This window comes from Stutzerimonas stutzeri (assembly GCF_002890915.1).
Taxonomy (GTDB): Bacteria; Pseudomonadota; Gammaproteobacteria; order Pseudomonadales; family Pseudomonadaceae; genus Stutzerimonas; species Stutzerimonas stutzeri_AF.
Genome location: NZ_POUT01000003.1, coordinates 1 through 57,671, shown reverse-complemented (window position 1 = coordinate 57,671; position 57,671 = coordinate 1). Strand labels below are relative to the sequence as shown.

General features: G+C 65.4%; 48 protein-coding genes and 1 tRNA gene (1 of these 49 running past the window's edge). 27 read left to right on the top strand and 22 right to left on the bottom strand.

The window, feature by feature from the left end:
• The 3 genes from CXK94_RS07390 to CXK94_RS07380 all read left to right on the top strand — a co-directional run.
• Positions 1-739 carry the 3' portion of a ShlB/FhaC/HecB family hemolysin secretion/activation protein gene (locus CXK94_RS07390; protein WP_102893845.1) on the top strand. The gene continues 2,297 nt to the left of window position 1, outside the view, so only the last 739 of its 3,036 coding nucleotides appear in the window; its start codon lies beyond the left edge, outside the window; its stop codon occupies positions 737-739.
• Positions 740-749: 10 nt separating this feature from the next.
• Positions 750-3,902: a filamentous hemagglutinin N-terminal domain-containing protein gene (locus CXK94_RS07385; RefSeq protein WP_256046072.1), complete on the top strand. Its 3,153-nt coding sequence runs from the start codon at positions 750-752 to the stop codon at positions 3,900-3,902.
• Positions 3,903-3,966: 64 nt separating this feature from the next.
• Entirely contained in the window at positions 3,967-5,802 is a 1,836-nt protein-coding gene (locus tag CXK94_RS07380) for a peptide transporter (RefSeq protein ID WP_102893843.1), read from the top strand.
• A 92-nt stretch (positions 5,803-5,894) separates the two neighbouring features.
• Here CXK94_RS07380 and CXK94_RS07375 read toward each other — a convergent pair whose 3' ends face one another.
• The 8 genes from CXK94_RS07375 to CXK94_RS07340 all read right to left on the bottom strand — a co-directional run bounded on the left by CXK94_RS07375 (position 5,895) and on the right by CXK94_RS07340 (position 14,749).
• Positions 5,895-6,902: a branched-chain amino acid ABC transporter permease gene (locus CXK94_RS07375; protein WP_102893842.1), complete on the bottom strand. Its 1,008-nt coding sequence runs from the start codon at positions 6,900-6,902 to the stop codon at positions 5,895-5,897.
• Between the two features lie 2 nt (positions 6,903-6,904).
• Positions 6,905-7,792, bottom strand: a complete 888-nt coding sequence (locus tag CXK94_RS07370) for a branched-chain amino acid ABC transporter permease (RefSeq protein WP_037044563.1) — start codon at positions 7,790-7,792, stop codon at positions 6,905-6,907.
• Between the two features lie 69 nt (positions 7,793-7,861).
• Complete coding sequence (locus CXK94_RS07365; RefSeq protein WP_102893841.1) at positions 7,862-9,079, bottom strand: ABC transporter substrate-binding protein; 1,218 nt, start codon at positions 9,077-9,079, stop codon at positions 7,862-7,864.
• 76 nt (positions 9,080-9,155) lie between these two features.
• On the bottom strand, positions 9,156-9,872 hold the full coding sequence (locus tag CXK94_RS07360; protein ID WP_256046073.1) for an ABC transporter ATP-binding protein: 717 nt from the start codon (positions 9,870-9,872) through the stop codon (positions 9,156-9,158).
• On the bottom strand, positions 9,869-10,645 hold the full coding sequence (locus tag CXK94_RS07355; protein ID WP_045157748.1) for an ABC transporter ATP-binding protein: 777 nt from the start codon (positions 10,643-10,645) through the stop codon (positions 9,869-9,871). The genes CXK94_RS07360 and CXK94_RS07355 overlap by 4 nt, the downstream gene beginning before the upstream one ends.
• A 392-nt stretch (positions 10,646-11,037) precedes the next feature.
• Complete coding sequence (locus CXK94_RS07350) at positions 11,038-12,309, bottom strand: OprD family porin (protein ID WP_102893839.1); 1,272 nt, start codon at positions 12,307-12,309, stop codon at positions 11,038-11,040.
• 104 nt (positions 12,310-12,413) lie between these two features.
• On the bottom strand, positions 12,414-13,007 hold the full coding sequence (locus CXK94_RS07345) for a peroxidase-related enzyme (RefSeq protein WP_102893838.1): 594 nt from the start codon (positions 13,005-13,007) through the stop codon (positions 12,414-12,416).
• Positions 13,008-13,066: 59 nt separating this feature from the next.
• Positions 13,067-14,749, bottom strand: coding sequence for an AMP-binding protein (locus tag CXK94_RS07340; RefSeq protein ID WP_102893837.1), 1,683 nt, complete (start codon positions 14,747-14,749; stop codon positions 13,067-13,069).
• Between the two features lie 224 nt (positions 14,750-14,973).
• Between CXK94_RS07340 and CXK94_RS07335 the strand changes: the two genes are divergently transcribed.
• The 20 genes from CXK94_RS07335 (at position 14,974) to CXK94_RS07245 (ending at position 38,186) form a co-directional block, all read left to right on the top strand.
• Complete coding sequence (locus CXK94_RS07335) at positions 14,974-16,137, top strand: isovaleryl-CoA dehydrogenase (RefSeq protein WP_102893836.1); 1,164 nt, start codon at positions 14,974-14,976, stop codon at positions 16,135-16,137.
• Positions 16,138-16,248: 111 nt separating this feature from the next.
• Positions 16,249-17,856 (top strand): carboxyl transferase domain-containing protein, encoded by a 1,608-nt coding sequence (locus CXK94_RS07330; RefSeq protein WP_011914287.1) that lies wholly within the window; start codon positions 16,249-16,251, stop codon positions 17,854-17,856.
• 57 nt (positions 17,857-17,913) lie between these two features.
• Positions 17,914-18,711, top strand: coding sequence for a gamma-carboxygeranoyl-CoA hydratase (locus CXK94_RS07325; protein WP_102894062.1), 798 nt, complete (start codon positions 17,914-17,916; stop codon positions 18,709-18,711).
• Positions 18,711-20,621 (top strand): acetyl/propionyl/methylcrotonyl-CoA carboxylase subunit alpha, encoded by a 1,911-nt coding sequence (locus tag CXK94_RS07320; protein WP_102893835.1) that lies wholly within the window; start codon positions 18,711-18,713, stop codon positions 20,619-20,621. The genes CXK94_RS07325 and CXK94_RS07320 overlap by 1 nt, the downstream gene beginning before the upstream one ends.
• Before the next feature lie 162 nt (positions 20,622-20,783).
• Positions 20,784-21,683 carry a hydroxymethylglutaryl-CoA lyase gene (locus CXK94_RS07315; protein ID WP_102893834.1) on the top strand — a complete coding sequence of 300 codons (900 nt, stop codon included), beginning with the start codon at positions 20,784-20,786 and terminating at the stop codon, positions 21,681-21,683.
• Between the two features lie 105 nt (positions 21,684-21,788).
• On the top strand, positions 21,789-22,484 hold the full coding sequence (locus tag CXK94_RS07310) for a CoA transferase subunit A (protein WP_102893833.1): 696 nt from the start codon (positions 21,789-21,791) through the stop codon (positions 22,482-22,484).
• Between the two features lie 4 nt (positions 22,485-22,488).
• Positions 22,489-23,118, top strand: a complete 630-nt coding sequence (locus CXK94_RS07305; protein WP_102893832.1) for a CoA transferase subunit B — start codon at positions 22,489-22,491, stop codon at positions 23,116-23,118.
• Between the two features lie 307 nt (positions 23,119-23,425).
• The gene (locus CXK94_RS07300) at positions 23,426-24,607 is read left to right on the top strand and encodes an acetyl-CoA C-acetyltransferase (RefSeq protein WP_102893831.1); all 1,182 of its coding nucleotides are present in this window, start codon (positions 23,426-23,428) and stop codon (positions 24,605-24,607) included.
• 80 nt (positions 24,608-24,687) lie between these two features.
• Positions 24,688-25,086, top strand: a complete 399-nt coding sequence (locus CXK94_RS07295) for a MerR family transcriptional regulator (protein ID WP_102893830.1) — start codon at positions 24,688-24,690, stop codon at positions 25,084-25,086.
• A 412-nt stretch (positions 25,087-25,498) separates the two neighbouring features.
• The gene (locus CXK94_RS07290) at positions 25,499-26,584 is read left to right on the top strand and encodes a TRAP transporter substrate-binding protein (RefSeq protein ID WP_102893829.1); all 1,086 of its coding nucleotides are present in this window, start codon (positions 25,499-25,501) and stop codon (positions 26,582-26,584) included.
• A gap of 75 nt (positions 26,585-26,659) precedes the next feature.
• On the top strand, positions 26,660-27,262 hold the full coding sequence (locus CXK94_RS07285; protein ID WP_102893828.1) for a TRAP transporter small permease subunit: 603 nt from the start codon (positions 26,660-26,662) through the stop codon (positions 27,260-27,262).
• Positions 27,263-27,278: 16 nt separating this feature from the next.
• Positions 27,279-28,649 (top strand): TRAP transporter large permease, encoded by a 1,371-nt coding sequence (locus CXK94_RS07280; RefSeq protein WP_102893827.1) that lies wholly within the window; start codon positions 27,279-27,281, stop codon positions 28,647-28,649.
• Positions 28,650-28,724: 75 nt separating this feature from the next.
• Complete coding sequence (locus tag CXK94_RS07275; RefSeq protein ID WP_102893826.1) at positions 28,725-30,221, top strand: sigma-54 interaction domain-containing protein; 1,497 nt, start codon at positions 28,725-28,727, stop codon at positions 30,219-30,221.
• 138 nt (positions 30,222-30,359) lie between these two features.
• Positions 30,360-30,758: a DoxX family protein gene (locus tag CXK94_RS07270; RefSeq protein WP_037044378.1), complete on the top strand. Its 399-nt coding sequence runs from the start codon at positions 30,360-30,362 to the stop codon at positions 30,756-30,758.
• Between the two features lie 375 nt (positions 30,759-31,133).
• Positions 31,134-32,828 (top strand): tannase/feruloyl esterase family alpha/beta hydrolase, encoded by a 1,695-nt coding sequence (locus CXK94_RS07265; protein WP_102894061.1) that lies wholly within the window; start codon positions 31,134-31,136, stop codon positions 32,826-32,828.
• A gap of 367 nt (positions 32,829-33,195) precedes the next feature.
• Positions 33,196-34,761: an acyl CoA:acetate/3-ketoacid CoA transferase gene (locus CXK94_RS07260; RefSeq protein ID WP_102893825.1), complete on the top strand. Its 1,566-nt coding sequence runs from the start codon at positions 33,196-33,198 to the stop codon at positions 34,759-34,761.
• A 73-nt stretch (positions 34,762-34,834) separates the two neighbouring features.
• Positions 34,835-36,097, top strand: coding sequence for an OprD family porin (locus tag CXK94_RS07255; protein ID WP_102893824.1), 1,263 nt, complete (start codon positions 34,835-34,837; stop codon positions 36,095-36,097).
• 187 nt (positions 36,098-36,284) lie between these two features.
• Entirely contained in the window at positions 36,285-36,860 is a 576-nt protein-coding gene (locus tag CXK94_RS22535; RefSeq protein WP_219726489.1) for a RelA/SpoT domain-containing protein, read from the top strand.
• Positions 36,861-37,061: 201 nt separating this feature from the next.
• Positions 37,062-37,559 (top strand): hypothetical protein, encoded by a 498-nt coding sequence (locus tag CXK94_RS22530; protein WP_219726488.1) that lies wholly within the window; start codon positions 37,062-37,064, stop codon positions 37,557-37,559.
• Between the two features lie 321 nt (positions 37,560-37,880).
• Positions 37,881-38,186, top strand: coding sequence for a HigA family addiction module antitoxin (locus tag CXK94_RS07245; RefSeq protein WP_102893823.1), 306 nt, complete (start codon positions 37,881-37,883; stop codon positions 38,184-38,186).
• Between the two features lie 72 nt (positions 38,187-38,258).
• On the opposite strand, the gene CXK94_RS07240 is transcribed toward CXK94_RS07245, so the two are convergent.
• The 5 genes from CXK94_RS07240 to otsB all read right to left on the bottom strand — a co-directional run bounded on the left by CXK94_RS07240 (position 38,259) and on the right by otsB (position 42,282).
• Positions 38,259-38,335: transfer RNA gene (locus tag CXK94_RS07240), tRNA-Met, on the bottom strand.
• Between the two features lie 123 nt (positions 38,336-38,458).
• Positions 38,459-39,367: a DMT family transporter gene (locus tag CXK94_RS07235; protein ID WP_102893822.1), complete on the bottom strand. Its 909-nt coding sequence runs from the start codon at positions 39,365-39,367 to the stop codon at positions 38,459-38,461.
• Positions 39,367-40,011: a carbonate dehydratase gene (gene can / locus CXK94_RS07230; RefSeq protein WP_102893821.1), complete on the bottom strand. Its 645-nt coding sequence runs from the start codon at positions 40,009-40,011 to the stop codon at positions 39,367-39,369. The genes CXK94_RS07235 and can overlap by 1 nt, the downstream gene beginning before the upstream one ends.
• Before the next feature lie 66 nt (positions 40,012-40,077).
• Positions 40,078-41,490 carry an alpha,alpha-trehalose-phosphate synthase (UDP-forming) gene (otsA, locus tag CXK94_RS07225; protein ID WP_102893820.1) on the bottom strand — a complete coding sequence of 471 codons (1,413 nt, stop codon included), beginning with the start codon at positions 41,488-41,490 and terminating at the stop codon, positions 40,078-40,080.
• A gap of 15 nt (positions 41,491-41,505) precedes the next feature.
• On the bottom strand, positions 41,506-42,282 hold the full coding sequence (otsB, locus tag CXK94_RS07220; protein ID WP_102893819.1) for a trehalose-phosphatase: 777 nt from the start codon (positions 42,280-42,282) through the stop codon (positions 41,506-41,508).
• 180 nt (positions 42,283-42,462) lie between these two features.
• Between otsB and CXK94_RS07215 the strand changes: the two genes are divergently transcribed.
• Positions 42,463-43,026: a hypothetical protein gene (locus tag CXK94_RS07215; protein WP_102893818.1), complete on the top strand. Its 564-nt coding sequence runs from the start codon at positions 42,463-42,465 to the stop codon at positions 43,024-43,026.
• A gap of 25 nt (positions 43,027-43,051) precedes the next feature.
• On the opposite strand, the gene rimI is transcribed toward CXK94_RS07215, so the two are convergent.
• The 5 genes from rimI to CXK94_RS07190 form a co-directional block, all read right to left on the bottom strand.
• Entirely contained in the window at positions 43,052-43,504 is a 453-nt protein-coding gene (gene rimI / locus CXK94_RS07210; protein WP_102893817.1) for a ribosomal protein S18-alanine N-acetyltransferase, read from the bottom strand.
• A gap of 9 nt (positions 43,505-43,513) precedes the next feature.
• The gene (locus tag CXK94_RS07205; protein ID WP_102893816.1) at positions 43,514-44,320 is read right to left on the bottom strand and encodes an energy transducer TonB; all 807 of its coding nucleotides are present in this window, start codon (positions 44,318-44,320) and stop codon (positions 43,514-43,516) included.
• On the bottom strand, positions 44,317-45,861 hold the full coding sequence (locus tag CXK94_RS07200) for a 2-isopropylmalate synthase (protein ID WP_102893815.1): 1,545 nt from the start codon (positions 45,859-45,861) through the stop codon (positions 44,317-44,319). The genes CXK94_RS07205 and CXK94_RS07200 overlap by 4 nt, the downstream gene beginning before the upstream one ends.
• A 304-nt stretch (positions 45,862-46,165) precedes the next feature.
• Positions 46,166-47,404, bottom strand: coding sequence for a saccharopine dehydrogenase family protein (locus tag CXK94_RS07195; protein WP_102893814.1), 1,239 nt, complete (start codon positions 47,402-47,404; stop codon positions 46,166-46,168).
• Positions 47,405-47,433: 29 nt separating this feature from the next.
• Positions 47,434-48,531 (bottom strand): carboxynorspermidine decarboxylase, encoded by a 1,098-nt coding sequence (locus CXK94_RS07190; protein WP_102893813.1) that lies wholly within the window; start codon positions 48,529-48,531, stop codon positions 47,434-47,436.
• A 252-nt stretch (positions 48,532-48,783) separates the two neighbouring features.
• On the opposite strand from CXK94_RS07190, the gene mksB reads away from it, so the two are divergent.
• The 3 genes from mksB to mksF all read left to right on the top strand — a co-directional run bounded on the left by mksB (position 48,784) and on the right by mksF (position 53,786).
• The gene (gene mksB, locus CXK94_RS07185) at positions 48,784-50,070 is read left to right on the top strand and encodes an Mks condensin complex protein MksB (RefSeq protein WP_102893812.1); all 1,287 of its coding nucleotides are present in this window, start codon (positions 48,784-48,786) and stop codon (positions 50,068-50,070) included.
• 195 nt (positions 50,071-50,265) lie between these two features.
• Complete coding sequence (gene mksE / locus CXK94_RS07180; protein WP_049325173.1) at positions 50,266-50,955, top strand: Mks condensin complex protein MksE; 690 nt, start codon at positions 50,266-50,268, stop codon at positions 50,953-50,955.
• A complete protein-coding gene (gene mksF / locus CXK94_RS07175; RefSeq protein WP_102893811.1) occupies positions 50,952-53,786 on the top strand; it encodes an Mks condensin complex protein MksF in 2,835 nt (944 codons plus the stop codon). Before mksE ends, mksF begins: the two co-directional genes overlap by 4 nt.
• A 78-nt stretch (positions 53,787-53,864) precedes the next feature.
• On the opposite strand, the gene CXK94_RS07170 is transcribed toward mksF, so the two are convergent.
• The 4 genes from CXK94_RS07170 to CXK94_RS22525 form a co-directional block, all read right to left on the bottom strand.
• Positions 53,865-56,174, bottom strand: coding sequence for a PqiB family protein (locus tag CXK94_RS07170; RefSeq protein ID WP_102893810.1), 2,310 nt, complete (start codon positions 56,172-56,174; stop codon positions 53,865-53,867).
• Entirely contained in the window at positions 56,167-56,790 is a 624-nt protein-coding gene (locus CXK94_RS07165; protein WP_102893809.1) for a paraquat-inducible protein A, read from the bottom strand. Before CXK94_RS07165 ends, CXK94_RS07170 begins: the two co-directional genes overlap by 8 nt.
• Complete coding sequence (locus tag CXK94_RS07160; protein WP_102893808.1) at positions 56,777-57,433, bottom strand: paraquat-inducible protein A; 657 nt, start codon at positions 57,431-57,433, stop codon at positions 56,777-56,779. The genes CXK94_RS07165 and CXK94_RS07160 overlap by 14 nt, the downstream gene beginning before the upstream one ends.
• 22 nt (positions 57,434-57,455) lie before the next feature.
• Positions 57,456-57,671: hypothetical protein (locus CXK94_RS22525; RefSeq protein ID WP_219726487.1), on the bottom strand; the 216-nt coding region annotated here is incomplete at its 5' end.

Genomic DNA, 57,671 nt, shown 5'->3' with positions numbered 1-57,671 from the left:
CAACCGTCGCCAGTCCGGCGTGGTCGCCTGGTGGTCACCGCAGTGGCATGGCCTGCAGGTCAAGCTGGCCTACTCCAACAATGGCATGAAGGCGGCCGAGGACGTCGACCGGGGCTACATCTATGGCGGCAGCGTCACCTACAAGAACGGCGGTTTCACCGCGGTCGCCGCCGCCGAACGTCACGTCAACTACTTCGGCATCGCCAACCTCGGCCGCAACGCCCGCGGCGTGGGCAGCAACACCCACGTCACCGAGGGCACTTCGTCGAACGACTACAGTTTCCGCTTCGGCCTGGGCTACCGCTTCGGCAACACCCAGCTGTCGCTGGTGGCCGACGAGCTCTACTACTCGGAAGACGACGTGATCAACAACAGCGTCAGCTTCAGCGACCTGTCCGAGTACCGCCGGCGCGCCTATATGTTCGGCATCAGCCACCGCCTCGGCGCCTGGCGCCTGCGCGCCAGCTATGCCCGCGCGCTGCCAGGCGAGTGCTCGATGATCTCCGCCAGCGGTATCGAGTGCGACACCAGCGGCATGGGCGCACGCCAGTACGCCCTGGGCGTCGGCTACCGCTTCACCCGCAACACCGAGGTGTTCGCCCACTACGTGCTGTTGAAGAACGCCTCGCTGGCCAACTACAACTTCGCCGTGGCCGGCGCCTATGCCGCCAGCGGCTACTCGCCAGGCGTGGGCACCACCATCAACGCCATCGGCACCGGCTTCAACTATTCGTTCTGAGGAGATGACCGTGAATAATAAAAACACCCGTCGCGGCCGTCGTCCGCAACTGCCTTCTCTCAAGCCGCTGAGCTACGCCGTGCTGTGCGTGATGCACGGCCTGATACCGCTGAACGCCATGGCGCTGGACAACAACGCCCTGCCGAGCAACGGCCAGATCACCGCCGGCAGCGGCAGTATCAACCAGTCCGGCAATGTGCTGGATGTGAACCAGAACAGCCAGAAGCTGATCGCCACCTGGGACACCTTCAACATCGGCCGCGATGCCACGGTGAATTTTCACCAGCCGGGCGCCTCGTCGGTGGCGCTCAATCGCGTGCTGTCCAGTGACGCCTCGCAGATTTTCGGCCAGCTCAACGCCAATGGCCAGGTCTACCTGATCAACCCCACCGGCGTGCTGTTCGGCAGCAGCGCGGCGGTCAACGTCGGCGGCCTGGTGGCCAGCGCCCTGGACATCGCCGACGACGACTTCATGTCCGGGCGCATGCAATTCGACGGCAAGGGTGCGGGCGGCGCGGTGACCAACCGGGGCACCCTCCGCGCGGCCGACGGTGGCACGGTCGCCCTGCTCGGCGCCCAGGTGCGCAACGAAGGCACCGTGGTCGCGAAGATGGGCTCGGTGGTGCTGGGCGGCGGCGAGAGGATCACCCTCGACTACCACGGCGACGGCCTGATCAACATGCAGGTCGACGAAGCCGCCATCGATGCCAGCGTGATCAACCAGGGATTGCTGCAAGCCAACGGCGGCACCGTGATCATGAGCGCCCGCGCCAGCGATGCCATGCTCAGCAAGGTGGTCAACAACGAAGGCGTGATCGAGGCCACCAGCCTGCAGCAGCACAATGGCCGCATCCTCCTCGATGGCGGCGACAGCGGCGTGGTGGCCAGCAGCGGCGTGCTCGACGTGTCCGGCCGCAATGCCGGCGAGCGCGGCGGCGAAGTGACCATGACCGGCGAGTACGTCGGCCTGTTCGACGATGCCCACATCGACGCCTCCGGCGATGCCGGCGGCGGCACCGTGCTGCTCGGTGGCGACTACCAGGGCAGCGGCCCGCTGCATCAGGCCACTGCCACCCACATGAGCGAGGCTGCGCGTGTCGACGCCGACGCGCTCGGCCGCGGCGACGGCGGCAAGGTCATCCTCTGGGCCACCGACAGCACCCAGTTCCACGGCAACATCAGCGTGATCGGCGGCGGCGAAGGTGGCAAGGGTGGCCTGGTGGAAACCTCCGCCCATACCCTGGACGTCAGCGGCCGCGTCGACCTCAGCGCGGCCTCCGGCAAAGGAGGCACCTGGCTGCTCGACCCGTACAACATCAACATCACCAGCGCCGCCAGCTCCGGCACCTCCAGCGACAGCCCGTTCACGCCGAACGCCGGCGGCAGCTCGACCCTCAGCTCGGCCACGCTGAACGCCTCGCTCAGCGAGGGCGCCAACATCATCGTGCAAACCTCCTCGGGGGCCGGCACCTCCGGCGACATCAATGTGCTCGACAACGTGCAGGCACAGGGCAACGCCAGCCTTTCGCTGATCGCCCACCGTAACGTCAACATGACCGGCACCAGTATCACCCATGCCGATGGCGCCACGCTGAACGTGTCGCTGCTGTCCAACTTCAACAACAGTGGCAACGGCTCGGTGGCGCTGAACAACGCTACTATCCGCACCAACGGTGGCGATCTGACCATCAGCGGCGCGGTCGACCCGAGCGGCTCGTTCGCCAGCACCAACGTCAGCAGCGGCACCGGGGTACTGATCCGCTCCAGCCTGATCGACACCAATGGCGGCGACATCACCATTCGCGGTGCAACCTCGGCCACCCTCGCCGCCGGCTCCAGCGCCAACGCAATGAACATCTCCGCCAGTACCCTCGATGCAGGTGGCGGCGACATCAGCATCACCGCCGTACAGGCCAGTACCAGCGGCACGGGTGATGCCTTCATCCTGCATGGCGGCAGCAGCCTGCTGACCGAGGGCGCCGGCTCCATCGACATCAGTGCCGACAACCTCGGCAGCGGCAACAGCACCGGCAGCTTCGGCGGCTATGGCATCTTGCTCAACTCCACGGGCAGCTCGCAGGGCGTCAGCATCACCACGCAGACCGGCGACATCACCCTGCGCGGCGACTCGGTCGGCACCTCCGACGCCATCGCCCTCGGCGGCAGCGGCACGGCCTCGACCAACCGCATCGCCTCGCAGGGCGGCGACATCCTGCTCGACGGTCACTTCCACTCACCCGACACCAGCGAACTGGATCACGGCATCGCCCTGCTCGGCGTGACCAACGTCATCCAGACCACCGGCAACGGCAACGTCACCCTGGTCGGCCGTTCGACCGGCTCGGGCGATGGCGTGGACTTCTACAGCAACGGCAACAACCTGCTCAGTGTGGAGAACGGCAAGCTCAGCCTCACCGGCCAGGCCGCCGACGCCAACGGTATCAGCGTACTCACCGGACAGACCGAGCTGCGCGCCACCGGCAGCGGCTCGATCAGTCTCGACGGTTATTCGAAGACAGCCAACGGCATCCACTTCTATCCCTCCAGCAGCGGCAGCTCGGTGACCATCGCCAGCAACAGCGGCGACATCGACCTCAGCGGCCGCAGTGACGGCGGCGCCGAGGCCAGCGGGGTGTTCATGCGCAGCGGCGCCAACAGCATCGCGCTGCAATCCGCCAGTGGCGACATCAGGGTCAGCGGGCGCGGCGACAACGGCGCCAGCGGCATCACCTTCAACGGCACCAGCAGCGGCAGCAACAGCCTGCTGAGCGGCGCTGGCGGCAACCTCACCCTGGAGGCCTACAGCCGCGGCGGTACGGCGCTGAACTTCGTCAGTGGCAACAACAGTCTCAGCGTGCAGAACGGCACCCTGCTGATCGGTGCGGATGCTCCGGGCGGCAGCGAGATCGCCCATGGCAGCGACAACACCCGCATCGGCGCCAGTGGCAGCGGCGTCGTGGTCTATCGCCTGGGCGGGCTGATCAACAGTGGCCTCCTGGGTAGCGACAGCGAAGCGCCCCGTGCTCACCTGCAACAGCAGATCGTCGGCAATGCCTGGAGCCAGGTTCTGTATCCTGACTACCGGCAGACGCCACTGGCGCCCATGATCGACAGGGTCGACCTGGATCTGTCGCAGTGGCAGGCCGTTGCCGACGATGACTGAGAAGCCGGGCGCGACGGATCGAGCGCCGCGCCCTGACCTTCGATCCCCGTGATAAGGCAAGGCCATGACCGACGAGACGTTTTCCCTCGAGCACTTCGAACAGCTCTGCTACTCGCGCCAGCACGAGGCCGCCGCCCGCGAGCTGATCCGCCTGCTGCTGCTCATCGACCGCCACTACGGCAAGCTGTCCGGCCAGTTCGTGCTCTCGGTATCACCGGCGATTTCCGCAGCGGATCTCGAAGCCCATGTGTTGACACGCATCACCAGCGCCATCACCACGCTGTTCTCCGACCCCGGTTTCCAGATCAGCCCGACCGGCTTCGACCAGTTGATCAACTTCCAGCGCTGGCTGTCCTCGCTGTTCGCCGCCAGCGCCTTCGTCAATGCCGACCATATTCTGCGCGCCCTCAACCTGCACGGAGAGGCAGACGGTCGCTTCGAAGTGGCACCGACGGATCTGGTGAAATTCTGCGTACTCTATTCGGCCGAGTCGCAACTGCCGCTGGACGTGGAACTGCTCTGGCAACAGAACCGCAACCTGGCCGTGGTGCTGTTCATGGCGCTGCTGTCGCCGCGCTTTCTCGGCACACCCGCGGCACACTCCAAGCGCGAGGCGCTGCTGGCCTGGTTGCCGCCGCGGCTCGACAGCCTCGACAATCTGGATCAGCTGCCGGTGGCGATCATCCACGACGTCTACATGCACTGCAGCTACGCCGACCTGCCACAGCGCCACCGCATCAAGCGCTCCATCTGCCGCCTGGTGGAACGCAAGCTGGCGGATAACGGTATCGACTCCCTGCAATTGCCAGCCACGCACAACACCGACGAGAAACCGACCATGCTGGTCGTGCTGGAGTGGTTCTCCGGCGGCCATTCGATCTACCGCACCCACTCCAGAACCCTGGAGGCCGCGCGCCGGCACTTCGAGCTGCATGCCGTGGGCTACCCCAACAACGTCGACGAATTCGGCCGCCAGGTGTTCGACAGGTTCACCGAACTGACCACGCCGAACGACCTGCTGGCCTGCGTGCGCCAGGTGCGCGAACTGGCTGGAGAACTGCAACCGCAGGTGCTGTACATGCCCAGCGTCGGCATGTTCCCGCTCACCCTGTTCGTCGCCAACCTGCGCCTGGCGCCCTTGCAGGTGGCCGCGCTGGGCCACCCGGCGACCACCGGCTCGCGGCATATCGATTACATCAGCGTGGAAGAGGATTTCGTCGGCGATCCAGCCTGCTTCGACGAGAAGCTGCTTCTGCTGCCCAGCGACGGCCAGCCCTACTGCCCCTCGGCCATCCCGGTGGAAATCGCCCCGCCTCAACGCGACGATACTGACGAAGTGGCCATCGCCATCGCCGCCACCACCATGAAGCTCAACCCGCGCTTCCTCCAGGCCTGCCAGCGGATCGCCCAGCTCACCCAGCGCCAGTACGGCAAGCGGGTGCGCTTTCATTTTCTCATCGGCCAGGCGCAGGGGTTGCTCTACCCGCAACTGCAGCGCCTGATCCAGCGCTACCTGCCCGATGCGCGAATCTATCCGCATCAGCCCTACCAGCAGTACCTGAGCGCCTTCGGCTGTTGCGACCTGTTCCTCAGCCCATTTCCGTTCGGCAACACCAACGGTATCGTCGACGCCCTCACTGTCGGCCTGCCCGGTATATGCAAGACCGGCCCGGAAGTGTTCGAGCACATCGACGAAGGACTGTTCCGTCGTGTCGGCCTGCCCGACTGGACCATCGCCGCGAGCATCGATGAATATATCCGCGCCGCCGTACGCCTGGCCGGCAATACCGATGAACGCAGGTCGTTATATGCGCATCTGGCAAGCGGTCAGCCACTGCAACGCTTGTTCGCGGGGCGTCCGGAGGTGTTCGGGGAGCGCCTGCGCCAACTACTGCGTTGATCCAACGCACCAGGAAGTTGGCGCAACCCCTTCCTCCAGGCCGTTCCAGAGGAATCAGCCTGCGACTGCCGGCAATGATCTACACCGTCGCGTCACTTGAAGTTGCGCCTCACCAGGCGTTCCAGCCAGCCGACGATGCCGGAGCGGAACAGCAGCACGCAGAGCACGAAGATCACGCCGAGAATCACGTGCACCCATTCGCCCAGCGGTCCGTTGGACAGGTAACTCTGCAGCGTCACCACCACCGTGGCGCCGACCAGCGGGCCGAGGATGGTGCCGACGCCGCCGAGCAGGGTCATCAGGATCACCTCGCCGGACATGTGCCAGTGCGCGTCGGTCAGCGAGGCCAGCTGGAACACCACGGTCTTGGTCGAACCGGCCAGCCCCGCCAGCGCCGCGGAGATGACGAAGGCCAGCAGCTTGTGCGCATCGACGTTGTAGCCCAGCGACACCGCGCGCGGCTCGTTCTCGCGGATCGCCTTGAGCACCTGGCCGTACGGGGAATGGATGGTGCGCTGGATGATGGCGAAGCCGAGAACGAACACCGCCAGCACGAAGTAGTACATGGCCAGGTTGTTCTGCATGTCGACGAGGCCGAACAGGTGCCCGCGCAGCACGCCCTGCAGGCCGTTCTCGCCGCCGGTGAACGGCGCCTGGACGAAGACGAAGAACACCAGCTGCGCCAGCGCCAGGGTGATCATGGCGAAGTAGATGCCCTGCCGGCGGATCGCCAGCAGGCCGAACAGCGCGCCGAGCACCGTCGAGGCCAGGGTGCCGGCGAGGATGCCCAGCTCGGTGCTCAGCCCGCTGTAGCTGCTCAGCATGTAGCCGGTGATGTAGCCGCCGGTGGCGAAGAACGCCGCGTGGCCGAACGACAGCAGCCCGGCGTAGCCCAGCAGCAGGTTGAAGGCACAGGCGAACAGCGCGAAGCACAGCAGCTTCATCAGGAACACCGGATAGACCGCCAGCGGCGCCAGCAGCGCCACCGCCAGCAGTACCGCGTAGAAGATCTTCCGCCGCCGCGCCGCCGCATGCCGGCGCTCGCGCACCACGCTGGCCTGCAGCACCGAGGCCGCCTGCATGTTGACCGGATTGGTCATGCTCATGCCTCCTTCCCGAAAAGTCCCGCAGGACGAACCAGCAGCACCGCCACCATGACCAGGAACACCACGGTATTGGCCGCCTCCGGATAGAACACCTTGGTCAGCCCCTCGATCAGCCCCATGGCGATGCCGGTGACGATGGCGCCGAGGATCGAGCCCATGCCGCCGATCACCACCACGGCGAACACCACGATCAGCAGGTTCGACCCCATGCCCGGGGTCACCGCGTAGATCGGCGCCGCCAGCACGCCGGCGAAGGCAGCCAGGGCCACGCCGTAGCCGTAGGTCAGGGTCACCAGCAGCGGTACGTTGATGCCGAAGCCCTGCATCAGCCGCGGGTTCTCGGTGCCGGCGCGCAGGTAGGAGCCCAGGCGGGTGCGCTCGATGACGTACCAGGTCGCCAGGCAGACCACCAGCGCGGCGACGATCACCCAGGCGCGATAGGTCGGCAGGAACATGAAGCCGAGGTTGAAGCCGCCACGCAGCAGTTCCGGCATCGGGTAGGACGAGCCGGACACGCCGAACAGCTTGACGAAGCTGCCCTCGACGATCAGCGCCAGGCCGAAGGTCAGCAGCAGCCCGTAGAGATGGTCCTCACCGGCGATGCGCCGCAGCAGCCCGCGCTCGATGGCCATGCCCAGGGCCCCCACCAGCAGCGGCGACAGCAGCAGCGCAGCCCAGTAGCTCACGCCCAGGTAGTTCAGCCCGAGGAAGGCGACGAAGGCACCGAGCATGTACTGCGCGCCATGGGCGAAGTTGATGATGCGCAGCAGGCCGAAGATGATCGCCAAGCCCAGGCTCAGCAGCGCGTAGAACGCGCCGTTGATCAGGCCGAGCAACAGCTGCCCGAGCAGCACGCTCAGGGGAACGCCGAATACGAGAGTCATGGTTCACCACCCAAAGGAAGTCCGTGGCACCCGGCCGTCGCCGGCCGGGTGATGGCGCGGCTCAGCCGGTCACTGGGTGGCGACCAGCTTGCTGCACTGGCTCTCGGCCATCGGCCGGTAGGCCTGGTCGCCAGGAATGGTGCTGACCACCTTGTACAGGTCCCACTCGCCCTTGGATTCGGCCGGCGTCTTGACCTGCACCAGGTACATGTCGTGCACCATGCGGCCGTCCTCGCGGATCTGCCCGCCCTTGGCGAACATGTCGTTGACCGGCGTCCCGGCCATCTGCGCGCGGACCGCCACGGTTTCGTCGGTGCCGGCGGCCTTCACCGCATTCAGGTAGTGGGTGGTCGCCGAGTAGATGCCGGCGTGCACCATGCCCGGCATGCGCTTGGTGCGCTCGTAGTAGCGCTGGGCCCAGGCGCGGGTCTCCTCGTTCATGTCCCAGTACCAGCCGGTGGTCAGCATCAGGCCCTGGGTCACGTCCAGGCCCATGGCATGGATGTCGTTCAAGAACACCACCATGCCGGCGAGCTTCTGCCCGGCCTGGGTGACGCCGAATTCGCTGGCGGTCTTCAGCGAGTTGACGGTATCGGCGCCGGCGTTGGCCAGGGCGATCACCTCTGCGCCGGAGCCCTGGGCCTGCAGCATGTAGGAGGAGAAGTCGCTGCTGGGGAACGGATGGCGAACCTTGCCGACGATGCTGCCGCCATCACCTTCCACCACCTTGGTGATGTCGGTTTCCATGGAATGGCCGAAAGCATAGTCGGCGGTGAGGATGTACCAGCTCTTGCCACCGTCGGCGAGCACCGCCTTGGCCGTGCCGTTGGCCAGCGCGTAGGTGTCGTAGGTCCAGTGGATATGGTTGGGCGAACAGTATTCGTTGGTGATGCTCGAGGCCGCCGCACCGGAAATCAGCGCCAGCTTGCCGCCCTGCTCCACCACCTTGGCCGCGGCCAGCACCACGGAGCTGGCGACCATGCCGGTCACCATGTCGACATTGCGCTCGTCGATCCACTGGCGCACGGTGTTGGCGCCGACGTCCGGCTTGTTCAGGTCGTCGGCGTGGAAGACGACGATCTTCTTGCCATCGACCGTGCCGCCGAAATCCTCCACCGCCATCTTCAACGCCTCCAGGCCGCCGGGGCCGGAGAGGTCGCGGTAGGTACCGGACATGTCGGCCAGGTAGCCGATACGGATCTCGTCGTTGCTGATCTCGGCCTGGGCGGCCGTGGCGATCAGGGAAGCAGCCAGGATGGCACTCGCACTCTTGCGGAAAAAGCTCATGTAGTCACCACTCTCGATTGTTTTTGTTGTGGTTCGGGCCGGCATCCACTGCGGCCGGTTTACAGCTTCCTGAGGCTCACACCCCGAGACAGGAATTGAGGAACTCCTTTTTCGAATCCAGGTCGGCCGCCTCGATCTCTTCGATGATGCGGCCGTGCTCCATCACGTAATGGCGGTCGGCCAATGGCGCGGCGAAACGGAAGTTCTGCTCCACCAGGACGATGGTCAGGCCGCGCTGCTTGAGCTTGATCAGCACCTCGCCGAGCTTCTGCACGATGACCGGCGCCAGGCCTTCGGTGATCTCGTCGAGCAGCAGCAGGTTGGCGCCGGTGCGCAGGATGCGCGCCATGGCCAACATCTGCTGCTCGCCGCCGGACAGCCGCGTGCCCTGGCTGAAACGACGCTCATACAGGTTGGGAAACATTGCATAGAGCTCGTCCAGGCTCATGCCGCCGCTGCGCACCGTGGGCGGCAGCAGCAGGTTCTCCTCGACGCTCAAGCTGGCGAAGATGCCGCGCTCTTCCGGGCAATAGCCGACGCCCAGCCGTGGAATCTGGTGGGCCGGCATGCCGATGGTTTCGTTGCCGTTGACCACGATGGAGCCGGTGCGCCGCCCGACCATGTTCATGATCGCCCGCAGCGTGGTGGTGCGCCCGGCGCCGTTGCGCCCGAGCAGCGTCACCAGCTCGCCGCGGCCAACCACTAGATCGACACCGTGAAGGATGTGCGACTCGCCGTAAAAGGCATGCAGGTCGCTAATGCGCAGCTGATCGCGATCCATGGGTGGGTTCATGCGTGGGCCTCCTCGAGCGCGGCGGCTTCGCTGCCCAGATAGGCTTCGCGCACCTGCGGGTTGGCCGACACGCTGTCGTAGTCGCCTTCGGCAAGCACCGAGCCACGCGCCAGCACGGTGATGCGATCGCACAGTCGGCTGACCACGCTGAGGTTGTGCTCGACCATCAGCACCGTGCGATTGGCGGCGGCCTTGCGCACCAGCTCGACGACCATGTCGACATCCTCACCGCCCATGCCCTGGGTCGGTTCGTCGAGCAGCAGCACGATGGGGTCCAGCGCCAGGGTGGTGGCCAGCTCCAGCGCGCGCTTGCGGCCGTAGGGCAGCTCGACGGCCAGGGTCTGGGCGAAGGCCTGCAGGTCGACCTCGGCGAGCAGCTGCATCACCTGATCGTCCAGCTCGCGCAGGCTGCGTTCGGACTTCCAGAAGTGGAAGGAGGTGCCCATCTTCTGCTGCAGCGCGACGCGCACGTTCTCCAGCACGCTCATGTGGCCGAACACTGCGGATATCTGGAACGAGCGCACCAGGCCGAGCCGGGCGATCTCGTTGGCCTTCATCGAGGTGATGTTCTTGCCGCGATAAAGGATTTCGCCACGGGTAGGCGTGAGGAACTTGGTGAGCAGGTTGAATACGGTGGTCTTGCCGGCCCCGTTGGGGCCGATAAGCGCGTGGATGTGTCCCTGGCGGACCTTGAGATCAACGGAATCCACGGCGGTGAAGCCGCGGAACTCCTTGGTCAGGCCGCGCGTTTCCAGCACGAACTCTGGTTCCATGGATGCCCCTCTAACCTTGATTGTTGTTGTTGGTTATGGCGCAGGTCGTCACATGACCTTTACGTAAACGATAACAATCGATTTCCGTATACGGCAAGTGGCTTTTTCAAACGGGTGATTGATCGGCGAAGCGTGGAAATACCGGGCAAATGGCCATCATTCAGACCCGCCAGCTGGGGCGCTTGCTTGCGTCGGCACAACGGGTATGTCGCTTCGATGGCTGGTTCGTTGGAACGTTGGCGAGGGGAGGAAGCTTAGATGTCCGGAGCCATTGCCGGGTCGTTTGAAAGCTTGCCACCAGCTCGCTCGGCTACCGCCTTATGCCACCGAAGCATCACGCAACAAAAAAGCACAGCCGAGCCATCGCCCGGCCCGGCCGTGCCTCACACACCTCAGAACTTCAGCGTATAGCTGACGATCACCCGGTTCTCATCGATATCGGTGGTATGGCTGCCGCGATACATCACATTGCGCAAGCGCACGTTGAAGTTCTTCAACGGCCCGCTCTGCACCGTGTACGCCAGGTCGACGTCCCGTTCCCATTCCTTGGCATCGGCCCCGGCGATCTCGAAGTCGTCACCACGCACGTAGCGCGCCATCAACGTCAGGCCCGGGATGCCGGCCGCGGCGAAGTCGTAGTCGTAGCGCATCTGCCAGCCATCCTCCTCGGCCCGCAGGAAGTGGTGATAGGTCAGGGTGTTCAGCGTCCAGGGGTCGGTGCCGCCGCCGACGAACGGCATGCCGGTGTCGCCGCTCTGGTCCTGGTAGCCCAGGCCCAGCGAATGCCCGGCATAGAGCAGGCTGAACATGGCGCCGATGTTGCGGTTGTCGACGCGGGCATTGCCCTCGCCGTCGCTCTTGAAGTAGCGGATGTCGGACTTCAGGCCGAGGCGCTCGGACAGCGGCAGCACGTGCAACAGGTTGACGTGGTGCTGGCTGTAGTTGTCTTCCAGCTCGGCGTAGTAATAGGTCGCGGTGAACTTCGGCGTGAAGGCGTAGCTGCCGCCGGCGTAGTTGAAGCGGTCGCTGGCTACCCCGCCGCTGGAGCCGTCGGCGAACATGGTCATGTCGCCGTAGTTGGACGAGTCGCGCAGGCGCGTCGAGCGGAACTGGCCGCCGAGCAGGGTCAGGCCTTCGAACTCCTTGGAGAGGATCTGCGCGCCCTCGAAGGTCTGCGGCAGCATGCGCGTGTCGTTGCGGAACAGCACCGGCAGCGTCGGCTGGTGCGTGCCCAGGGTGAGCACGGTATTGGACAGCTTGGCCTTGGCGGTCAGCCCGAGGAAGCTGTAGTCGTCCACCGGCTCGGCGGTGGCCGGGCTGCGCGGCAGCGTACCGGTGCCGCTGGTCCCCGCGCCCGAGTCGAGCTTGACGCCCAACAGCCCCAGCGCGTCGACACCGAAGCCCACCGGCCCCTCGGTAAAACCGGACTGCAGGTTGAGGATGAAGCCCTGGCCCCATTCGTCGGCCTTGGCTTTCGGCGCACCCTTGTGTTGTGGCGTGTCGGCCTTGTCGTCGTCGCGGTAGTCGCGGTTCATGTAGAAGTTGCGCAGCTCGAGGCTGGCCGTGGCGTCGTCGATGAAGGCGGCGCTGGCGGCGGTCGGAACGCCAACGGCGGCAGCCAGGCCGCCGAACAGGAACAACTGGCTCAGGGGTTTCAGGTGCATAGGTCTCTCTCTTGTTATTGTCGGTAGATGCAGCTGTCGTTAAGCCCGACCGCGACTTCCTGTCGGACTGGAATTACCACGTCATGCGGTAATGGGGATCGCGCTCAGCGCGCGGGGCTTCTGGGCACGCGGCCCAGCAGGTAGAACTCCTCGTTCGGCGGGGTGCGCGCCATGGAGACCAGGCGGTTGGATAGCCCGAAGAAGGCGGCGATGGCGCCGATGTCCCAGATGTCGTCGCGGCTGAAACCCTGCGCTTCGAGCCGCGCCTGCCAGGCATCGTCGAGCACGCCGCGCTGCGCGGCGATATGCAGGGCGAAATCCAGCATCGCCTGCTGGCGCTCGCCGAGCGGCGCGGAGCGGTAGTTGACCGCGAGCTGATCGGCGATCAGCGGGTCCTTGGCGAGGATGCGCAGGATCGCGCCATGGGCGACCACACAGTACAGGCAACCATGGTCGGCGCTGACGGCCACCACGATCATCTCCTTCTCGACCTGGGTCAGGCTGTCCGAGGGGCGCTCCATCAGCGCGTCGTGGTAGGCGAAGAAGGCACGGAACTCGTCGGGACGGTGTGCCAGCATGAGGAACACATTGGGCACGAAGCCGGCCTTGGCCTGTACCGCGAGGATGCGCTCGCGCACATCCTGCGGCAGCGCATCGAGGCTTTCGGCGAGCGGAAAACGGCTGATCGGCTGGGTCATGGATCGCTCCTTGGAGACCTGCGAGGGATGGCTCGGCCGGGCAGCCCGGCCGGCTGTCGTCAGTGGCGTTCGCTGAGCCCCAGCTCGACCACGCTGATCTCGCGCATGCGGAACTTCTGCACCTTGCCGCTGATGGTCATGGGGAAGTCGTCGACGAAGCGGATGTGCCGCGGCGTCTTGAAGTGGGCGATGCGACCCTTGCAGAACTCGCGCAGCGCCTCGGCCTCGACCTGATGGCCCGGGTGCAGCTTGATCCAGGCGACGATCTCCTCGCCGAACTTGCTGTCCGGCACGCCGATCACCTGCACGTCGGCCACCGCCGGGTGGGTGAAGAGGAATTCCTCGATCTCGCGCGGGTACACGTTCTCGCCGCCGCGGATGATCATGTCCTTGTTGCGACCGACGATCTTGATGTAGCCCTCGTCGTCCATCACCGCCAGGTCGCCGGTGTGCATCCAGCGCGCGCCGTCGATGGCCTCGCGGGTCGCCTCCGGATTGTTCCAGTAGCCGAGCATGACGCTGTAGCCGCGGGTGCAGAGTTCGCCGATCTGCCCGCGCGGCACCACGCGGCCCTGCTCGTCGACCACCTTGCTCTCCAGGTGCGGCTGAGTGCGGCCGACGCTGGTGACACGCCGCTCGAGGTCGTCGTCCGCGCCGGTCTGGGTGGAGACCGGGCTGGTTTCGGTCATGCCGTAGGCGATCTGCATCTCGGCCAGGTGCATGTCGTCGATGACGCGCTTCATCACCTCGATCGGGCAGGTGGAGCCGGCCATGATGCCGGTGCGCAGGCTGCTCAGGTCCAGCGACTGGCGCTCCGGGTGGTCGAGCATGGCGATGAACATGGTCGGCACGCCGTACATGCCGGTGGCCTTTTCCTCGGCCGCGGCCTGCAGTGCTGCCAGCGGCTCGAAGGCGGCGCTCGGGTAGATCATCGTGGTGCCGTGGGTGACGCAGCCGAGGTTGCCCATGACCATGCCGAAGCAGTGGTACAGCGGCACCGGGATCACCAGCCGGTCATGCTCGCTGAGCCCGAGGCTCTCGCCGACCATGTAGCCGTTGTTGAGGATGTTGTAGTGGCTCAGCGTGGCGCCCTTGGGGAAGCCCGTGGTGCCGGAGGTGTACTGGATGTTGATCGGCTCGTCGAACTGCAAACGCTCGCCGCACTGGCGCAGCTGCTCCGGCCCGACCTGCTCGGCCATGACCAGCAGCGCCTGCCACTGCAGCATGCCGTCCGTCGGCTTGGCACCGAGGCTGATCACCCCACGCAGTTCCGGCAGCATGTGGCTCTGCAGCGCACCGATGGCCGAGCGCTCCAGCTCGGGCAGCAGCTCGTGCAGCATGGCGTGGTAATCGGATGTCTTGAAGGCATCGGCACAGACCAGCCAGCGGCAGCCGGACTGCTTCAGGGCGTATTCGAGTTCGTTGAGCCGGTAGGCCGGATTGATGTTGACCAGAATCACGCCGATCTTCGCCGTGGCGAACTGGACGATGCACCACTCGGCGCAGTTCGGCGACCAGATTCCCAGCCGCTCGCCAGGCTCGAGACCGAGCGCCAGCAACCCGCGCGCGCAGCGCTCCACCGCATCAGCCAGTTCCGCCCATGTGTAGCGCAGTTGCTGATGGCGCACCACCAGGGCCTCGCGCTGGGGGAAGCGCTCCACGGTGCGGTCGAAGGCCGCGCCGATGGTCATGGGCAACAGGGGTTTGCTCTGCGGTCCGCAGGTATAGCTCGGAAGACTCATGTCGATTTTCCTCGGTCTTATGCTTGTTATGAGGCTTTACTTCCCAAGGACGCCAGCGGTGTTGACAGTCATCCAAGGGCATGGTTACGTTAACGTAAAGGTAACTACCTGGCAACCCACTCTCCCAACCACGCGAAAAGGGAGCCGGAGCGCCGGTCCGGGCGGCGCCCAAGCCGCCCAACGAACCCTCTGAAAGCAGAACAAATACAAGACAGGTGGCCCCCATGAATTACTCCAGCCTCAACTTCGCCCTCGGTGAAACCATCGACATGCTGCGCGAGCAGGTGCAGGCCTTCGTCACCGCCGAGCTGGCGCCGCGCGCCGAGGCCATCGACCGGGACAACCTGTTCCCGGCCGACATGTGGAAGAAATTCGGCGAGATGGGCCTGCTCGGCGTGACCGTCTCCGAGGAATACGGCGGCGCCGGCCTCGGCTACCTGGCGCACGTGGTGGCGATGGAAGAAATCAGCCGCGGCTCGGCCTCGGTCGCCCTCTCCTACGGCGCCCACTCCAACCTGTGCGTCAACCAGATCAACCGCAACGGCAACCCCGAGCAGAAGGCCCGCTACCTGCCCAAGCTGATCAGCGGCGAACACGTCGGCGCGCTGGCCATGAGCGAGCCGAATGCCGGCTCCGACGTGGTCTCCATGAAGCTGCGCGCCGAAAAGCGCGGCGACCGCTACGTGCTCAACGGCAGCAAGACCTGGATCACCAACGGCCCGGACGCCAACACCTACGTGATCTATGCCAAGACCGAGCTGGACAAGGGGCCGCACGGCATCACCGCGTTCATCGTCGAGCGCGACTGGAAGGGTTTCTCCCGCGGCAACAAGTTCGACAAGCTCGGCATGCGCGGCTCCAACACCTGCGAGCTGTTCTTCGATGACGTCGAGGTGCCGCAAGAGAACGTGCTCGGCGTCGAGAACGGCGGCGTCAAGGTGCTGATGAGCGGCCTGGACTACGAGCGCGTGGTACTGGCCGGCGGCCCGACCGGGATCATGCAGGCCTGCCTCGACGTGGTGGTGCCCTACATCCACGACCGCAAGCAGTTCGGCCAGAGCATCGGCGAGTTCCAGTTCATCCAGGGCAAGGTGGCGGACATGTACACCCAGCTCAACGCCAGCCGCGCCTATCTCTACGCCGTCGCCCAGGCCTGCGACCGTGGCGAGACCACCCGCAAGGACGCCGCCGGGGTGATCCTCTATACCGCCGAAAACGCCACGCAGATGGCCCTGCAGGCGATCCAGATCCTCGGTGGCAACGGCTACATCAACGAATTCCCCACCGGCCGCCTGCTGCGTGACGCCAAGCTCTACGAGATTGGCGCCGGCACCAGCGAGATCCGCCGGATGCTGATCGGCCGCGAGCTGTTCAACGAATCCAGGTGAGCTGCGGGCGTAACAACGCCCAACCCTCGTAGGGTGGAAAACCGCGAAGCGTTTTCCACCGCAGTCGGTGGATGGCAGAGCCATCCATGATGGAATTGAACGGAGCCAACCATGGCCATCCTGCACACCCAGATCAATACCCGTTCGCCGGAGTTCGCCGCCAACAGCGCGGCGATGCTCGAACAGGTGAACAACCTGCGCGCCCTGCTCGGCCGTGTCAGCGAAGGTGGCGGCGCCACCGCCCAGCAGCGCCATGTCTCACGCGGAAAGCTATTGGTGCGCGAGCGCATCGATACCCTGCTCGACGCCGGCTCGGCCTTTCTCGAACTCGCGCCGCTGGCCGCCCATGAGGTCTATGGCGAAGATGTCGCCGCTGCCGGCGTAGTGGCCGGGATCGGCCGCGTCGAAGGCGTCGAGTGCATGATCATCGCCAACGACGCCACCGTGAAAGGCGGCACCTACTACCCGCTGACGGTGAAGAAGCACCTGCGCGCGCAGACCGTCGCCCGCGAGAACCGCCTGCCCTGCATCTACCTGGTGGACTCCGGCGGCGCCAACCTGCCGCGACAGGACGAGGTGTTCCCGGACCGCGAGCACTTCGGCCGCATCTTCTTCAACCAGGCCAACATGAGCGCCATGGGCATCCCGCAGATCGCCGTGGTGATGGGGTCCTGCACTGCCGGCGGCGCCTACGTGCCGGCGATGGCCGACGAGACCATCATGGTGCGCAACCAGGCGACCATCTTTCTCGCCGGCCCGCCGCTGGTGAAGGCTGCCACCGGCGAAGTGGTAACCGCTGAGGAACTGGGCGGCGCCGACGTGCACTGCAAGACCTCGGGCGTCGCCGACCACTACGCCGAGAACGACGAGCACGCCCTTTCCATCGCCCGCCGCTGCGTGGCCAACCTCAACTGGCGCAAGCTCGGCCAGCTGCAGACCCGCGAACCGCGCGCACCGCTGTATGCCGCCGACGAGCTGTACGGTGTGATCCCGGCACAGGCCAAGCAGCCCTATGACGTGCGCGAGGTGATCGCGCGGCTGGTGGACGGCAGTGAGTTCGATGAATTCAAGGCGCTGTTCGGCACCACCCTGGTCTGCGGCTTCGCCCATCTGCACGGCTACCCGATCGCCATCCTCGCCAACAACGGCATCCTCTTCGCCGAGGCGGCGCAGAAAGGCGCGCACTTCATCGAGCTGGCCTGCCAGCGTGGCATTCCGCTGCTGTTCCTGCAGAACATCACCGGTTTCATGGTCGGGCAGAAATACGAGGCCGGTGGCATCGCCAAGCACGGCGCCAAGCTGGTCACTGCGGTAGCCTGCGCCCAGGTGCCGAAGTTCACCGTGCTCATCGGCGGCAGCTTCGGTGCCGGCAACTACGGCATGTGCGGCCGCGCCTACGACCCGCGCTTCCTCTGGATGTGGCCCAACGCGCGCATCGCCGTGATGGGTGGCGAACAGGCCGCCGGGGTGCTCGCCCAGGTCAAGCAGGAACAGAGCGAGCGCGCCGGCAAGAGCCTCGGCGACGATGAGGTGGCGGCCATCAAGCAGCCGATCCTCGAACAGTACGAGCGCCAGGGCCATCCCTATTACTCCAGCGCGCGGCTGTGGGACGACGGCGTGATCGACCCGGCGCAGACCCGCGAGGTGCTGGGGCTGGCGCTGTCCGCCGCGTTGAATGCGCCGATCGAGCCGACCCGCTTCGGCGTGTTCCGCATGTAATCCGTGCCGCCGGCAGCCGAGCGCGCCGGCGCCTGCAGTCGCATCGAGGATGCCGAGATGACCGATTTCCAGACCATCGAACTGAACAAAGACGCGCGCGGCGTGGCCACGCTCTGGCTCAACCGCGCGGACAAGAACAATGCCTTCGACGCCCAGGTGATCGGCGAACTGAACGCAGCGCTGGCCCAGGTGCAGGACGATGACGGCATCCGCTTCCTCATCCTGCGCGGGCGCGGCAAGCACTTCTCTGCTGGCGCGGATCTGGGCTGGATGCGCGAGTCGGCCAAACTCGACTACCAGGCGAACCTGGCTGACGCCCACGAACTCGGCGAGCTGATGCAGCGCCTTTATCAGCTGCCGCAGCCGACCCTGGCCGTGGTACAGGGCGCGGCCTTTGGCGGCGCGCTGGGGCTGATCGCCTGCTGCGACATGGCCATCGGCGCCCGCGACGCTTTGTTCTGCCTGTCGGAAGTTCGCATCGGGCTGGCGCCGGCGGTGATCAGCCCGTACGTGGTCAAGGCCATCGGCGAGCGCGCCACCCGCCGCTACGCGCTGACCGCCGAACGTTTCGACGGCACACGTGCCCGCGAACTCGGCCTGCTCGCAGAAACCTACCCGGCCAGTGAGCTGGACGCCGCGCTGGAGCAATGGGTCGACAACCTGTTGCTCAACAGCCCCCAGGCGCTCAAGGCCTGCAAGGACCTGCTGCTGGAAGTGGGCGATGGCGATTTCAGCGCCGACCTGCGCCAGACCACCGAACAGGCCATCGCACGCCTGCGCACCAGCCCGGAAGGTCAGGAAGGCCTGAGCGCCTTTCTGGAAAAACGCACGCCCGCCTGGCAGGAGAAGAAGTGATGAATCGCCCTATCGATACCCTGCTGGTCGCCAACCGCGGCGAGATCGCCTGCCGCGTGATGCGCACCGCCAAGGCCATGGGCCTGACCACCGTTGCGGTGCACAGCGCCATCGACGCCAGCGCGCGCCATGCTCGCGAAGCCGATATCCGCATCGACCTGGGCGGCGCCAAGCCGGCCGAGAGCTACCTGCGCATCGACAAGCTGATCGAGGCGGCCAAGGCCAGCGGCGCCCAGGCGATCCACCCGGGCTACGGCTTTCTCTCGGAGAACGCAGAGTTCGCCCGCGCCATCGAACAGGCCGGGCTGATCTTCCTCGGCCCGCCCGCCTCCGCCATCGACGCCATGGGCAGCAAGTCCGCCGCCAAGGCGCTGATGGAAGAAGCCGGCGTGCCGCTGGTGCCCGGCTACCACGGCGAAGCGCAGGACGTGGAAACCTTCCGTGCTGCCGCGGAAAAGATCGGCTACCCGGTGCTGCTCAAGGCCACCGCCGGTGGTGGCGGCAAGGGCATGAAGGTGGTCGAGCGTGAGGCGGACCTGGCCGAAGCACTGGCGTCCGCGCAGCGCGAGGCACAGTCGTCGTTCGGCGATTCGCGCATGCTGGTCGAGAAATACGTGCTCAAGCCGCGCCATGTGGAAATCCAGGTCTTCGCCGACCAGCACGGCAACTGCCTGTACCTGAACGAGCGCGACTGCTCGATCCAGCGCCGCCATCAGAAGGTGGTCGAAGAGGCCCCTGCCCCCGGCCTGTCCCCCGAGCTGCGCCGTGCCATGGGCGAAGCCGCGGTGAAGGCGGCCAAGGCCATCGGCTACGTCGGCGCCGGCACCGTGGAATTCCTGCTGGATGCCCGTGGCGAATTCTTCTTCATGGAAATGAACACCCGTCTGCAGGTCGAGCACCCGGTCACGGAGGCCATCACCGGCCTCGACCTGGTCGCCTGGCAGATTCGCGTCGCCCGCGGCGAGCCGCTGCCGATCAGCCAGGAGCAGGTGCCGCTGATCGGCCATGCCATCGAGGTACGGCTGTACGCCGAGGACCCGGACAACGATTTCCTTCCCGCCACCGGCACCCTCGAGCTCTACCGTGAAGCCGCGGATGGTCCGGGCCGTCGCGTCGACAGCGGCGTCGCCGAGGGCGATACGGTGTCGCCGTTCTACGATCCGATGCTCGGCAAGCTGATCGCCTGGGGCGAGAACCGCGAGGAAGCGCGCCTGCGCCTCTTGGCCATGCTCGACGAGACCGCCGTCGGCGGCGTGCGCACCAACCTCGCGTTCCTGCGCCGCGTCGTCGGCCATCGCGCCTTTGCCGAGGCCGAACTGGATACCGGCTTTATCCCGCGCCACGAAAGCGAACTGCTGCGTCCGGCCGGCGAACTGTCCGACGCCTTCTGGCAACAGGCTGCCGAGTGCTTCGTGCAGAGCGAACCGACCACCGTTCGCGACGACGATGCCCATTCGCCGTGGTCCAAGCGCAGCGGGCTGCGTTTCGGCATGCCGGCGCAGATCAGCCTGCACCTACAGTGCAATGGCGAAAGCCGCCGGCTGAAGGTCGACCCGGCAGCGCCGCGGCAGAACGTCCGCACGCCCAGGGCGATCCGCCAGGGCGATGCACTGTACCTGCAGTGGAACGGCGAATGGCTGGCCGTGCACGCGTTCGACCCCATCGCCGAAGCCGAGGCCAGCCACCAGCATCACGGCGGCCTGACCGCACCGATGAACGGCAGCATCGTCCGCGTGCTGGTGGAGGCCGGTCAGCATGTCGAAGCCGGCACCGCGCTGATCGTGCTGGAAGCCATGAAGATGGAACACAGCATCCGCAGCGCCCAGGCTGGCGTGGTCAAGAGCCTGTTCTGCAACGAAGGCGAAATGGTCAGCGAAGGCGCGGTGCTGCTGGAGATGGAAGAGGCCTGAAGGATGCGTAAGGTGGACAAGGCTTCGCCATTGTCCACCCTACGCACGAACGCAAGGTCGTAGGGTGGAAAACGCCGCAGGCTTTTCCACCGGTAGCCGGACGCCTCGGCTGACACACATGAACCGGCGAGCCCGCCAATCGCGCTCGCCCCTGGAGGACATATGAGCCTGCCCAAACAGGTCCGGCTGGTGGAAGTCGGCCCGCGTGACGGTCTGCAGAACGAGCAGCAGCCGATCAGCGTGGCGGACAAGGTGCGTCTGGTCGACGACCTGAGCGCCGCCGGGCTGTCCTATATCGAAGTCGGCAGCTTCGTCTCGCCCAAGTGGGTGCCACAGATGGCGGGCTCCGCCGAAGTCTTCGCGCAGATCCAGCGCAAGGCCGGGGTCACTTACGCGGCGCTGACGCCGAACATGAAGGGCCTGGAGGCGGCCATCGAGGCCGGCGTGAAGGAAGTCGCGGTGTTCGGTGCGGCCTCCGAGGCCTTCTCGCAGAAGAACATCAACTGCTCCATCGCCGAGAGCCTGGCACGCTTCGCGCCCTTGCTGGAGGCCGCCCGCGTCAATGGCATCCAGGTGCGCGGCTACGTCTCCTGCGTGCTGGGCTGCCCCTACGAGGGGGAGATCGATCCGGAACAGGTTGCCCAGGTGGCGCACGAACTCTTTGCCATGGGCTGCTACGAGGTCTCGCTCGGCGACACCATCGGCACCGGCACGCCGGGCAAGACCCGCCAGCTGATCGAAAGGGTCGGCCGCCGCGTGCCGCACGACAAGCTCGCCGGACATTTCCACGACACCTACGGCCAGGCGCTGGCAAACATCTATGCCAGCTTGCTGGAAGGCATCGCGGTGTTCGACAGCTCGGTCGCCGGGCTCGGCGGCTGCCCCTATGCGAAAGGCGCCAGCGGCAACGTCGCCAGCGAAGATGTGCTTTATATGTTGAACGGGTTGGGCATCGACACCGGCATCGACCTCGACGCCCTGGTCGATGCCGGCGAGCGCATCAGCCAACTGCTGGGCCGTGCCAATGGCTCGCGGGTCGCACGCGCCCGGCTCGGCCGCTGAAGACGCCGGGCATCATATTTGCTTGGCGCAGGGACCGCATCGGCCGTGAGCCCATCCGGCCGCGACCGGCGCGGTAACAGACAGAACAACAAGTAGAGGTATTTCATGAACAAGATTTACCCCAGCGCCGCCCACGCCCTGGAAGGCCTGGTCGAGGACGGCATGACCATCGCCGTCGGCGGCTTCGGCCTGTGCGGCATTCCCGAAGCGCTGATCGTCGCCCTGCGTGACGGCGGCAAGAAGGACCTCACTGCCATCAGCAACAATGCCGGCGTCGACGGCTTCGGCCTCGGCCTGCTGCTGGAGACCCGCCAGATCAGCAAGATGGTTGCCTCCTACGTCGGCGAGAACAAGGAGTTCGAGCGCCAGTACCTGGCCGGCGAGCTCGAACTGGAATTCACCCCGCAGGGCACCCTCGCCGAGAAACTGCGCGCCGGCGGCGCCGGCATCCCGGCCTTCTACACCCGCACCGGCTACGGCACCCTAGTGGCCGAAGGCAAGGAAACCCGCCAGTTCAACGGTGAGTGGTACGTGATGGAGCAATCGCTGACCGCCGATATCGCCCTGGTCAAGGCGTGGAAGGCCGACAAGGCCGGTAACCTGCTGTTCCGCAAGACCGCGCGCAACTTCAACCCGCTGGCAGCGATGGCCGGCGAGGTCTGCGTCGTCGAGGTGGAGGAGATCGTCGAGACCGGCGAGCTGGACCCGGACCAGATTCACCTGCCGGGTATCTACGTGCATCGCATCGTGCACAACCCTAACCCGGAAAAACGCATCGAAAAACGCACGGTGAGGAGCTGAGACCATGGCCTGGACACGTGAACAGATGGCGCAACGCGCCGCCCAGGAGCTGCAGGACGGCTTCTACGTCAACCTCGGTATCGGCCTGCCGACCCTGGTCGCCAACTACATCCCGGAAGGCATGGACGTCTGGCTGCAGAGCGAGAACGGCCTGCTCGGCATCGGTCCCTTCCCCAGCGAGGAAGAGATCGACCCGGACCTGATCAACGCCGGCAAGCAGACCGTCACCGCGCTGCCCGGCTCGAGCTTCTTCGACAACGCGCAGAGCTTCGCGATGATCCGCGGCGGCCACATCAACCTGGCCATCCTCGGCGCCATGCAGGTCTCGGAAAAGGGCGACCTGGCCAACTGGATGATCCCCGGCAAGATGGTCAAGGGCATGGGCGGCGCCATGGACCTGGTGGCCGGCGTCAAGCGCGTGGTGGTGCTGATGGAGCACACCGCCAAGGGCGGCGCGCACAAGATCCTGCCGGCCTGCGATCTGCCGCTGACCGGCCTCGGCGTGGTCAACCGCATCATCACCGACCTCGGCGTGCTGGATGTCACCGAACAGGGGCTGAAACTGGTGGAACTGGCCGATGGCGTCGGCTTCGAGGAAATCCAGCAGGCCACCGGCTGCCCGATCCAGCGTTGAAACGCGGCGGGAAAGCGCCGCTCGCGCGCTGCCGACCGCAGCCACCGGCGCCTTCCCAGCCCGCACCCGCCGCTCGCCCCGGCAGCGCACAGCCGGCACGGCCGAGACTGGCCAGTCACCTGCGCGCCCGTATACTGCGGTATCGACCCGCTGCGCCCGCTCCCCGGGCCAGCCGGCAGGCCGCCGCCACGGCGCACTGTGTTCCGGCCCGTCTCGCTGCCAGCGAGCGTCCTTATCCCGGCGACAGGTCCAGGACCTGTCCTTTGCGTTGCGTCGCGACGTAACGCTTTTTTATTCGGAGCCCGTCATGCAAGACGTCGTTATCGTAGCTGCAACCCGCACCGCCATCGGCAGTTTCCAGGGCGCGCTGGCCAATGTCCCGGCCGTCGAACTGGGCGCCACCGTGATCCGTGCCCTGCTGGAAAAAACCGGTATCGCTCCGGCCGAAGTGGATGAAGTGATCCTCGGCCACGTACTCACCGCCGGCGCCGGACAGAACACCGCACGCCAGGCCTCGATCAAGGCCGGCCTGCCCCACGCGGTACCGGCCATGACCCTCAACAAGGTCTGCGGCTCGGGCCTCAAGGCCCTGCACCTGGCGGCCCAGGCGATCCGCTGCGGCGACGCCGAGGTGGTCATCGCCGGCGGCATGGAGAACATGAGCCTGGCGCCCTACGTCCTGCCCGGCGCACGCACCGGCCTGCGCATGGGCCACGCGCAGATGATCGACAGCATGATCAGCGACGGCCTGTGGGATGCCTTCAACGACTACCACATGGGCATCACCGCGGAGAACCTGGCGGAGAAATACGGCATCGACCGCGCCCAGCAGGACGCCTTCGCCGCGCAGTCGCAGCAGCGCGCCAGCGCCGCCATCGAGAGCGGCCGCTTCGACGCGGAAATCACCCCGGTGATGATCCCGCAGCGCAAGGGTGAGCCGGTGGCCTTCGCCCGCGACGAACAACCGCGCGCCGGCACCACCGCCGAATCCCTCGGCGGCCTGCGCGCGGCATTCAAGAAGGACGGCAGCGTCACCGCCGGCAACGCCTCGACCCTCAACGACGGCGCCGCCGCGGTGGTGCTGATGAGTGCCGCCAAGGCCCAGGCCCTCGGCCTGCCGGTGCTGGCGAAGATCGTCGGCTACGCCAATGCCGGCGTCGACCCGGCGATCATGGGCATCGGCCCGGTCTCGGCCACCCGCCGCTGCCTGGAAAAGGCCGGCTGGACGCTGGCCGAGCTGGACCTGATCGAAGCCAACGAAGCCTTCGCCGTGCAGGCACTGTCGGTGGGTAAGGAATTGGGCTGGGATGCCGATAAGGTCAACGTGAACGGTGGCGCAATCGCCCTGGGCCATCCCATCGGCGCTTCCGGCTGCCGTATCCTGGTGACCCTGCTGCACGAGATGCAGCGCCGCGACGTGCGCAAGGGCCTGGCGACACTGTGCATCGGCGGGGGCCAGGGCGTAGCCTTGGCCATCGAACGCCCCTGAGCGAGCCGTCGCCCCAGGGCATGCTGGCAGACACACGCGCCCGGTTCGCCGGGCGCGACTGAGGATGATCGGGAAGTACCATGTCCAAGCAAACCTACAGCATTTCCGACCTGGCCAACGAGCTGGACATTACCACTCGGGCCATCCGCTTCTACGAAGAACAGGGCATGCTCTCGCCGACCCGCCGCGGCCAGGAGCGCATCTATTCGCCGAAGGATCGCGTCGCGCTGAAGCTGATCCTGCGCGGCAAGCGCATCGGCTTCTCGCTGGCCGAATGCAAGACGCTGATCGAGCTCTACGACCCCAAGGCCGGCAACCAGAAGCAGCTCAACATCATGCTCGCCATGATCGCCGAACGCCGCCAGCAACTGGAGCAGCAACTGCTCGACATCCAGCAGATGCAGCTGGAGCTGGATACCGCCGAAGAACGCTGCCGTACCGCCCTGCAGGCGACCCTCGAGAAAAAGACCGCGAGCTGAGCCGAGCCGGGCCCGCCCCGGCGCCGCGACCATCGCCCCCCCTCCGGCGCTGCCCGCCGCATCGCTGTGCCCATGGCGCGCCGCGCTCCCAGCGGGCGTCCAGCGTAGTGGACAGTTTCCGGAAAACTGGACACTCCCTTCCCCGCCCCCCGCCAGTGTCTGCCATTGCAGACATGCCCGGCGCCGCCAGGCACCGGCAAAACCATGGCAGGCCGCGCCGTACGTCGGCTGCCGCGACTCGGGCATAGAACCTGCTAAGTCAGCCTGGACGCCAGAACAAACCCAAGAACAAGGCTGGCGCTGACTCGGCATCTCGATTCGGCCTTCGTTCTTGTCTGGCCCGTAGCGCCCTCTGCCACGAGCGGCTAGCACGGCTGCCCTCGGGCTTTACAACAACAAGAAGGAAACCTGCATGTCGATCAACAACAAGCTCTCCCGTCTCGCCTGCGCCATCGGTGCCACCACCCTGCTCGGCGCCAGCCTGCTCAGTGGCGTCGCCAGTGCCGCGGAGAAGATCCGCTGGCAAGTGCCGCTGGCCTTCCCGTCGCACCTGATCGGCCTCTCCACGCCGGTCAAGCATCTTTCCGACTCGCTCAAGGCCGTCTCCGGCGGCGACATCCAGCTGCGCTACTACGAGCCGGGCGAGCTGGTGCCGCCGTTCGAGATCATGGATGCGGTGAGCAGCGGCAAGTACCCGGCCGGCTATACCTGGATCGGCTACGACCAGGGCACCATACCGGCGCTGCCGCTGTACTCCGGCGCGCCGTTCAACATGGAGCCGCCGGCGCACCTGGCCTGGTACTACCAGGGCGACGGCAAGAAGCTGCTCGAGGAAATCTACGCGCCGCGCAACATCCACCCGATGCTGTGCAGCATCATCGGCCCGGAAGGCGCCGGCTGGTTCGCCCAGCCCATCGAGAAGCTGGAAGACATCGACGGCCTGCGCATCCGCTTCGCCGGCATCGGCGGCAAGGTGCTGGAGAAGCTCGGCGCCTCGGTGACCATGGTGCCGGGCGGCGAGATCTACCAGGCGCTGGAGCGCAAGACCATCGACGCCACCGAGTTCTCCCAGCCGGCGGTGGACAAGATGCTGGGCCTGGACCAGATCATCAAGAACTACGTCATGCCCGGCTGGCACCAGACGCTGACCACCTCGCACCTGCTGGTCAACAAGGACGTCTGGGACAAGCTCGCGCCGGAGAGCCGCGCGCTGATCGAGATGGGCTGCGAGTCGGCCACCCTCAAGGGCTTCGCCGAAAGCGAGTGGGCCCAGCCGACCGCCCTGCGCGACTACCAGAAGCAGGGCGTGAAGGCCCAGGTGCTGCCCGAGCCGGTGCTGCGCGAACTGCAGAAGGTCACCGACCAGGTGCTCGACGAGATGGCCGCCAAGGACGAGATGTTCAAGCGCGTGCTGACCAGCCAGCGCGAGTTCATGAAGCACCACTCGATCTGGCACGGCATGGGCTACCTGCCGCGCGACTTCTACAAGTACGACTGACGGCTGCGCTGCAGCCCGCGGGCACGGCGACGTGCCCGCCTTCTATCCCTGTGTGCCGAGATTCCGAGGTCCGCCGTGTCCTTCAAGCCCGTCTCTCCCGATGCGCCAGCGCCCGACGCGCTGCCGTACAACCGTATTTCGCGGCCGTTGGATCGCCTGCTGGTCGCTATCGGCCAGGCCAGCGCCTGGCTCTGGCTGGCGGTTCTGCTGGTCGTGCTGGCCAACGTGTTCAGCCGCTTCGCCCTCTCCCGCGGCTCCATCGCGCTGGAGGAACTGTCCTGGCACCTGTTCGGCGCCGCGCTGATGCTTGCCCTCGCCTACGCCGTGGTGCGCGACGACCATGTGCGCGTCGACGTGCTGAGCGAACGCTTCAGTCTGCGCGGTCGCGCCTGGATCGAGCTGGTCGCCATCGTGCTGCTGGCCCTGCCGGTGATCGCGCTGATGATCGATGCGCTGATTCCCTATGCCTACAAGGCCTACCTCTACAACGAGCGCTCCCAGGCACCCAGCGGGCTGCCCCATCGCTTCATTTTCAAGAGCGTGCTGCCCATTGGCCTCGCGCTGGTGGCGCTGGCGCTGCTGTCCCGCGCGTTGCGCTGCAGCACCCTGCTGTTCAATTTCCCGCGGGCCCTGACGGCCCCCTCGGACGAGCGCGACCGCACTCGTTCGCAGCCCTGATGGAGTAGTCGCAATCATGGGTCTGGAAGAAATCCTCGTCATCGCCATGTTCGCCAGCTTCATGGGCCTGCTGCTGCTCGGCTTCCCGGTCGCCTGGTCGCTGGCCGGCATCGGCCTGCTGTTCGCCGTGCTCGGCTATGTGCTGGTTGAACACTTCGACGCCAATCTCTGGTTCACCTGGGACGGCACCATCGGCGTGCTCGACGCGCGCATCTACGGCATCGTCGCCAATGAGCTGATGGTGGCCCTGCCACTGTTCATCTTCATGGGCATCATGCTCGACCGCTCCGGCATCGCCGAACGCCTGATGCACAGCCTGGTGCGCGTGCTCGGTCCGCTGCGCGGCGGCTATGCGGTGACGGTGGTGGTGGTCGGCATCCTGCTCGCCGCCTCCACCGGCATCGTCGGCGCCTCGGTGGCGCTGCTCGGCATGCTCTCCATCGGGCCGATGCTGCAGGCCAACTACAACAAGAGCCTGGCGGTGGGCACTGCCTGCTCGGTGGGTACGCTGGGCATCCTCATCCCGCCGAGCATCATGCTGGTGCTGATGGCCGACCGCCTCGGCACCTCGGAAGCCTCGGTGGGCAAGCTGTTCATGGGCGCGCTGATTCCGGGAATGATGCTGGCGCTGATGTACGTGCTGTACATCGTCATCACCGCCTGGCTGAAAAAAGATTTCGCCCCGGCCCCGGTCAACCGGCCGAAGCTCGACGGCCGTGCCCTGCTCGACGTGTTCTGGGCCGTGGTGCCGCCGCTGGGGCTGATCTTCGCCGTGCTCGGCTCGATCTTCTTCGGCATCGCCACCACCACCGAGGCTTCTGCGGTGGGCGCCTTCGGTGCGTTGCTGATGGCCGCCGGTAGCCGCCGGCTGAGCCTGCCGGTGCTCAAGGATGCGCTGTACCAGACCAGCCGCACCGCCGCGTTCATCTTCGGCATCTTCATCGGCGCCACGGTATTCGCCGCCGTGCTGCGCGGCCTGGGTGGCGACGACGTGATCCGTGCGGCGCTCACCGGCCTGCCGTTCGGCCAGACCGGCGTGCTGCTCACCGTGCTGGCGATCACCTTCCTGCTGGGGTTCTTCCTCGACTGGGTGGAGATCACCCTGATCATCCTGCCGCTGGTGGCGCCGGTGCTGTTCTCCATGGGCGTCGATCCGCTGTGGTTCGCGATTCTCTTCGCGCTCTGCCTGCAGACCTCGTTCCTCACGCCGCCGGTGGGCTTCGCGCTGTTCTACATCAAGGGCGTCTGCCCACCGGGCATCACCACCCGCGATGTCTACCTCGGCGTGCTGCCGTACATTGTCATCCAGCTGATCGGTCTGGCCCTGGTGTTTTACTTCGCGCCGCTCGCCACATGGCTGCCCAACGAAGTGTATTCCCAGCCGTGAGCATGCCCGGCTGCCTTGCCCGTGGCAGCCGGGGCCAACCATAATCGGCCGCTCCAGAACGGACCCTGACTGCCCATGAGCATTGCCCGCGACGCACTCGACAACCACGGCCTGATCGTCGGCGTATCCCCGGAACGTTTCCGTGCCGTGGCCATGCCACTGCTGTTCGATCACCTCAACGCGCAGTGTGAGGGCACCATCGCGGTCAACCGGCAGGCGCGCATCGTCTGGATCAACGACAAGTACGCCGAGAAGGTCGGTATTCGCGATCCGTCCAGCGTGCTCGGCAAGGAGATCGAGGAAGTGCTGCCGGCCAGCCGCCTGCGCGAGGTGGTGGAAAGCGGCCAGCCGAGCATGCTCGACCTGATGGCCTTCGGCGACGAGCACTTCGTGGTCACCCGCATTCCGCTGCGCGACGAGGACGGCACCCTGGTCGGCGCGCTGGGCTTCGTGCTGTTCGACCGCGCGCGCCACCTCAAGCCGCTGATGTCCAAGTACACCAGCCTGCAGACCCAGCTGGTCGCCACCCAGAACGAACTGGCCAAGGCACGCCGGGCGCGTTACACCATCGCCGGTTTCATCGGCAACAGCCCGGCTGCCAGCGAAATCAAGCGTCAGGCCCGGCGCGCCGCGCAGCTCGATGCCACGGTGCTGCTGCGTGGCGAGACCGGCACCGGCAAGGAGCTGCTGGCCCAGGGCATCCATAACCTCTCGCCGCGGGCGCGCGGGCCCTTCGTCGCGGTCAACGTCGCGGCGATTCCGGAAAGCCTGGTGGAGGCCGAACTGTTCGGTACCGCCCCCGGCGCCTTTACCGGTGCCGACCGCAAGGCGCGCATCGGCAAGTTCGAGGTGGCCAACGGCGGCACGCTGTTCCTCGACGAGATCGGCGACCTGCCGCTGCCGCTGCAGGCCAAGCTGCTGCGCGTGCTGCAGGAGCAGGAGGTCGAGCCGCTGGGCTCCAACCAGGTCAAGGCGCTCAACGTGCGGGTGATCGCCGCGACCCATATCGACCTGGAAGCCAAGGTCGCCGCCGGCCAGTTTCGCGACGACCTCTACTACCGCCTCAATGTCCTCGCCCTGCGCGTACCGCCGTTGCGCGAGCGCAGCAGCGACATCCCCGCGGTGGTCGAGCACCTGCTCGACGACATCGCCAACCGCTCCGGCCAGGCGCCCATGGAGCTCAGCCCGGAAGCGCTGGCGCTGCTCTGCGTGCAACCCTGGCGCGGCAACGTGCGCGAGCTCGGCAACCTGCTGGAACGCGCCCAGCTCGCCGCCGACGGCCCGCAGCTGGAAGCCGCGCACCTGCTGCCGTTGCTCGGCGAGCAGAACGCGCCGGCGGTCCCGCTACCGGCCCCCTCCAGTGTCGGCACAATGCCGCCGGCAAGTACCGAGCCTGCGGAAAACGTGCCGCTGCAACCCCTGGCGCAGACCCTCGCCCAGGCCGAGCGCCGCGCCTTGCAGAGCGCATTGCTGGCCTGCAAGGGCAACCGCCGGCGCGCCGCCATGGAGCTCGGCATTTCCCGTGCGAGCCTGTACAGCAAGCTGCAGCAACACGGCCTGAGCCAGCGCTGAACGCGCCCCGGTAGCGCCTGGCGCAGGCTCAAGCCTGCCGGCTGCAGCGCGGCATCGGCGTGCAGGGCCGTACGGCCTGTTCTACCTTTATCCATGAGCTCGCCGACTCCCGGCGGCCGTCATGGGGGCAAAGACGACATGACAGACGATGCAGGCAAGCTGGTACTCAGGTTGACGGTGGGCGTGCTGATCCTGCTGCACGGCATTTCCAAGCTGCTGAACGGCGTGGGCGGCATCGCCGGCATGCTGGCCGACATGGGCTTGCCGACCTTTCTCGCATATGGCGTCTACCTCGGCGAAGTGGTTGGCCCGCTGCTGGTGATCTTCGGCCTGTACACGCGCCTCGGCGCCGTGCTGATGATCGGCAACATGGTCGTCGCCCTGGCGCTGGTACACCGCGCCGAGCTGTTCTCGATAGGGCCGATGGGCGGCTGGGCGATCGAGTTGCAGGCGCTGTTCCTGTTCGGCGCGGTGGCGATCGCCCTGCTCGGTGCCGGCCGGATGAGCGTCGGCGGCCTGCACGGCCGCTTCAACTAGCACGACGGCGCAGCGCAGCGCCGCTGCCTCTTCCCGTGGCCACTCGCGCGACAGCATGACGCCATCATGCCTGCCGCGCCGGACAATTCATTGTCCATCCACCCCGACATGTCGCCCCTGCCGGACAGCCAGCCCCCGTCGCATCCCGTCGACATCGCGCCGAACGCGAGCCCAGAGCGCCGAACGGCGGCGCTCATGAACGCTACGCCGCAGCACGTGCCCTGGCACAGCTTTAGCTACACCTGGCGGAGGCGAACGGCCGCACCGCGCACCACGTGGACGACCGCCCGCCGCTGCGAGATGTCCGACTACAACAACAAAAGGAAAGCTCTCATGAATGCATCGGGTTCACCGCGCTTCAGGCGCGCTTCTTCCATGCAGCGCCTATGCGGCCTCGGCGGCGCGGCCCTGCTGGCACTCACCGGCCTGCCGGCGCAGGCCGCCCCCGGCTCCTGCGCCGCGCTGGCTTCGCTGCGCATTCCCGCCGCCGCCATCGGCCTGCCGAGCAGTGGCGCGCAGGTCACCTCGGCCACGCCGGTGGTGGCCGGCGGCACGCCGCCGCAGACCTATGGCGCCCATTGCGAGGTCAGCGCCGAAATCCTTCCGCTCGATCCCGGCGCCCCGAGCATCCGCATGCGCCTGGTGCTGCCCGAGCAGTGGAACCGCAAGGCCATGATGTACGGCGGCGGCGGTTACAACGGCAGCGTGCCGAATGTCGCCGGCAACGTGCCGGCCGGCCCGCTGGACCGCCCCACCCCGCTGGGCCGCGGCTACGCGGTGTTCGCCAGCGACTCCGGGCACGTCGCCGACCCGGCCAGCCCCGGCGCCTTCGCCTGGAACGAGGAGGCCCTGGCCAACTATGCCCACGATGCGCTGAAGAAAACCCGCGACGCCGCGCTCTACCTGATCGAGCGGCACTATGGTGCGCGCCCCGAGCGCAGCTACTTCGCCGGCGGCTCCACCGGAGGCCGCGAGGCGCTGGCGGTGGTCCAGCAGTGGCCGGCCGACTTCCACGGCGCCATCGTCCTCTATCCGGCCTACAACGCCCTGGCGCTGGACCTGCAGTTCGGCCGCATCACCCGCGCGCTCGCCGCCCCGGGTGCCTTCCCCAGCCTGGAGCAGCGCGCCGCATTGCTCGAGGCCGCCATGCAGGCCTGCGACGACCTGGACGGTGTGCGCGACGGCGTGATCAGCCACCAGGCCGCCTGCAATGCCCGCTTCGACCCGGCCCGCGCCAGGCTCGACGGCAAGCCGCTGCGCTGTCCCGGCGGCGCCAGCACCTCCGAACGCTGCCTGTCGGATGCGCAAATCCGCGCGCTGCGGGTATTCGACACACCGATCCGCTTCGACTTCCCGCTGGCCAGCGGCGAAACGCATTACCCGGGTTTCAATACCTGGGGCACCGATCTCGGCCGGCCCGGCAGCGGCGTGCAGCTGGTGGTCAACCGCCTCGGTCTCAACACCCTGCAGCCGAGCTATCCGATGCCGGTGCATGGCACCGGGTTCGAGGAGGGCGCGCCCTACCATTCCGGCTTCTGGGATGAATGGGTGCGCTATTTCGTCACCCGCAATCCCACCTTCAACTCGCTGACGCTCGATCCGCAGAATCCCGGCCCCTGGCTGGCGCGCATCAGCGAGCTGTCGCTGCGTCAGGACGTCAACCAGACCGACCTGTCGGCCTTCGCCGACAACGGCGGCAAGATCCTCATGGCGCACGGCACGTCCGACCAGCTGGTCAGCACCCGCGCCACCGCCGAGTACTACGAGCGCGTGCGCCGCGACATGGGGCCCGGCAAGACGCGCCGGTTCCTGCGCTACTACGAGATCCCCGGCTATGCGCATGCCGCCAGCACGGTGTTCAACGCCACCTGGGACTCGCTGAGCGCTCTGGAAGACTGGGTCGAGCGCGGCATCGAACCACGCCGCCAGATCGTCGCCGACAGCGTCGGCGTGCCGGGGCGTACCCGGCCGCTGTGCGAATATCCGGGCTGGCCGAAGTACGTCGGCAAGGGCGACGTCGACAGCGCCTCCAGCTTCGTCTGCGTGAACAGCCGCAACGCCATGCACTGACCGGCGAAGCCCGGCGCCATGCCCTCCGACGGGCGTAGCGCCGGGCTCCCGCGCCGGCAGGCACGTCCAGCCGAATGGACAACCCCGCCCCGAACCGCCCTCGATCCTGCACATGTCCAGCCGCACGGACACCTCCAGCCGCACACCTTCCCCTCGCCCGCATGCGGCGAACCGCTCTAGCGCAAGGTCTGCATCGCCGCAAGCGCTAACTGGCACGGCTTTCGCTCTGCCAGGGGAACCAGGCCGAACGGGCCAGCTGCCGCCGCAGGGCGCAGCTCGAGAACAACAATAAGGATCGCCGGATGACCATCGCTCAGCGTCTCATCGCCTGCCCGACCATGGCGCGCTCGCAACCGGAGCCACAGCCATGAACAAGCTCATGACCGCCGCCGAAGCCGTGGCACGCATCCCCGACGACGCCAATGTCGCCACCGGCGGTTTCGTTGGCATCGGCTTCGCCGAAGAGATCGCCATCGCCCTCGAACAGCGCTTCCTCGCCGAACGGGCGCCACGCGGCCTGACCCTGGTCTATGCCGCCGGGCAAGGCGACGGCCAGCACCGCGGCCTCAATCACCTGGCCCATGAAGGCCTGGTGCGACGGGTGATCGGCGGCCACTGGGGGCTCGTTCCCGGGCTGCAGCAACTCGCCGTGGACAACCGCATCGAGGCCTACAACCTGCCCCAGGGGGTGATTTCCCAGCTCTACCGCGACATCGCGGCCGGCAAGCCGGGGCAGCTGTCGAAGATCGGCCTCGGCACCTTCGTCGATCCCGCATTCGGCGGTGGCCGGCTCAACGCCCGCACCACCACCGAACTGGTCCAGCGCCTGGCCATCAATGGCGAAGACTACCTGTTCTACCCCAGCGTCCCGATCCACGTCGGCATCATCCGCGCCACCAGCGCCGATACCGACGGCAACCTGAGCCTGGAACGCGAGGCGCTGACCATCGAGAGCCTGGCCATCGCCATGGCCGCGCGCAACAGCGGCGGGCTGGTGATCGCCCAGGTCGAGCGCATCGTCGAACGCGGCTCGCTGAATGCCCGCGAGGTGAAGATCCCCGGCATGCTGGTGGACTGCGTGGTGCTCGCCGAGCCGGCCAACCACCAGCAGACCTTCGCCACCGGCTACAACCCGGCGTTCGCCGCCGAAGTCCGCGTTCCGATGGGCAGCCTGGCGCCGCTGCCGCTGGACCTGCGCAAGCTGATCGCCCGTCGCGCCGCCCAGGAGCTCGTGCCCGGCGCCGTGGTCAACCTCGGCATCGGCATGCCCGAAGGTGTCGCCGCGGTGGCCGCCGAAGAAGGCGTGATCGACCTGCTGACCCTGACCGCCGAACCCGGCGTGATCGGCGGCGTGCCGGCGTCGGGGCTGAACTTCGGCGCGGCCAGCAACCATAGCGCCCTGCTCGACCAGCCCTACCAGTTCGACTTCTACGATGGCGGCGGCCTGGATCTCGCCATACTCGGGCTGGCCCAGGCCGATGCCGCGGGCAACCTCAACGTCTCCCGTTTCGGGACGCGCCTGGCCGGCGCCGGCGGTTTCATCAACATCAGCCAGAGCGCCAAGCGCGTAGTGTTCGCCGGCACCTTCAGCGCCGGCGCGCAGGACATCCGCATCGAAGACGGCCGCCTGCGTATCCTGCGCGACGGCACGCAACGCAAGTTCGTCGACACGGTCGAGCACCGCACCTTCGCCGGCCGCCTGGCCGCCGAGCGCGAGCAGCCGGTGCTCTACGTCACCGAGCGCTGCGTGTTCCGCCTCACCCGCGACGGCCTGGAACTGACCGAGATCGCCCCGGGCGTCGACCTGGCGCGCGACATCCTCGCCCGCATGGACTTCGCCCCCATCGTCCACCAGCCGCGGCCCATGGACCCGCGTCTGTTCCTGCCCGGGAACATCGGCCTGCACGAACGGCTGACGCGAATCCCCGGATAGCCCGCAAGGGCAGCCGCGGCACGACTTCACCCGCAACACCCCGCAATGCGTATAACAACAAGAGGAAGCACACATGCAACATGTCCCCCGCACCATCTGCCAGCTGCTCTGCACCGGCGCCGTACTGGGCATCACCAGCCCGGCCAGCGCGGCCTTCATCGAAGACAGCAAGGCCAGCGTAGACCTGCGCAACTTCTACATGAACCGCGATTTCCGCTCCGGCAACGGTCAGTCGAAGGCCGAGGAATGGGCCCAGGGCTTCATGCTGAAAATGGAATCCGGCTACACCGAAGGCCCGGTGGGCTTCGGCCTCGACGCCATCGGCCTGCTCGGCATCAAGCTCGACTCGAGCCCCGACCGGGTCGGCACCGGCATCCTGCAGAGCGATCGCGAAGCACCCAACCGCGCCCAGGACGATTACGGCTCGGCGGGCCTCACCGCTAAGGCGCGCATATCGCAAACCACCCTGCACGTCGGCACCATGCAGCCGCTGCTGCCGGTGGTCATGCGCAACGACAGCCGCCTGCTGCCACAGACCTATCGCGGCGCCTGGCTGCAGAGCAAGGACATCCAGAACCTCACGCTGGACCTCGGCAAGCTCGACCGGGTCAACCAGCGCAACTCCTCGGACAACGAGGAAATGACCGCCTTCAATGGCGGCCTGCGCAACATCCAGTTCGGCCGCCATGCCACCAGCGACGAGTTCCTCTTCGCCGGCGGACGCTACAACTGGTCGCCGGAACTGAGCACCAGCTACTACTACGGCGGGCTGGACGGCATCTACAAGGAGCACAACCTCGGCCTGGTCCACGTGCTGCCGATCGGCGACAAGCAGAGCCTCAAGACCGACATCCGCTACGTGCACCAGACCGACGACGGCGGCAGCAACGTCGACGCCGACACCTTCGGCGCCATGTTCACCTACCGCCTGGGCGGCCACGCCTTCGGTGCCGGCTACCAGCAGGTCAACGGCGACACCGGCTTCGCCTACATCGCCGGCAGCGACAACTCGCTGGTCAACCTGGTGCAGATCAACGACTTCGGCAACGAGGACGAACGCTCCTGGCAGGTCCGCTACGACTACGACTTCGCCGCCCTGGGCATTCCCGGCCTGACCCTCATGACCCGCTACCTCTCCGGCGACAACGTCGACCGCGGCGCCGGCGCCAGCGAGGGCAAGACCTGGGAACGCAACACCGACATCGCCTACGTGTTCCAGAGCGGCCCGCTGAAGAACCTCGGCCTGAAATTGCGCAACGCCACCACCCGCAGCAACTTCGGCAGCGACCTGGACGAAAACCGCTTCATCGTCAGCTACAGCCTGCCGCTCTGGTAAGCGCAACGCAGCAGCACCTCCTCGTTGGACTTCGCCGGGCCTCGCGCCCGGCTTTTTTCTGGGGGGAAAGCTGTCGGTTAGTCACAGACGCTCTTTACTTTCACATCCACCTCAAGCTAACTTCCCGCAGAGAGGCGGCCATATGCCACCATAAAATAGTGACTATGTATTTTACAGGGATGGTTTTGTGACCTTATCAAAAACTAAAGTAGATCGTGCCGGGCTTGCCCTTGCCAAAGACAAATTCAAAGATGAGATTGATTACATTGAACTAGAAGATGTCTTTGATGGATATAGAAAAGCCCACCTCCAGCCTTTAACTGAAACCACGCTTGAAGTTCAACGCCTACTTTCTAACTATGACGGCTCCTATTACATTGCCCAAAGACTCAAAAGAAAGCCCCAAATAGTTAGAAAGCTTCAACGCCTAAGCGTCAGACTAACTCAACTACAGGACATTGGTGGCTGCAGGATCATTGTCCAGAAGAATAAAGATGTTGACTCCCTTGTTGAGTTCCTAAAAAACGAAGCAGAGAAGTCAGCATCGCTAAACATCGTCAAGCTCACCGATTATAGAGAGCGTGGACGTGATGACACAGGCTACCGAGCGCTCCACATAATACTTGAGCGTGATGGACGGTCACTCGAACTACAAGTAAGAAGTAGAATCCAGCACTACTGGGCTGAAAGCATTGAGCGCACATCTGTAATTTATGGCTATCACTTGAAAGAAAAAGAAGGCCACCCTGAAGTAATCGAGTAATTCAAGGTTCTATCCGATGTTTTTTATGAAATCGAAGCAGGTCGTGAGCCTTCAGTAGCTCATAAGTTAAGCATAGATTCTTTACGAAATTCTTGCGAAGCAATAATAAAACAGTCTGACAAACACAAAGTATTTGACAGTTTTGTCAATGAGGATGTCATCAAAACCTTGGTTGAAAAAGAAGCCAGAAGCGGTAAAGGCATGAACAACTGGATCCTAGTCTTTGACTGGAACCAAGGCTCTTTTTTAACTTGGGATATCGTAAGTCGAGATCCTGAGTCAGCAGTTGCCTCATATGTCTCCTACGAAAACCAATATCCTGCCGACCAAGGCTATGAGGTTGTTCTAATCGGATCATCAGAGGTTCTCACAGTAAGGAATACACACAGCCACTATTTTGGAATTGAAAGCTATACCAACATCCTTGAGAGTCTGGATAGTTCTATTGTTGGATTCACCCGCAAGATTGACATTGATGTTGGCGCCCGCCAGATATTGGCCTGCTTGCATCGACGTCACTTTTGGGGTAAGAAAACCATCCAAACAGATACACTGAAGAATCATTTTTGCAAAAACGTTATAACTTTCGATTCATCGCTCCGAGCTCTTTCAGAGAAGGAGCTTCTGATAACATCTCCCCAGACCGGTGGAGTCTCTCTCAACATTCGTATGAAGCCCGATATAGAGCAGTATTTATGAGAACCATCATTATTTAGAGCGTGATCCTTCAACGCACTTCTTTACTTCATCACCAATGACACTCCTTGGGTTCGGTGCAACAAGGCCCTCTATTGGCTTCACGCTCTCGTTGATCTTAGGCTCTGAGATTGGAGTGGGGGAAGGTTTCGCCCATTACTAGACGGGCCATAGTGTTGCTATAGGATTCGGCAGCAGGCCGCATTCATAACCAATCTGGGTAACGGTTTGGATTCTTCAGCTAGGCGTGGCTTGAGATTCGTCTGGACTGAAGCAGGCCCGACACAGGTCGAAATCGTCGATTACCACTGAGGAGGTGGCTACATGGCAATCAACGGCATGCGCCCCGTTCACCCTGGTGAAGTGCTGCGCGAAGAGTTCCTGGAGCCGCTGGGGATCACTCCCGCGGCCCTTGCCCGTGCGCTGCATGTATCGGCGCCGACCATCAATGACATCGTGCGTGAGCGTCGTGGAATTACTGCCGATACGGCTATCCGCCTGGGTCGCTACTTCGACACGTCCGCGCAGTTCTGGATGAACCTGCAGACCGAATATGCACTGGCAACGACCTACGCTGAGACCGGCGAAGAGATCGAGCATGAAATCGAACCGCTGCGGGCAGTCGGCTAAGGGCCGTGGTCGCGCTGTAGTCACCGGCCCAAAACAAAAAGGGGTTAGCTTTCGCTAACCCCTTGATTTGTCTGGTGGCTACACCGGGACTTGAACCTGGGACATCAGCATTATGAATGCTGCGCTCTAACCAACTGAGCTATGTAGCCAAGTGGCGCGCATTATTCTCTGGTCGCTGTGGGCTGTCAACCCTCGGCCCGTGGATTTTTTATCGTTTTCAATCGCTTAGTTACGAATGGTCGGAAGCGCCCCGTGTGCGCTGGCCGCGCGCGTCAGCGGTTCGGACGGAGCGCGGGGCGGGTGGCCAGCAGCAGGCCGCCGAAGATCAGTGCGCCGCCAATCCAGTGGAAGGTTCGCAGCGCTTCGCCCAGCAGCAGCCAGCCCAGCAAGGCGGTGAATACCGGCATCAGGTACATGGCCATCGCGGCCCTGCCCGCGCCGACGATCTTCACCCCATGGTTCCAGCCGAGGTAGGCGACCAGCGAGGCGAATACCGCCGTATAGGCGATGGCCGCGAGGTTGCCGGCGCTCGGTTCGAAGCCGCCGACATGGCTCAGTTCCAGCAGGTAGAACGGCAGGATCAGCGGTACCCCGAGCAGCATCAGGGTGCCGAGCAGCACCAGCGGCGGCAGCGTCAGGTAACCGGCCCAGCGCCGCAGCAGCAGCGTATAGAGCGCCCAGGCCAGTACGGCGAGCAGCATGATCAGGTCGCCCCGCTGGAATGCCAGGCCGGCCAGGGTCGCCCAGTCGCCCCGGCTGATCAGGTACAGCAGGCCGCAGGCGGCTACGGCCATGCCGTACCAGGCCCGGCGGCTCGGCCACTCGCCCAGCAGGAAGCCGGCCCCGATGAAGGTGGCCAGCGGCAGGCAGGTATTGACCAGGGTGAGGTTGATGGCTTCGGTGCTCTGCGCGGCGGTGTAAAGCAGCGAGTTATAGCTGGCGATACCGAGGGCGGCGACCACCGGCAGGCGCCAGCCCGCCGCACGCAGCGTCGCCCGGTGCGCCCAGATACCGCGCGCGACGAACGGCAGCAGCAACGATGTGGCCAGCACCCAGCGCCAGAACGACAGCCCCAGCGGCGGGATGTCATCGTAGAAGGCGCGGGCCACCAGCGCGTTGCCGCTCCAGCAGAGCACGGCGACCAGCAGCCCGAGAAAGGCCAGCCCCTGGCGGGAAGCCACTAGTTCGAGCGGGGCGGACGCAGGCGATACTGCGATGGCAGTTGCTCGAGCCCGCTGACGGTGACGTTGAGGTTCTTCCACAGGCCATCCTTGATGCCGTAGATGCAGCCATGCACGGAGAGCGGCTGGCCGCGGTGCCAGGCGTTCTGGACGATGGTGGTATGGCTGACGTTGGCGACCTGCTGGATCACGTTGAGCTCGCACAGGCGATCGACCTGCTCGTCCTCGGTGGCCAGCTTGGCCAGGTGCGTTCGGTGCTCATAGTAAAGGTCGCGGATGGTACGTAGCCAGCCATCGATGAGGCCGAGCTGGTCGTCGCGCATGGAGGCGCGCACGCCGCCGCAGCCGTAATGGCCGGTGACCAGGATGTGCTTGACCTTGAGCACGTCGACCGCGTACTGGATCACCGACAGGCAGTTGAGGTCGGTGTGCAGCACGACGTTGGCGACGTTGCGGTGGACGAACAGGTCGCCGGGCAGCATGCCGACGATCTCGTTGGCCGGCACCCGCGCATCGGAGCAGCCGATCCACAGGTATTCCGGGGCCTGCTGCTTGGCCAGCTTCTCGAAGAAGGTCGGGTCTTCCTGCTTGATGGCTTCGGCCCAGCGGGCATTGTTGTCGAACAGCTGATCCAGATCACTCATCTCATTATTCTCGAAAGGACTCGGGTACGAAGCGGCAACGTTATGACAGGCAGGCCGCCCGCCGCGTCACAGCCGCTCCAGCGACGCCTCCTCGACCTTGGACACGCGCGGCTGCGAGACGAACGAGCGCAGGTCACGCAGGAAGTTGTCACGCCAGGCGTCCAGGTCCGCCGCGCGGATGGCGCGCATCAGGTGCTCGTAGCGGTCCTTGCGTTCGGCCAGCGACATGCGCAGCGCGCGATCGAGCGCTTCGGCCATGCCGACGCAGTCGTAGGGGTTGATGATCAAGGCCGAGGTCAGCTCGCGCGCCGCGCCGGCGAAGCGCGACAGCACCAGCACGCCGGGGTCCTCGGGGTCCTGCGCGGCGACGTATTCCTTGGCGACCAGGTTCATGCCGTCGCGCAGCGGCGTGACGAAGCCGACATCGGCGGCGCGGAACAGCCCCATCAGCACGCGGCGGTCGTAGCTCTTGTTGAGGTAGTGCAGCGGTGTCCAGTCGAGGTCGGAAAGGCGCCCGTTGAGGTGGCCGGCCTGGCTCTCCAGTTGCTCGCGGATGTGCTGGTAGGTGCGCACGTCCGAACGCGAGGTCGGCGCGATCTGCAGGAACTCGACGTTGTTGCGATGGCCGGGGTAGCGGTCGAGGAATTCCTCGTAGGCGCGGAAGCGCTCCAGCAATCCCTTGGAATAGTCCAGCCGGTCGACGCTGATGATGGTCTTGCGGCGGGTGTCGGTGGCGCGGCGCATGGGGTGTGCGCGGCCCTTGTAGCCTTCGGCGAGCGTCTGGATCTCGTCCGGCACCACGCCGATCGGATAGACCCCGGCGCGGAAGTTCTGCCCGTAGGCGGTCAGGCTGCCGTCAGCCTCGATGACGCCGCGCACCTCGCGGGTGATGTAGTCCTGGAAGGCCAGCCGGTCGGTGTCGGTCTGGAAGCCGATCAGGTCGTAGTAGCAGAAGGTCTTCAGCAGTTCGTTGTGCGGCGGGATGGCGGTGAGGATTTCCGGCGCCGGAAACGGGATGTGCAGGAAGAACCCGATGCGGTTGCGAATGCCCAGCTGGCGACAGGCCTCGGCGAACGGGATCAGGTGGTAGTCGTGAATCCAGATGATGTCGTCGGGCTTGAGCAGCGGCTTGAGCTTCTCGGCGAGCATCGCGTTGACCCGCCGGTAGCCGTCGTATTCCTCGCGGCTGTAGCGGGCCAGGTCGATGCGGTAGTGGAAGATCGGCCAGAGCGTGGCGTTGGAGAAGCCGCGGTAGTACTGGTCGTAGTCGCGCTTGATCAGAGGCAGGGTGACGTAGGTGATGTTGCCCACCTGCTCCGTGCTGAGGGTCGGCGCCGCGCCGACTTCTCCGCTCCAGCCGAACCAGATCCCGCCGGACTGGCGCAGCGCGTCGTAGACGCCGACGGCCAGCCCTCCGGCGGCGACCTTGCCGGCCTTGATCGGAGCCACCCGGTTGGAAACCACTACTAAACGGCTCATGGCAAAAGTCTCGCTTCAGTCTGATTTTGTTATAGGTATGGCCGGCTCGCCGAGGCTGTGCAGCAACGCATCGAGCCAGTCGCCGACCGCCGCCACCGACGCCAGCCGCCGGTGCGCCGCGCTGGGGCCTTCGCCGACCTTGATGGAAAGCCCGCCAAGCGCGTTGACGGCGGCGAAGCCGGCTTCGTCGGTCAGGTCGTCGCCGACGAACACCGGCTGCCGGCCGCTGAACGGCGGCTCGGCCATGAAGGCGCGAATCACCTCGCCCTTGCTCGCGCCGCGCGGCTTGAGCTCGAACACGCACTTGCCCGGCTGCAGCGTCAGCACCTCGGCATGCCGCCGGGCGAAGTCTTCGGCGAGGCGGCGCGCCGTGGCCTCCAGCTCCGGCGCCAGGCGAAAGTGCAGCGCGAAGGCGACGCCCTTGTTCTCCAGGTACAGGCCGGGATACGCGGCGCAGGCCTGCGCCAGCTCCCGTTCGATCTGCGCCAGCACCTGCGTATCGAGCGCCAGGTCGCGCCGCCGGCCATCGGCGGCACGGCGCTCGGCACCGTGCACGCCGGCGGCGGGAAGCTGCAGCGGGGCGAACAGTGCGTCGAGCTGGCTGAGCGGGCGGCCGGAGATGACGGCGACGGGAATACCGGCGCCCTGCAGCCGCTCCAGGGCCGCCAGGGTGGGCGATGGAATGAATACGAGTTCCGGACGGGGCTGTATGTCAGCCAGCGTTCCGTCCACATCGAAGAAGAAGGCGCAGCGCCGTACCTCCAGCGCGGGTTGGTCGTTTCGATCGCTCATGAAACCTAGGACTCCGGATTGCGCGCGGTGGTTCGTCCAGTTTTTACATGGCCCTCAAGCGTTTACTGCGAAAGGACAGCATGGACCCGAATGCCGCTACCGGCCAGCGGCGGGGCCTGAATCTTCAGGATGGCACCGGGTCACAATCAGCAAGACCCAGCGTTCTGGAAGGAGAGGATCATGACTGATCGCAAACCCCGTACCTCGAGCGAAATCGACGATACCGAGGACCGCATGGGCTCCATGGAGCAGCTCGACTTCGACCAGCGCAAGGACGAACGCAAGGGCCGTATCGGCGACGAGGCACCGCGCGAGCAGGTCGAGGACGAATTTCCGCCGGAGCGCGCGGCCGAAGCCGGGATGACCGCCGGCGAGATGCCCGACGGTGATGCCACCCTGGACGACATGAGCCCGGAGACGCTGATTCCCGAGGACGGCGCGCGCTCAGCCCGCGAGCCCGGCCATGGCGGGCCGGCCGACCAGGAGCTGAGCGTGGTCTCCGGACACCGGATCGGCGCCGACGTGGACCTCGACGAGGCCGAGCAGGCGCGCTACGACCCGCTCGACGGCAAGCCCTGGGACGGCCCCGCCGATGGCGATCCGGATACCGGCCTCAGCGGCGGCGAGGCGGTATTGCCGGATGACGACAGCGTGCTGGAGGAGGATCAGGACGTCCTCTCCGACGAGGAACTCGAAGGCGAGGCCCCGCTGGACTCCGGCCGCGACAAACGTCCGGGCCAGTAAGGCCGGCCATGCGTAGCGGGTCGGCTCAGTCCAGCAGGGTGCAGGCCATGACCAGGGCGTCCTCGCGCCCTTCCGCCGACGGGTAGTAGGCTCGGCGCCGGCCTACCTCATTGAAGCCGTAGCGCTCGTAGAGGCGATAGGCCGAGGCGTTGCTGGCGCGAACCTCGAGGAAACACTCGCGTCCGCCGCGTGCGCGGGCCCGCTCCATCAGGTGCTCCAGCAAGCGCAGGCCGAGGCCACGCCCCTGGCTTTGCGGCTTGATGGTGATGTTGAGCAGGTGCGCCTCGTCAAGAATGACGTTGATCACCCCGTGGCCGATCTGCTGGCCGCCTTCGAACATCAGCCAGCATTCATAGGCCGAAAGCGCATCAGTGAAAATGCCGCGCGTCCACGGGTGGCTGAAGGCTGCATATTCGATCTTCAATACGGCGTCGATGTCCGCCTGGGTCATCGGACGAAAACTGACGGCATCACTCATTAAGCGTACTCACGAACCTATATTCCAACGCGGCATGCTACGGCGCAGGGCCCGCCACAGTTCGGCCTTGCTGGCCGGCTGCTCCATCAGGCGCTCCAGGCCGGGTATCGCCAGGGCCCGACCGAGGCCTTCGATGGCCAGCTCGCGGTAGCAGGCCGACTCGTCCGCCTCGGCGGCAAAACGCAATGCAGGCAGGCCGACCAGCCAGATGCAATCGCAGCCCATGCCTTCCAGCTCGGCAGCGACCACCCCCTGCACATAGTCACGCGCAGCCTCGGCGCCCTGGTCGAGGCTGCCTTTGTACAACAGCGGCCAGCGGATCGGCTCGCCGTCGCCGACCTGCTGCGGCTTGTCCGGCAGGCGCGCGGCGCGCAGCAGGTCCTTGAGCAGGATGTAGGCCGGATCGCGGCTCTGGAAGGACTCGCCCGTGGGCAGCTCCACCAGCAGCAGGACATTGCCGGCCCGCAGCAGTTGCAGGGCGAAACGTGGCGGCGGCTCGACCGGCTTCTGCTGTTGCGCCGAAACCTCCGGGGCAGCGACCGGCTCGGGCTTCTTCGGCTCGGGCATGGCGATACGCGGGCGCGGCAGCTCCGGGCGAGCGGCAGTTGCCGGCGCTGCCGCCACAGGTTCCATAGCCGGCGCGGCCACCTCGGCCGGCGCAGAGGGTGCGCGCGCAGCATCCGCCTCCGGCTCGGCAACGAGCGGTCGCAGCAGCTCGGCGCGCGATGGCGCGGCGAACGGCAGTTCGGTACGTGGCAGCCAGCTGGCTACCTGCATGGCGTCGAGGTAGGCGCGACGCCGGGTTTCGCTGATCAAACGCCTTCCACCTGCGGATGAGCCTTGGCGCCGACCTGCATCAGGTTCAGCGCGTTGAGATAAGCCTTGGCCGAGGCGACGACGATATCGGTATCGGCGCCATTGCCGTTGACGATGCGCCCGCCCTTCTCCAGTCGCACGGTCACCTCGCCCTGGGAATCGGTGCCCTGGGTGATGGCGTTGACCGAATACAGTTGCAGCGTTGCCCCCGATTCGGCGACCGCCTCGATGGCTTTGAAAGTGGCATCGACCGGGCCAGAGCCCTGCGCCTGGGCACTGCGCTCCGCTCCATCGACGCTGAGCACCAGCTTGGCTTCGGGCGTGGTGCCGGTCTTGCTCGCCACCTCCAGGCTGGCCAGCTTGAAGTGTTCGGGCGCCTCGTCGGCCAGCGTATCGGAGACCAGCGCCTGCAGGTCTTCGTCGAAGATTTCATGCTTCTTGTCCGCCAGATCCTTGAAGCGGGCAAAGGCAGCGTTCAGCTCGTCGCCTTCGAGCACGATGCCCAGCTCCTCCAGGCGCGAACGGAACGCGGCGCGACCAGAGTGCTTGCCCATGACCATCTTGTTGGCGTTCCAGCCCACCGACTGGGCGGACATGATCTCGTAGGTCTCGCGGTGCTTGAGCACGCCGTCCTGGTGGATGCCCGACTCGTGGGCGAAGGCGTTGGCGCCGACGATGGCCTTGTTCGGCTGCACCGGGAAGCCGGTGATGCCCGAGACCAGGCGCGAGGCGGCGAGGATGTGCTCGCTCTCGATGCGGGTGTGCACGCCGAGCAGGTCCTGGCGGGTCTTGATCGCCATGACGATCTCTTCCAGCGCGGCGTTGCCGGCACGCTCGCCAAGGCCGTTGATGGTGCATTCCACCTGCCGCGCACCGGCTACCACCGCCGCCAGGGAGTTGGCCACGGCCAGGCCCAGGTCGTTATGGCAGTGCACGGAGAACACCGCCTTGTCGGCATTGGGGATGCGCTCGAGCAACTGGCGGATGGTGTCGGCGTACTGGTGCGGAATCGCGTAGCCGACGGTGTCCGGGATGTTGATGGTGCGCGCGCCGGCGTCGATGGCGGCCTCGATGATGCGGCAGAGGAAGTCGATCTCCGAACGCCCAGCGTCCTCGCAGGAGAACTCCACGTCGGCGCACAGGCTACGGGCCTTCGTCACCGCGCGTACCGCCTGCTCGACCACCTGGTCCGGCTGCATGCGCAGCTTGTACTGCATGTGGATCGGGCTGGTGGCGATAAAGGTGTGGATGCGCCCGGCGTTGGCACCGGCCAGCGCCTCGGCGGCGCGTTCGATGTCGGCGTCCACCGCGCGCGCCAGGCTGCACACGGTGCTGTCCTTGATGTTGTCGGCGACCAGCTTCACCGCGGCGAAATCGCCGGGGCTGGCGATGGCGAAGCCCGCTTCGATCACGTCCACCTTCAGCCGCTCCAGTGCCCGGGCGATGCGCAGCTTTTCCTCGCCGGTCATGGACGCGCCAGGGCTCTGCTCGCCGTCGCGCAGGGTGGTGTCGAAGATGATGACGCGATCGTTGCTGCTCATAGGAATATCCTCACGGCTGCCGGGGCGCCCTTCGTGGGGCATCTGTAATTGGCCGATTGTCGCGTGAAATGAACGGGGCGGGAAGGCGCAGCTGCGTTTGGCGCACCGATAGCGGCGGTGTTGTCAGCGTAGGGTGGAAAACGCCGAAGGCTTTTCCACCAATGGGCGAATGTCGGTGGAAAACGCTTCGCGGTTTTCCACCCTACGAAAGCCAGAGCCGCCGACAAAGCAAAAGGCCCCGCTGCCGAAGCAGAGGGGCCTTTTGCTTTTACTTGCAGCTTATGGCTTGGAGCTTATGGCTGCCTTACCGGTCCCAGGGACGATCGCCATGCTCGTCCTTGATGCGAGTGGGCAGGCCCATCACATCGAGCAGCTTGAGGAACGGCTGGGCCGGCAGCTCTTCGACGTTGACCATGCGCTTGGCGTCCCACTCGCCACGGGCGATCAGCAGTGCCGCGGCGACCGGCGGCACGCCGGCGGTGTAGGAAATACCCTGGCTGTCCGTCTCGGCGTAGGCCTCTTCATGGTCGGCCACGTTGTAGATGAACAGCTCGCGCGGCTGGCCATCCTTGCTGCCCTTGACCAGATCACCGATGCAGGTCTTGCCGGTGTAGCCCGGCGCCAGCGAGGCGGGATCGGGCAGCACGGCCTTGACCACCTTGAGCGGAACCACCTCCAGGCCTTCGGCGGTGCGCACCGGCTGCTCGGAGAGCAGGCCGAGGTTCTTCAGCACGGTGAAGACGTTGATGTAATGCTCGCCGAAGCTCATCCAGAAGCGGATGTTCGGCACGTCGAGGTGCTTGGAGAGCGAGTGCACCTCGTCATGACCGGTCAGGTAGAGGCTCTGTTCGCCCACGACCGGCAGGTCGTCGGTGCGCTTGACCTCGAACATGCGGTTGGTCGTCCACTGGCTGTTCTGCCAGCTGTAAACCTGCCCGGTGAATTCGCGGAAATTGATTTCCGGGTCGAAATTGGTGGCGAAATACTTGCCGTGGGAACCGGCGTTGACGTCGAGGATGTCGATCGACTCGATCTTGTCGAAGTATTCCTGTTGGGCCAGAGCGGCGTAGGCATTGACCACGCCCGGGTCGAAGCCGGCACCGAGGATGGCGGTGATGCCCTTTTCCTGGCATTCGGCCAGGTGCTTCCACTCGTAGTTGCCGTACCACGGCGGCGTTTCGCAGATCTTGCCCGGCTCTTCGTGGATCGCGGTATCGAGGTACGCGGCGCCGGTGTCGATGCAGGCGCGCAGCACGGACATGTTGAGGAATGCAGAACCGACATTAATGACGATCTGCGATTCGGTTTCACGAATCAGCGCCTTGGTCGCTTCCACGTCCATGGCGTCCAGCGCATAGGCCTTGATCTCGCCGGGCTGCTTCAGCCCGCCCTTGGCCTGGACGCTGTCGATGATGGCCTGGCATTTGGAGATGCTGCGCGACGCGATAGCAATACGACCGAGTTCGTCGTTGTGCTGCGCGCACTTATGGGCCACCACCTTGGCAACACCTCCTGCACCAATGATAAGAACGTTTTTCTTCAATTCCGGGATCACTCCTTAATCTGTCGACCTCAGGAGAGGCTGGACAGGTAGTCGTCAAAGTTGAACTCGCGCACCACGTCGAGGCGGCCGTCGAGCTGCTTTACTACGATGGACGGCATTTTCAGGCCGTTGAACCAGTTTTTCTTGACCATGGTGTAGCCTGCCGCGTCGATGAACGACAGCCGATCGCCGATGGCCAGCGGGCGATCGAATTGGTACTCGCCAAAGATGTCGCCGGCCAGGCAGCTCTTGCCGCACACCATGTAGCTGTGCTCGCCGCCTGAGGGCGCCATCTTGGCGTTGAGGCGGTAGATCAGCAGGTCGAGCATGTGCGCCTCGATCGAGCTGTCGACCACCGCGAGGTTCTTGCCGTTGTACAGGGTGTCGAGCACCGTCACCTCCAGCGAGGCGCTCAGGGTGATCGCCGCCTCGCCCGGCTCCAGGTAGACCTGCACGCCGAACTTTTCCGAGAACGCCTTCAGCCGCGCGCAGAAGGCATCGAGCGGATAGCCTTCGCCGGTGAAGTGGATGCCACCGCCGAGGCTGACCCACTGGACCTGTTCCAGCAGATGGCCGAAGCGCTCCTCGATGGTGCTCAGCATCTTGTCGAACAGCTCGAAGCTCGAGTTCTCGCAGTTGTTGTGGAACATGAAGCCGGAGATTTGCCCCATGACCTTTTCGATCTTGGCCGGGTCCCATTCACCCAGGCGGCTGAACGGCCGCGCCGGGTCGGCCAGCAGGTAGTCCGAGCTGCTCACCTGCGGGTTGACGCGCAGGCCGCGGATGGTGCCCTCGGTACGATCGGCGAAGCGCTCCAGCTGGCCGATGGAGTTGAAGATGATCTTGTCGCAGTTGGCGACCATCTCTTCGATCTCGTCGTCGGCCCAGGCCACGCTGTAGGCGTGGGTCTCGCCGGCGAACTTCTGCCGGCCGAGCTTGAGCTCGTACAGCGAGGACGAGGTGGTGCCGTCCATATACTGCTGCATGAGGTCGAACACCGACCAGGTGGCGAAGCACTTGAGTGCCAGCAGCGCCTTGGCACCGGACTGCTCACGCACGTAGGCGATCTTCTCGAGATTGCCCAGAAGCTTCTGTTTGTCGATGAGGTAATACGGCGTCTTGATCATCTGTTCGTGCCCCGAGGGAGTCGCCGGCGGAACCGACCGCTCGCTTTTTGCAAAAAAGTGCGAATTGTGCCGGGAACCGACGGAGATCGAAATAGCCCTTCGACACTTCGTCATATTTGGTGACGTTCGGGCTTGCCCGATCCACCAACGAGTATGGCCAGGCTAACGCTCCAGCGATGACGTTCAGGTGACTCATGCGGGCGCGCCGCGACGGCGCGTCCGATTGTCTGCCCACCCATCATGCGGGCCCCAATGCAGTACAATCGGCGCTTTTTCATTGGCTGGACTGGCGCCACGATGATCGAACCCAAGCGCGTACTGCGTGCCCTCGCCGAACACTGGACGTTGCTCGAGCCGCTGTGCGAGCGCTTCGACGCCGGCACCCTGAGCCTGGTGGAGTTGCGCCATCAGCTCGCCGCACAGCTACCCGAAGGCACGCCCACCGACATCACCGCCCTGCTCGACCAGTGGATCCGCCTGGACATCCTGGTGCCGGTGGCCAAGAGCCCCAACCGCTTCGAGCTGAACGCGCAGATCCACGACTTCCTCGCCTACCTGCGCCGCGAGCACCGCCTCGGCCTGTGCCTGGAGATCGAGGCCTACCTGCGCCATCTCGAGCGCCTGGCCGGGCATATCCTCGATGCCTTCGAGATTCGCGACGGCAACGACCTGGCACGCCAGCTGCGCCTGCTCGACATGCGCGTGCGCGACGTGCTGAAGAAGCTCGACAACGACGAACAGGCCCTGGTCGCCGTGGCCGACCGGGCCAAGACCAGCGACCGCCAGATCCCGCTGCGCCAGCGCTATGCCGAGGTGCTGGCGACCTGGGACGAGTACGTCGAGCCGATGATCCAGCTGGTCTCCGCCGACGGTGCCTTCGAGCAGGGCGTTCATCGCGTCGAGCAGGTGCTGATGAAACTGCTCGGCGAGCAGCAGCGCCTCGGGCAGCTGGTGGACGACGACCTCCTGCTGCGCACCCATGCACGCATCCTGGAAATGCAGACCACCGCCCAGCTGACCCTGCGCAAGGCCCGCGAGCTGCTGCTGCCGCTGCGCGAGGAAGCGCGTCGGCACAACGCCGTGACCCGCGGCGCGGCGCTGGCCCTGTCGGCGATCCGCAAGAAGGGCCTGGACGCCGTACCACAGGCCTCGCTGCCGCTGTTCACCCGTCCACAGAGCACCTTTCTCGGCACTGCCAGCCAGGTCGAGGCCTACGTCTACGCCCTGGCCCGCTTCGAGCCGAAGCCGGCGCAGTTCCCGCGGGCCAGCGGCAAGCGCAAGGGCGAGCAGCCGCGCGCACCGCGCACCGCACGGGAGATGATCGAGCGTTGCCAGCAGGCACTGCCGCTGCCGGACCTGATGGCCTGGCTACTGGAACAGGAACCCGAGGGCGCCACCGACGAACTGCTCTACTGGTTCTCGCGCCTGTCCCGCGACAGCCGCTTCCAGCGCGATCGCCTGGAACGTCGCGAGTACCTGACCCGCGAACACCGCGTCAGCCTCAGCTCCTTTGCGTTGGTGGGCAGTGCGAATGGTTGAGCTATTCGACCGGCCGGTGGGATCGTCCGGTGGAAAAGGCTTCGCCGTTTTCCACCCTACTGTTACACCCACCTTCGCGCCCAAGCCTGACGTAGGGTGGACAACGCTTTGCTTGTCCACCTTCCACCCGACCGCACACCGCGACGGAAAAAGCCTCGCCGTTTTCCGCCCTACGATTGCCTGTGAGCCACATCTATGAACATCGACCTCAAGGAAATGACCCAGCTGGCGCCGATCTTCCGCGAGCTGTTCAAGGGCTATCACCTGTCGCGCAGCGAGCCGGAGCCCTACGCGCAGCTGTCGAACATGCAGGACCAGTACCGCGCACTGTTCAAGGCGCTCGGCTTCGAGCTGGTCTGCGATCCGCGCGGTTTCTACTACTTCGTTCCCGAGCAGATGGGCGCGCAGGTGAACAAGACCGCCCAGCGCCTGGCGCTGTTCACCTTCATCCTCGTCGAGCACCTGGCCGACCAGGGCCGCGACCCGCTGGCCGTGCTCGACGGTGGCAGCCTCGGTCGCGATGAACTGCCGGCGTTGCTGGACAAGTACCGCGACCTGTTCCTGCAGGCCGAAGTCACCACCCAGGAAGAACTGGAAGAGAAGGTCATCCGCCGCCTGACGCAGCTGGGCTTCGCCGAGGACAGCAACGGCGTCTACCGCTTCCTGCCGCCGATGCACCGTTTCCTCGACGTCTGCCTGTCGGTGCAGCAGGACCGCGATCTCGCCGCCAGCCTGCACAGCAGCGACCTGCCGCTGCCCGCCCCGGAGCTGATCGCCGAGGACGATGGCGAGGACGACATCATCCTCATCGAGGAAGCGGCCGAAGAATCGGAAGAAGAAGCCTTGGCGCGCGCCATCGCCGAAGAAAAGGAGCTTGAAGCATGAGCCAGGAACGCTACGGCATCCGCCGCTTCGCCCTGCTGAACACCGCCGGCTACAGCCTCGGCATCTTTCCGCTGGAAAACCCGCTGTCGGTCTACGGCGCCAACAACCTCGGCAAGTCCGCGTCGATCAACGCGCTGCAGTTCCCGATCCTGGCGCGCATGTCGGACATGAGCTTCGGCAAGTACAGCCTCGAGCAGTCGCGCAAGTTCTACTTCGCCTCGGACACCAGCTACATCCTCGTCGAAGTCATGCTGCCCCACGGCCCGCATGTGATCGGCGTGGCCGGCCGCGGGCCGGGCGGCGGCTTCGGTCATCAGTTCTTCGTCTACCAGGGTTCGCTGGATCTCGACCATTACCAGCAGAACGGCACCTGCCTGCGCCAGCGCGAGCTGTTCGCCAACCTCGAACGCGCCGGCATCAAGGCCTACGAGGCCAAGCCGGACGAGCTGCGCCGGCTGCTGGTCGGCGGGCATACCTCGATCCCGCTGGACATGACGCTGATCCCGCTGCGCTCGACCAGCGAGCAGAGCCTGAAGACCTTCCGCGCGCTGTTTATCAACCTCCTGCATATGAGGGAAATCACGGCGGCCAAACTGAAGCAGCTGTTCCTCGATGCCTTCGAGCACAGCCTGCGCTCGGGCAGCGTCGACTATATCGCCGCCACCGAAGAAGCCTTCCGCGACGTGCGCCGCATGGAGCAGGACTACCAGGCACTGGTCGCCGCCGGCCCGCTGGTCGAGGCGCTGGCCGCCGGTGTCGCCCAGCGCGAGCTGCTGCGCGGCAAGCTGCATCGCCTGTCGCCGCTGCTCGACAACCTGCTCGGCACCTGGCACGACTACGCCGATGCGCGCAAGGAAGAGCTGGTGATCCAGGCCGAGCACTATCGCCGCGAGCAGGACGGCCTGCAGAACGAACAGCGTGGTTCGACTGGCGAACTGATGCGTCTGGAGCGCGAGATCAGCGAAATCCAGCGCTGGCTGGGCGAGCTGGCGGTGCTGAAGAACCGCTTCGCCCTGGTCGAGGACGCCCATGTACTGGAGCAGCAGCTGCTCGCCGCCAAGGACGCCCACGACGAGCTGGCCGGTGCGCTGGCGCAGTCCCGCCAGTTCTCCAGCGAGGACCTGGACGAGCGCCTGCGTGATCTGGAAAAACGCCTGAGGTCGGTCCGGCAACAGCTCGACCATGCCGACAACAACAGCTACTCGCGTTTGCGCGAGGAGTTCTCCCAGGCCGATGTGGATCGCCTGATGCGCCTGTTCAATGGCCAGCTGTTCAGCCTGCCGCTGGGTGAAAAAGGCATCAGCGCCGAGGGCGACGACTGGGTCAAGGCCGTGGAAGCGGTGCTGGATCGTTTCAAGGGCGACACCTTCTCGGTGCCGGGCCTGTCCATCGACCTCTCGCATATCGAGCCACCGGCGCTGCAGGCCCTGGCCGACCGTGCCGCCCTGCGCGACCAGAAGGATCGCCTGGAGCGCGAACTCAAGCAGCTCAAGACCCAGCATGCGGTGGCCGTCGACCGCGCGGCGAGCAAGGCCCAGGCCGAGGCGCTGTATCAGGCCGTGCTGGATGCGCAGAAAGCGCTGGAAGACTTCCGCCGCGGCCAGACCCTGGCCGCCGAGGAACCGGCAAAGCTGGAGCAGTTGGCCCAGGCCGAAGCCGCCCAGGAAGAACTCAAGCGCACCAGTGACGCCTTTGCCGAGCGCGTACAGCACCTGTCCGCCAAGCTGCAGCTGGTCGGCCGGCAGCTGGCCGATCTCGAAGCCAAGGAGCGGACGCTGGAAGACGCCCTGCGACGTCGCCAGCTGCTACCGGCGGATCTGCCGTTTGGTACGCCTTACATGGACCCGGTGGACGACTCGCTGGACAACCTGCTGCCGCTGCTCAACGACTACCAGGACAGCTGGCAGGCGCTGCAGCGCGTCGACGGTCAGATCGAGGCGCTGTATGCCCAGGTGCGCCTGAAGGGCGTGGCCAAGTTCGACAGCGAGGAAGATCCCGAGCGTCGCCTGCAGCTGCTGGTCAACGCCTACGCCCACCGTCAGGACGAGGCGCTGACCCTGGCCAAGGCCCGCCGTGCCGCGGTCACCGACATCGCCCGGACGCTGCGCAACATCCGCAGCGACTACGAGAGCCTGGAACACCAGCTCGCGCTGTTCAACCGCGAGATCAACAAGCGTCAGGTTTCCAACCTGGCGAGCTTCCGCATCGTGCTGGCGCCGAACAAGGATGCGCTCAAGCACATCGACCAGATCATCCACAGCGCCGGGCAGTACGAGGAAGGCGAGACGCTGTCGGTATTCGATCTGTCCCAGTCCGCCGAGCAGGACGCGAAGAACGAGGAAGCCAAGGAGTATCTGGCTCGGCTGGTGGCGGCGAACAACAACCAGCTGGGCCTGAAGGACCTGTTCGAGCTGGCGTTCGAGATCACCAAGGTCGGCGGCCAGCCGGTGATTCATACCGACATCGACGGTGCGGCGTCCAACGGCACCACCATGACCATCAAGGCGCTGACCAACATGTACCTATTGCTGCACCTGATGGATCGCGAGCAGGCCGGGCGCATCCGCCTGCCCTACTACCTCGACGAGGCGGCAGACATCGACGAGCGCAACCAGCAGGCGCTGATCGAAACCAGCCTGCAGCTGGGCTTCGTGCCGATCCTCGCGTCGGTGAAGCCTCAGGTCTCTGCGCACGTCGCGATCGACCTGGAAGGCGGCAGCGGGCCGGCCGGCATCTACATCGACGAGGCGGACTGGAAATACATCAGCCGCCGCGAACCAGTCGCCAGCGAGCACACTGCGTCAGCCCAACGGACCGAAGAACCGGCCTGATCTTCCGCAACGAAAAAGGGCCCCGGAAGGGGCCCTTTTCATGTGCACGCAGGGGGCTTGGCCCTCCAGCAACGCCCGTCATCTATCGCCGGCGGCTCGCCCCAGTTCGATCTTCGGTGCCCAGCCAAACCACTCGTCCTGCGGTTCCTTGAACAGCGCGAAGGTCTGCCCCGGCAGAGCGCGGCGCCCCATCTGCTCGCCGTCCGGGGTGGCGAAGGCAACGCCGCCCTCGATCAGCGATTCCAACGAGTCGGTACGCAGGCTCGCGCCCTTGAACAGGCTGAAGTCCACGCCGAAACCACTGGTCTCCCAGAAGCGGCTGCCGGTGTGCACCAGCGGTGCATACTGCGGCTCGATCAATACCTTGATCAGAACCCGATCGGCGGTTGGCCCGAGGGCATAGTCCACCACCTCTCCTACTTTTACCTCGCGATAGGTCACCGCATTGCCAGGCTTGATCGAGCCCAGCCGCGCGGCGCTGAGCACCAGCGTCAGCCCTTCGCCAGCCCTCTGCGGTTCACGTTCCTGCCCCACGAAGCGGGCCTGCACAGCCGCGCCGGCCTTTCCCGGGGCGACTTCCAGATAGGGGCCGGTCACCAACGTATCCAGATTGGCCGTACGCATGATGCCGAGCTCGGGCCGGACCACCCAGAATCGCGTGCCGGCACGCGCGATATGTGCCTCCGCTGCGGTAATCCGTGCATGCAGCACGACATGTTGCAGATCCTCGCTAAGCGCGACGCTATCGACCTCGCCCACGTCCAGCCCCTTGTAGCGGATCGCCGTACCCGCACTCAGACCATCGCCGCGCTCCAGGCGAATTTCAATCTGCGTACCACGCTGTATCGCGCTGTCGCGATCCTTGTGCAAGGCGAAGCGCGGGATACGCTTGGCCGCAGGCGCCTGTGGATCGGGGGTTTCGAAGGCGATGCCGCCGGCCAGCAGGCTCTGCAGCGATTCGCTGCGCACTTCGATGCCGGATAGCCCGCCGCTCAGCGAGATGCCGCTGGCATTCCAGAACCGGCTGGAGCTGTTCACCAGATTGGCGTAGGGCTGCTCGATATGCACCCCCACCACGACTTTCTGCTGGTCATGGGAGAACTGGTAACTCTGGACCGAACCTACCCGCACCTGCCGATACAGCACCGGGCTACCGACATCCAGCGACCCCAGGTTGTCGCTGGTGAGGACCAGGTGCAGCCCCGGCGCCCGGACGTCCAGCGGCGGAGCCTTGGCCCGGGCGGCGAACTCGCGCTTGGGCGCGCCGCCTTTCTCCCCAGGCCGAACCGCGATGAAATTACCCTTCACCAAGGCTTCGAGCCCGGTGATGCCACCCAGCGAGATGGACGGCTTGACCACCCAGAAATCGGTATCCTCGACCAGATAGTCCTCGAACAGGGGATCGATGGAGAGCTCGGCCTGCGCACCGCTGAGGTCCGAATCGATGTCCAGCTTCTTCAACAGACCAACCTGCATGCCCTTGTACATCACCGGCGTGCGCCCGGCCTGGAGTCCCTCGAAGTCCGTCAGGGAAACCAGAGTCTTGATCCCCGCCTGGGCCGCATCGAAGTCCTCATAGAGGCGAAAGGGGATGCTCGGGTCTGTGGCCGGGCTGTCCTTGCGATGAACCGGGGTGGCGAACGCAATGCCACCGGCGACGATGCTGGCCAGCGATTCGGTGCGAAACTTCACCCCGGTCAATCCGGCATCCACGGTAACGCCGCTGGCATTCCAGAAGCGCGTGTGCTTGCGCACCAGATGGGCATATTCGGGCTGGATGAACAGCTGTACCTCGACCGTACTGTCATCTTCGGCCAGCACATAGTTTTTCACCTGGCCGACCTGGATCTGTCGGTAGAACACCGGGCTGCCACGGTTCAGCGAGCCGAGGCGATCGGCCTTGAGCGTCAGGTGCAGTCCGATGCGGCTATCCGACATCGGCGGCTCCTCGGCCAGCGCCGCGAAGCGCCGCGTCTCCTCACCCGCCGCCGGGCTGATGCCGATGTAGTTGCCCGACACCAGCGTCTCCAGTCCGGTGATCCCCGCCAAGGTAACGCTGGGTTTGACCAGCCAGAAACGCGTGCCGCTACGCAGGTAGCCTTCGACGTCCTTGTTCATCTCGATATCGGCGATCACCACCTGTCGACGGTCGTCCTCCTCCAACCGCAGATCGCGCACGACACCGATCGTCATGCCTTTGTGCAGCACCGACGTCTTGCCTATCTCGATTCCTTCGGCAGTATCGAATACCACCTCGATATGAATGCCCCGTTCGTTGTAGGCCTGCCAGGCCAGCCAGGCACCGATCAACAGCGCGACCAACGGCAGGATCCAGATGGCCGACCAGTTGGAGGCTGGACGGGTGTTCGCTTGCGGCAGGTCAGTCATGCTTGTTCCCGGATTGCGTGTTATCCCAGATCAGACGGGGGTCGAAGGTGATGGCAGCGAGCATCGTCAGGACCACCACGCTAGCAAAGGCCACCGCACCGAATCCGGCTTCCACCCTGGCGAGGCTGCCGAAGTTGACGATGGCCACCAGAATGGCGATGACGAAGATGTCGAGCATGGACCAGCGGCCGATCCACTCGATGAAACGAAACATCAGCAGGCGCTGGCGCGGCGACATCGGATGATGGCGCTGTACCGAAATCAGCAGCATCGCGATGCCTACCAGCTTGAAGGTCGGCACCAGGATACTGGCGATGAACACCACCGCGGCGATCGGCAGCATGCCATGCTTGGCCAGCGTGACCACGCCGGACATGATGGTATCCGGTGTGCCACTGCCGAGCATGCGCACCGTCATGATCGGCAGCAGATTGGCCGGCAGGTAAAGCAGTCCAGCCGTGAGCAGCAAAGCCCAGGTGCGGACAATGCTGTTGGGTCGACGCATATGTACGCGCGCGCCGCAACGTGTGCAGTGTTGTCGGCGCACACCTGGCAGTTCGCGATTCAATTGGTGGCATTCATGGCAAACCATCAGCCCGACATCAGCGGCGCGCATCGGTACGCTCCGACAAGGCTTCCCAGACCTGATGCGGCGACATCACCAGTTCCAACCATACCTGGACCACCAGTAAACCGGCAAAACACGCCAGGCCAATGCCAAGGCTCAATTCGGCCATATCCTTGAGCTTGACGATCGACACCAGGATGCCGAGCAGGTACACCTCGAGCATCCCCCATTCCCGCAGATGGTGATAGCTCCGGTAGAGAAGTATCCCGATCGGCTTTGCCCGATCGACTGCGATACAAAGCAATACCGCCAGCTGGCACAACAGCTTGAGCAAAGGGACAGCCATGCTGCAGAGGAACACCACCACGGCTATGCCCTGCATGTCACTCCGGTAAAGGCTCAGTACGCCGCTCCATACGGTGTCATCGGTGGTCCTTCCCAGCAGATTCAATTGCATGATGGGTAGGAAATTGGCCGGAACATAGAACAGCAGCGCGGCAAGCACCAACGCCAGCCCCGGTCCGACGATGCGATGGCGCAGGCGGAACAGCTCATAGCCACAGCGCGGGCATTCGGCAACCTCACCGAGATCAAGCGCGGGTCTGAGCATAAGAAGGTCACATTCGGGACAAGCGGCCAGTTGCTCGAGCGGAAGCTCGTCGAGCCCTGGCGTAGCAGCCGACTCCGGCATGAAGGACGTCCGAGTAAAGCGCTCATTCTAAACGAGCCGGGGTTGCAGCTGTCAGTAGCGCGCTACGAACGGTTTCGGAACAAGCGGTTCCGCCCGGCAGGATGCTGAAACGTAACCGTCCGCCGAACCCATCTCCCCGCTTCTTCCAGATAACGGCATGGTGTCCACCTATTTTTGGTGGACACCATTTCAAGCCACTTTCTGGAGGGTTTCGTGTCTCGACAGCGCCGTACATTTC

What these genes read in the sequence shown, in the direction of transcription:
- CXK94_RS07215 (WP_102893818.1), top strand. Translation starts at nt 42,463, where the DNA reads ATGACTGATCGCAAACCCCGTACCTCGAGCGAAATCGACGATACCGAG.
- CXK94_RS07315 (WP_102893834.1), top strand. Translation starts at nt 20,784, where the DNA reads ATGAGCCTGCCCAAACAGGTCCGGCTGGTGGAAGTCGGCCCGCGTGAC.
- CXK94_RS07300 (WP_102893831.1), top strand. Translation starts at nt 23,426, where the DNA reads ATGCAAGACGTCGTTATCGTAGCTGCAACCCGCACCGCCATCGGCAGT.
- CXK94_RS07365 (WP_102893841.1), bottom strand. Translation starts at nt 9,079, where the DNA reads ATGAGCTTTTTCCGCAAGAGTGCGAGTGCCATCCTGGCTGCTTCCCTG.
- CXK94_RS07260 (WP_102893825.1), top strand. Translation starts at nt 33,196, where the DNA reads ATGAACAAGCTCATGACCGCCGCCGAAGCCGTGGCACGCATCCCCGAC.
- CXK94_RS07335 (WP_102893836.1), top strand. Translation starts at nt 14,974, where the DNA reads ATGAATTACTCCAGCCTCAACTTCGCCCTCGGTGAAACCATCGACATG.
- CXK94_RS07310 (WP_102893833.1), top strand. Translation starts at nt 21,789, where the DNA reads ATGAACAAGATTTACCCCAGCGCCGCCCACGCCCTGGAAGGCCTGGTC.
- CXK94_RS07345 (WP_102893838.1), bottom strand. Translation starts at nt 13,007, where the DNA reads ATGACCCAGCCGATCAGCCGTTTTCCGCTCGCCGAAAGCCTCGATGCG.
- mksF (WP_102893811.1), top strand. Translation starts at nt 50,952, where the DNA reads ATGAGCCAGGAACGCTACGGCATCCGCCGCTTCGCCCTGCTGAACACC.
- CXK94_RS07270 (WP_037044378.1), top strand. Translation starts at nt 30,360, where the DNA reads ATGACAGACGATGCAGGCAAGCTGGTACTCAGGTTGACGGTGGGCGTG.
- CXK94_RS07380 (WP_102893843.1), top strand. Translation starts at nt 3,967, where the DNA reads ATGACCGACGAGACGTTTTCCCTCGAGCACTTCGAACAGCTCTGCTAC.
- can (WP_102893821.1), bottom strand. Translation starts at nt 40,011, where the DNA reads ATGAGTGATCTGGATCAGCTGTTCGACAACAATGCCCGCTGGGCCGAA.
- CXK94_RS07370 (WP_037044563.1), bottom strand. Translation starts at nt 7,792, where the DNA reads ATGACTCTCGTATTCGGCGTTCCCCTGAGCGTGCTGCTCGGGCAGCTG.
- mksB (WP_102893812.1), top strand. Translation starts at nt 48,784, where the DNA reads ATGCAGTACAATCGGCGCTTTTTCATTGGCTGGACTGGCGCCACGATG.
- CXK94_RS07170 (WP_102893810.1), bottom strand. Translation starts at nt 56,174, where the DNA reads ATGACTGACCTGCCGCAAGCGAACACCCGTCCAGCCTCCAACTGGTCG.
- CXK94_RS22530 (WP_219726488.1), top strand. Translation starts at nt 37,062, where the DNA reads ATGAACAACTGGATCCTAGTCTTTGACTGGAACCAAGGCTCTTTTTTA.
- CXK94_RS07375 (WP_102893842.1), bottom strand. Translation starts at nt 6,902, where the DNA reads ATGACCAATCCGGTCAACATGCAGGCGGCCTCGGTGCTGCAGGCCAGC.
- CXK94_RS07275 (WP_102893826.1), top strand. Translation starts at nt 28,725, where the DNA reads ATGAGCATTGCCCGCGACGCACTCGACAACCACGGCCTGATCGTCGGC.
- CXK94_RS07200 (WP_102893815.1), bottom strand. Translation starts at nt 45,861, where the DNA reads ATGAGCAGCAACGATCGCGTCATCATCTTCGACACCACCCTGCGCGAC.
- CXK94_RS07245 (WP_102893823.1), top strand. Translation starts at nt 37,881, where the DNA reads ATGGCAATCAACGGCATGCGCCCCGTTCACCCTGGTGAAGTGCTGCGC.
- otsA (WP_102893820.1), bottom strand. Translation starts at nt 41,490, where the DNA reads ATGAGCCGTTTAGTAGTGGTTTCCAACCGGGTGGCTCCGATCAAGGCC.
- CXK94_RS07290 (WP_102893829.1), top strand. Translation starts at nt 25,499, where the DNA reads ATGTCGATCAACAACAAGCTCTCCCGTCTCGCCTGCGCCATCGGTGCC.
- CXK94_RS07325 (WP_102894062.1), top strand. Translation starts at nt 17,914, where the DNA reads ATGACCGATTTCCAGACCATCGAACTGAACAAAGACGCGCGCGGCGTG.
- CXK94_RS07320 (WP_102893835.1), top strand. Translation starts at nt 18,711, where the DNA reads ATGAATCGCCCTATCGATACCCTGCTGGTCGCCAACCGCGGCGAGATC.
- CXK94_RS07350 (WP_102893839.1), bottom strand. Translation starts at nt 12,309, where the DNA reads ATGCACCTGAAACCCCTGAGCCAGTTGTTCCTGTTCGGCGGCCTGGCT.
- CXK94_RS07340 (WP_102893837.1), bottom strand. Translation starts at nt 14,749, where the DNA reads ATGAGTCTTCCGAGCTATACCTGCGGACCGCAGAGCAAACCCCTGTTG.
- rimI (WP_102893817.1), bottom strand. Translation starts at nt 43,504, where the DNA reads ATGAGTGATGCCGTCAGTTTTCGTCCGATGACCCAGGCGGACATCGAC.
- CXK94_RS07280 (WP_102893827.1), top strand. Translation starts at nt 27,279, where the DNA reads ATGGGTCTGGAAGAAATCCTCGTCATCGCCATGTTCGCCAGCTTCATG.
- CXK94_RS07355 (WP_045157748.1), bottom strand. Translation starts at nt 10,645, where the DNA reads ATGGAACCAGAGTTCGTGCTGGAAACGCGCGGCCTGACCAAGGAGTTC.
- CXK94_RS07165 (WP_102893809.1), bottom strand. Translation starts at nt 56,790, where the DNA reads ATGCGCGCCGCTGATGTCGGGCTGATGGTTTGCCATGAATGCCACCAA.
- CXK94_RS07160 (WP_102893808.1), bottom strand. Translation starts at nt 57,433, where the DNA reads ATGCCGGAGTCGGCTGCTACGCCAGGGCTCGACGAGCTTCCGCTCGAG.
- CXK94_RS07330 (WP_011914287.1), top strand. Translation starts at nt 16,249, where the DNA reads ATGGCCATCCTGCACACCCAGATCAATACCCGTTCGCCGGAGTTCGCC.
- CXK94_RS07360 (WP_256046073.1), bottom strand. Translation starts at nt 9,872, where the DNA reads ATGAACCCACCCATGGATCGCGATCAGCTGCGCATTAGCGACCTGCAT.
- CXK94_RS07265 (WP_102894061.1), top strand. Translation starts at nt 31,134, where the DNA reads ATGCAGCGCCTATGCGGCCTCGGCGGCGCGGCCCTGCTGGCACTCACC.
- mksE (WP_049325173.1), top strand. Translation starts at nt 50,266, where the DNA reads ATGAACATCGACCTCAAGGAAATGACCCAGCTGGCGCCGATCTTCCGC.
- CXK94_RS07255 (WP_102893824.1), top strand. Translation starts at nt 34,835, where the DNA reads ATGCAACATGTCCCCCGCACCATCTGCCAGCTGCTCTGCACCGGCGCC.
- CXK94_RS07305 (WP_102893832.1), top strand. Translation starts at nt 22,489, where the DNA reads ATGGCCTGGACACGTGAACAGATGGCGCAACGCGCCGCCCAGGAGCTG.
- CXK94_RS07190 (WP_102893813.1), bottom strand. Translation starts at nt 48,531, where the DNA reads ATGATCAAGACGCCGTATTACCTCATCGACAAACAGAAGCTTCTGGGC.
- CXK94_RS07295 (WP_102893830.1), top strand. Translation starts at nt 24,688, where the DNA reads ATGTCCAAGCAAACCTACAGCATTTCCGACCTGGCCAACGAGCTGGAC.
- otsB (WP_102893819.1), bottom strand. Translation starts at nt 42,282, where the DNA reads ATGAGCGATCGAAACGACCAACCCGCGCTGGAGGTACGGCGCTGCGCC.